Raw genomic sequence first — 57,671 nt, 5'->3', positions numbered from 1 at the left:
AGCCCGGCCGACCGGACCAGCAGGGTGACACTGGCGTCGTTCGGGCCGTCCGGGGCCGGCGCCGGACGGGGCGGCGGCCACAGCACCTGCCAGCTCAGCGCCCCGGTACGCCGCATCTCCCCTGCGGCGGCCCGCGTCACGGGAATGCGCCGGACGGCCGCCTCCCGGTGCACGAACTCCACCTGGTCCATCGGCTCTTCGTGCCCCGTCGTCTCGATCGCGCCCACCTCACGGCCACGCAGCACGCCGGGCAGGCCCGCCACATGGTCGGCGTGGAAGTGGGTCAGCACGACGAGGGGGACCCTCGTGATGCCGAGCGTGCGCAGGCACCGGTCGACGAGCGCAGGATCGGGGCCGGCGTCCACGACCACGCCCGTCCCCTCCCCCGCCGCGAGCACCGTCGCGTCGCCCTGCCCCACGTCGCACATCGCGAACCGCCACCCGGGCGGCGGCCATCCCGTGACCACCCTGGTCAGCGGCGGCGGCTGCACGACCACCAGCACGAGCAGCACCCCGCAGACACCGCACCACCACGGGTGCCGCACCAGCCGCCGACCGGCGAGCAGGACGACCAGCGTGGCGAGGGCGAGCAGCACCGCCCCGGTCCAGCTGCCGGGCCAGTCCACCCCTGCCCCTGGCAGGGCCGCGCCCGTCCGGGCCACGTCCGCGATCCATCCGGCCGGCCAACCCCCGCACCACGCCAGGGCCTTGGCCACCGGCATCGCGAACGGTGCCGCCGCCAGCGCCGCGAAGCCCAGCACCGTGGCCGGCGCGATGGCGAACTCCGCGAGCAGATTGCACGGCACCGCCACCAGGCTCACCCGAGCCGACAGGACCGCCACGACCGGCGCGCACAGCGCCTGCGCGGCAGCCGCGGCCGCCAGCGCCTCGGCGAGCCTCGGCGGTACCCGGCGCCTTCGCAGCGCCGCGCTCCAGCGGGGCGCGAGGGTCAGCAGGGCGCCCGTGGCGAGCACGGAGAGCAGAAAGCCGTAACTGCGGGCCAGCCACGGGTCGTACAGCACCAGCAGCAGCACGGCCGTCGCCAGCGCCGGGATCAGTGATCTGCGCCGCCCGGTCGCCAGGGCCAGCAACACAACGACCCCGCACGCCGCGGCCCGCAGCACGCTCGGGTCCGGCCGGCACACGACGACGAACGCGAGGGTGAGCCCTCCGCCGAGCAGCGCGGTCGTGCGCAGGGAGATGCCGAGACGGGGTGCCATGCCCCGGCGCTCGACCCGCTGAGCCAGGCCGGGCGGGCCGATGAGCAGGGCGAGGATGATCGTGAGGTTGCTGCCGGAGACAGCGAGGGTGTGCGCGAGGTCGGTCTCCTTGAAGGCCTCGTCCAGCTCCGGGGTGATCCGCGAGGTGTCCCCCACGACCAGCCCCGGCAGCAACGCCCGCGCGTCCGCCGGCAGCCCGTCGGTCGCCTCCCGCAGCCCGGCCCGCAACCGGCCCGCCAGCCGCTGCGCCGCCGACGGCTCCCCCACGACCGCCGGCACCGCCGGGTCCCGCACCCGCAGTACGGCGGCGATCCGGCCCCCGTCCCCCAGGGCGGGCGCGAGGCGCGCGGCCACCCGCAGGCGTGTGGAGGGCAGGAGCTCCATCCAGGGCGAACGCCGGTTGCCGGGCGGCTGCGACGCACCGCCGGCAACCCTCGACGACTCCCGTTCCCCGTCGACGATCACCAGCACCGGCGCCCGTGTCACCACCGCCGTGCCGTCCGCCCCCTCGACCTGCCGTACGTCGGCGTCGAACAGCACGGAGGTCGGTGCCATGCGATCCCCTCTGACCCGCGGCCGGGTGAGTCGCGGATCGGAGGTGATCTCGACCTCGGCGGTCACGGTGGCGTACTGCCGCGCCAGCGCCGGAACCGGCCCGCGTCGCAGATCTGCTCCATGGAGCCCCGCGGAGACCGCGGCCGCCGCGACACAGAGCAGCACGGCGGCGACGGTGGTGCGCGGCCCGGTGAGCCGCGCGGGCACTGTGCTCCGCGGGTGCGGCGGCTTGGGCCGCGACACCTGGCTCAACCGGGGCGCCCTCTCCTTCCTCGCCGAGGCCACACGCTCACGTTGCCCGCCTCGCCGCACCATCAGCAGTACGCCTGCCGCGGCCAGACACACGACCGCCGCGCCGGCCGCCCACACCTGGGAGGCGTCCAGGATCAGCGCCGCCGTGGCCCAGGCGGCCAGCGCGGGTGGGACCAGCCGGAGGTCCGTCGGTCCTTCCTGCCGGGGGTGGGAGGCGCCGAGCCGGCTCCCGGACGCGGCGTGGACGGCGGCGCGCGAGGGCGCGAGGTCCGCTGGGAGATCGGGTGTTCCTACGTCGTGGCTCATGGCCGTACGAGATCCCGCAGATCGGCGAATCGGCGGTCGCCGATGCCGTTGACTTCGCGCAGCTCGTCCACCGAACGGAAGCCGCCGTGCTGGGTGCGGTAGTCGATGATGTGCTGGGCCAGCACCGGGCCGACGCCCGGGAGGGTGTCGAGCTGGTCCACGGTGGCCGTGTTGAGGGAGACCGGCGTTGCCGGTGCCGCACCGGCGACCGCCGCGCCGCCCGCCCCCGCAGCGGACGCTGCCCCGGGCACGGCGGCCGGACCGCCGACGATCACCTGCTCGCCGTCCACCAGGAACCGGGCCCGGTTGAGGCCGTCGGTGTCCGTGCCGGGACGCACGCCACCGGCCGCGCGCAGTGCGTCAGCGACCCGTGAGCCCGCCGGGAGGCGATGGATCCCCGGCTCGCGCACCTTGCCGCTGACGTCGACCACGATTTCCGCCGCGGCCGTCCCCGCGGCTCCCGGCACACCGGCCGCCGACGCCCCCGTCCCGGCCTCCTCGCTCGCCCCCCGTCCTGCGTACGAGGCCGCCGCCCGCACCACCTCGGGCGTCCGCACGGACTGCGTCCGGCCGCTCCAGAAGTGCTGCACGGCAAACCCCGCGGCGAGGACGAGCACCACGGTGAGCGCGACGACACTGCGCCGCTCCAGCCCGCACCTCGTCTGCAACCACACCGGCATCCGCTCCCGCAGCGCCAGCCCGGCCCGCGCCCGCCACTCGCCGGCGCCCGAGTCACCGGCCACGGGATCAGCGCCTTGACCGGCTCCGGCGACTGCACCGGCCTCCGGCAGGTCCGCTCCCAACACCGCATTCCCGCTCGGGGAGTCGGATGCCAACGCCGCATCGCCACGCGCGAAGCCCGGCCCCAACACCGCATCCCTGCGCGTGAAGCCCGTCCCCAACACCGCATCACCACGCGCGAAGCCCGGCCCCAACACCGCATCCCTGCGCGTGAAGCCCGACCCCAACACCGCATCACCACGCGTCAAGCCCGACCCCAACACCGCATCACCACGTGCAAAGCCCGTCCCCCACGCCGTATCCCCGCGGGGGACGTCCGTTCCCAACGCCCCATCCCCGCGGGCGACATCCGAGCCGCCCTCTGCCCACTCGCCCTGCAGTTCGTCCACACCCACGGCCGAGCGAGCGCGCGGCACGACCCGCAGGTCCGCTTCCGCCTCCGCTTCCCGTCCCCGAGGGGGAACCGCCCACGGAGGAGACTCCTCCTCCGCAGCCGACCGCTGGGCATGCGCCTCGCCCCCGGGCGGCCCCGTCCCCGACTCCCCCCACTCCCCGGCTCGTTCGGCGAAAATCACCTCGGCCCGGCGGCGCAGCTCCTGCGCCGACGCAACTCGCTGCCGTGCCCGGCCCCGGACGTGCAGGCGTCGCTGGCGGGTGCGGACGTCGGAGCGGGGACCGCGGCCCGGACCGCTGGTCACGGGCGTGGTGCGGGTATGGGTGCGGGTTCCTGTACGTGATCGAAGTGCCATGCGACGAGGATCGGACACCTCGCCACACCCGCGATGATCTTGCTCAATTCCCGGGGATTACCGCCCAGTTGTGGACAACTCCGCCACCCACACGAGTGACTCACTCCCCAGCGGGCCGGTCACCACGGCAGCCCGGTCACCACCGCAGCCCGGTCACCGCGGCGAAACCACAACCCCCAGCAATCCAGGCCCCGTATGCGCCCCGATCACCGCCCCCACCTCACTCACATGCAGATCGGCCAGCCCCGGCACCCTGGCGCGCAATCGATCCGCCAGCGCCGACGCCCGGTCGGGGGCGGCGAGATGGTGCACCGCGATGTCGACCTGCGCGCTGCCCGCCCGGTCGGCCGCGATCTCCTCCAGGCGGGCGATCGCCTTGGACGCCGTCCGTACCTTCTCCAGTGGGCCGATCCGGCCGCCCTCCAGCTGCAGCAGCGGCTTCACCGCGAGCGCGGAACCCAACAGGGCCTGCGCGGCCCCGATGCGACCACCGCGGCGCAGATAGTCGAGGGTGTCGACGTAGAAGTAGGCGGCGGTACCCCCGGCCCGTTTCTCAGCGGCAGTCACGGCGTCGTCCACCGTGCCGCCCGTCTCCGCCGCCTCGGCCGCGGAGAGTGCGCAGAACCCGAGCGCCATGGCGACCATCCCGGTGTCCACCACCCGCACCGGTACCGGCGCCTCGCGCGCCGCGAGAACCGCGGCGTCGTAGGTGCCGGAGAGCTCGGCGGACAGGTGCAGGGACACGATGCCGGTGGCGCCGGACTCGGCGACCTTGCGGTAGTGCTCCGCGAAGACCTGGGGGCTGGGGCGCGAGGTGGTGACGGGGCGTCGCTTCTGCAACGCCTGGGCGAGGGAACGGGTGGAGATCTCGGTGCCCTCGTCCAGCGCCCGGTCGCCGAGGACCACGGTCAGGGGCACCGCGGTGATGCCGTGGCGCTCCATCGTCCGCGGCGGCAGGTAGGCCGTTGAATCGGTGACGATCGCGACATGGCGGGACATGAGCTGGAGGTTACCTGCCGTAGCGCCCGGGCGGCAGCCCGACCCCGCTCAGCCGGTGGTGCCTTGACCGGATCATCGTGTGCTCATGGGACTCAAGTCGTGCTCTCGGGGCGGGCCTTCTTCTGCCAGGGGTAGGTCGGCCGAGGGCCGGGTGGGGTGATGGCGGGCCTGGTCGGCTCCTCGGCCCGCTGCGTCCGAGGGGCGTCGGGCCAGGTCTGCTCGGTCGTCGCGGCGGTCTCAGGGGCCGGGGCCTCCGGCCACGGGGGCGGCGTCGACGATGAATGCTCCGACGGCGTCGTCGACGAGGGGGATTCCGCCGTCTGCCAGTGCCGCAGAGCACCGGCCTCCACGTCGATCTGTGCGCTGAGGGTGTCCAGGTCGTCGTCGGCGAAACGGCGGGCCCGGTCGCGGGCCGCCCAGCGCAGGGAGTCCGCCGAGTGGACGATGCGCTCGGTGCGTTCGCGCAGGTCGGGCAGTCGCTCGGCGAGCGTCGAGCGGTCGGGCTCGGACTCCAGGCGCCGCAGTTCGGCGTCCAGTTCGTGCCCGTGTGCGCTGAGGCGTCGGAAGAGGCCGAGGGATTCCTGCAGGGACTCGTCCTCGGTCGCGCCCGCGTGCAGCGCGTCCTGGGTGGCCCGCATGGAGGTGCGCAGTTTCAGGCGCAGCTGGGCGAGCTCTCCGACGGGGCCGGGCTGGGCGAAGGACTTGGCCCGCAGGGTGTGGTCCTCGACCGTGCGCCGGGCGTGCGTGATCGTCTCGTCCACGCGGCGCTTGGCGGCGCCGACCACCTTCACCGTGGCATAGGCGCCGAGCACGACGAAGAGCACGAAGAGCAGGGCGACTACTGCGATCACTGCTTCCACGAGCTCCTCCTCCGAACGACCACGACCCAGGCCGCGTCACTGCCGCGTCACTCTTCAACGGTAAACGCAGCAGGCAGGCCCGGAGTTCCAGCGGAACCCCGAACCTGCCCGTAGGGGATCACCCCGAGCCGCACCCACGGCTCCCTCGGCGCTTACGCCGGAACGATGTTCACCAGCTTCGGCGCCCGCACGATCACCTTGCGGATCCCGGCGCCGTCCAGTGCCGCCACGACCTTCTCGTCGGCCAGCGCGACCTTCTCCAGCTCGTCCTCGGAGATGGACGGGGAGACCTCCAGGCGGGCCTTGACCTTGCCCTTGATCTGCACGACGCAGGTCACGGTCTCGTCGACGACGTACGCCGGGTCGGCGACCGGGAAGTCCTGGTGGACGACCGAGTCGGTGTGCCCCAGCTTGCGCCACAGCTCCTCGGCGATGTGCGGGGCCAGCGGCGCGACCATCAGCACCAGCGCCTCGGCAACCGGGCGCGGCACCGCGCCGCCCGCCTTGGTCAGGTGGTTGTTCAGCTCGGTGACCTTGGCGATGGCGGTGTTGAACCGCATGCCCTCCAGGTCCCCGCGCACCCCGTCGATCGCCTTGTGCAGGGCACGCAGCGTGTCCTCGTCGGGCTCCGCGTCCACCACCGTCACGGCACCGGTCGCCTCGTCGACGACGTTGCGCCACAGCCGCTGCAGCAGCCGGAACTGACCGACCACCGCGCGCGTGTCCCACGGCCGGGAGACGTCCAGCGGGCCCATCGCCATCTCGTACAGGCGCAGCGTGTCGGCGCCGTACTCGGCGGCGATCTCGTCCGGAGTGACGGCGTTCTTCAGGGACTTGCCCATCTTGCCCAGCAGCCGGGAGACCTTCTCGCCCTGGTAGTAGTAGGCGCCGTCGCGCTCCTCCACCTCGGCGGCCGGTACCGCGATGCCACGGCTGTCGCGGTAGACGTAGGCCTGGATCATGCCCTGGTTGAACAGCTTGTGGAACGGCTCCGCGGAGGAGACGTGCCCCAGGTCGAACAGGACCTTGGACCAGAAGCGCGCGTACAGCAGGTGCAGCACGGCGTGCTCGGCACCGCCGACGTACAGGTCCACGCCGCCGTGCGGCCGGCCCTCGCGCGGGCCCATCCAGTACTGCTCGATCTCCGGGTCGACCAGCTGCTCGCCGTTGTGCGGGTCCAGGTAGCGCAGCTCGTACCAGCAGGAGCCCGCCCAGTTGGGCATGGTGTTGGTCTCACGCCGGTACCGCTTCGGGCCGTCTCCCAGGTCCAGCGTGACGTTGACCCACTCCTCGTTGCGCGACAGCGGCGTCTCGGGCTGGGTGTTCGCGTCGTCCGGGTCGAAGGTGCGCGGCGAGTAGTCCTCGACCTCCGGCAGCTCCAGCGGCAGCATCGACTCGGGCAGGGCGTGCGCGATGCCGTCCTCGTCGTAGACGATCGGGAAGGGCTCGCCCCAGTAGCGCTGGCGGCTGAACAGCCAGTCGCGCAGCCGGAAGTTGACGGTGCCCTCGCCGATGCCCTTGCGCTCCAGCCACTCGGTGATGCGCGCCTTGGCCTCGGCGACGCCCAGGCCGTCCAGGGAGATCTCGTCGTTCGCGGAGTTGATGATCTTCGCGTCGTACGACGAGAAGGCGTCCTCCCACGTCGAGGTGTCGGTCCCCCGGCCGTCGGTCGGCTCGACGATGCAGGTGATCGGCAGCTCGAAGGCGCGCGCGAACTCGAAGTCGCGCTGGTCGCCGGCCGGTACGGCCATGATCGCGCCGGTGCCGTAGCCCATCAGCACGTAGTCGGCGATGAAGACCGGGACCTTCTCGCCGTTGACCGGGTTGGTCGCGTACGCGCCGATGAAGACGCCGGTCTTGTCCTTGGCCTCCGCCTGGCGCTCGACGTCGGACTTCGAGGCGGCCTGCGCACGGTAGGCGGCGACCGCGTCGGCCGGCGTCGTGTGACCGCCGGTCCACACGTCGTGGGTGCCCTCGGGCCAGGCGTCCGGGGTGAACTTGTCGACCAGGGGGTGCTCGGGCGCCAGCACCATGTAGCTCGCGCCGAACAGGGTGTCCGGGCGTGTGGTGAAGACCGTGATGCGCTCGCCGTCGATCGGGAAGTCGACGCGGGCGCCCTCGGAGCGGCCGATCCAGTTGCGCTGCTGCAGCTTGATGGCCTCGGGCCAGTCCAGCTCCTCCAGGTCCTCCAGCAGCCGGTCGGCGTACGCGGTGATCCGCATGTTCCACTGGCGCAGCTTGGCCTTGAAGACCGGGAAGTTGCCCCGCTCGGAGCGGCCGTCGGCGGTGACCTCCTCGTTGGCCAGCACGGTGCCCAGGCCGGGGCACCAGTTGACCGGCGCGTCGGAGGCGTACGCCAGGCGGTACTCGCCCAGGACGTCGGCCTTCTCGGCGGCGCTCAGCTCGCTCCACGCGCGCGTGTGGCCGGGTACGGCACGCTCACCCGACTCGAACAGAGCGACCAGCTCCGCGATCGGCCGGGCCTTCTTCGCCTCATGGTCGTACCAGGAGTTGAAGATCTGCAGGAAGATCCACTGGGTCCACTTGTAGTAGTCCGGGTCGATCGTGGCGAACGACCGGCGCTTGTCGTGACCCAGGCCCAGCCGGCGCAGCTGGCTCTGCATGTTCTTGATGTTGGCCTCGGTGGACACGCGCGGGTGCGTGCCGGTCTGCACGGCGTACTGCTCGGCGGGCAGGCCGAAGGCGTCGAAGCCCAGGGTGTGCAGGACGTTGTGGCCGGTCATGCGCTGGAAGCGCGCGAAGACGTCGGTGGCGATGTAGCCCAGGGGGTGGCCGACGTGCAGGCCCGCACCGGAGGGGTACGGGAACATGTCCATGATGAACTTCTTGGGCCGGGCGACGGCCTCGGGGTCGCCCGCCAGGTCGCCCTTGGGGTTCGGAGCGGCGTACGTACCCTCGGCGTCCCAGAAGTCCTGCCAGCGTGCCTCGATCTCGGCCGCCAGGGCGGCCGTGTAGCGGTGCGGCGCGGCCACCTCGGCGGCGGCAGCGGTAGTCGTCTCGCTCATGATCCTCAAAGCTCCATCGATCGTCTCTGCCAGTGGCTGCGATTCTCAAGAAACGAAAAATCCCCTCGCACAGGAGGGGACGCCGCGCCGATGCCGACCATCCGATTCGCCCGGTGGTCGGGATTGATCAGCGCGGCTCGCTAAGCAGAAGGCGTACGGCACGCATGGCGTCAGGGTACCGCAGCGCCGGAGCGGGTCGCGACGGGCTTCCGGCGGGGCGCACGTATGAACAACGGCGGCCCCGGTTCCGTACCTGAGAGTTGTGAAGACCTCGAAAAGCTGAACAACGTTCAATTGTTACCTGGCGTAACAGACACTAAGGGACATCGGAAGCCCCTCGCAGCCCGTAGATAACAACGCAATAACTCAAACGCCGTACCCCCCGGTATGGAGCCACTTAGAGTGCGGCAGCGGGACCGCCTTCCCGAACCGCTCGGAGTTGCCCCCATGAACCCTCGTCGTAGTAACAGTTCGCTCCCCAGGCCGGGCCGGTCGGCCTACGGGGTGGCGACCGCTGCTGTACTGCTGCTCATACCCCTGGTCGTGCTGCTCGGCGGCACCTGGCTCCAGGAGTTCCTCAACTTCGGTGCCGGCGTCCTGTCGCTCGTCTGCCTCACCTGCTCGGTGATCTGGGGCCTGGTCGCCCAGGACCGGATGATCCTCAACACCCGTCAGCGGATCATCGCGCAGGGCATCCACCGGGTGACCGCCGTCGCCTCGATCGCGTTCCTCCTGGTGCACATCGGCGTCAAGCTGGCGCTGGACCACGCCAGCCCGATCGCCGCACTGATCCCGTTCAGCCTCGTGCTCTTCGGCGGCGACGAGATCCCGGGCAGTGCCTTCCTCATCGGCCTGGGCTCGCTGGCCGCGCTGCTCATGATCTTCGTGGGCATCACCGGCGCGCTGCGCAACCAGTTCGCCTCCCCGGCGCCGGTCGCCGCCCGCTGGCGCGCGATGCACATGCTGGCCTACCCGGCCTGGTGCGCGGCCCTGATCCACGGCCTGTTCGCCGGCCGCCCGGCGAAGACGTTCTTCATGGTCTGCTACGAGCTGTGCGTGGTCGCCGTCGCCGCGGCCCTCGCACTGCGCGCCGCCCCGCGCCCCTACAAGCGCAAGGTCGCCGACCGGATCGTCGCGCTCATCGGCAACGAGGAGCCGGCGGGCCGGGAGGCCCTGGAGGAGAGCCGCGCCAGGGCGGCGTCCGGTTCCGCCCTGCCGGGCTACGAGAGCGAGCGCCCGGCACGCGCGTCCCGCGAGGCCCGCAGCGACCGTGACGGACGGACCGGCTCCCTGCCCGGCATGCCCGCCCAGGCTCCCGCGCCCGCGGAGTCCACGGGCGGATTCGCCGCCGCCTACCGCGCCGTCTCGCCACGCTCCCGCGGCCGGCAGCAGTCCTACGCGGCCGACCAGACCTCCCGCATGGACCTGCCCCTGGACATGCAGCCGACCGAGGCGATTCCCCGCGTCGACAGCGGCGGCAGCACCTCCGGCAGCTGGCCGATCCCCTCCCCGCCGCCGGTCGGCGAGGCACCCCCGTCGGCCTACGACCCGCTCAACGACACGGGATACAACATCCCCCTCTACGGCAATTCGGGCACCGCCGGCTATGACTCGGCGGCTTCCGGCTACGGCTCGGGGGCTTCGGGCTACGGATCGGGGGCTTCGGGCTACGGATCGAGTGATGTGTACGACACCGCTGAGACGAACGCCGTCTTCGGTACGTACAACCAGAACGACACGTACAACAACAGCGGTCCCGCCACTGAAACACTGCCCGGTGCCAACTACGACTTCGACGCACCGGGTTCGGGCGAACCTTGGAACACGCCTTCCGGAGGCTTTAAGTGAACGAGGCCCTGCCCGACGTCCCCGAAGTCCGCGTCGTCGGCCTTCCACAGCTGACGTCGGGCTTCGACCTTGTCGAAAGACTCGATCTGCCCATGCATCTGAAGGTGCACGGGCCGCTCGAACCGATGGGCGGCGAGCAGCTCGCGAAGCTCGCCGAGAACATCAACCTGAAGGGCCGCGGCGGCGCGGGCTTCCCCTTCCACAAGAAGCTGCGCTCGGTCGCCGAGTCCGCGATCAAGCGCGGGGTACGGCCGGTCGTGGTCGTCAACGGCAGTGAGGACGAGCCGGCCTGCCGCAAGGACACGGTGATGATCAACCGTGCCCCGCATCTCATCCTGGACGGCGCGCTGCTGTGCGCCGAGGCCCTGGGTGCCCGCACGCTCGTGGTGGGGGTCACCCGGGAGTCCACCCAGCGCTCGATGGAGGCCGCCCTCGCCGAACGCGGCCTGAGCAACAGCCGTCGCTCCGCTCTACGCGCGTGGGTGCAGCGCAACCCGGTGCGCATGGTCACCGGCGCAGCCGCCTCGCTGATCCGCTCGATCGACGGCGGCCCGGCGATCCCCCCCGGCCGCAAGGTCAGCGCCTCCCAGAACGGCGTCGGCGGCGCGCCCACCCTGCTGTCCAACGCCGAGACGTTCGCCCAGCTGGCGATCGCCGCCCGCATCGGCCCGGAGCGCTACGGCAACACCGGCCTGTACGACGAGCCGGGCACCGTCATGCTCACGGTCTCCGGCGCGGTCGCCCGCCCGATGGTGATCGAGGTCCCCACGGGCGTGCCGCTGCGCTACGTCCTGCAGCTCGCCGGCGCCCCGCCGGTCCCGCAGGGCGTGCTGACGGGCGGTTACCACGGCAAGTGGATCGATGCGGCGACGGTCAACGAGGCGATCGTCTCGCGCAACTCCCTGGACGCGGTGGGCGGAGCGCTCGGCGCCGGCGCGATCCTGCCGATCACTCAGGAGACCTGCCCGCTGGGCGAGTCGCTGCGCGTGGCGCAGTGGCTGGCCGAGGAGAGCGCGGGCCAGTGCGGTCCCTGCTACCTCGGTCTGCCGGCCGCCGCGCGCGGCATGGAGGACATCCTCAACGGCGGTGGCCCCGCCGCCCTGGAGGCGCTCAAGCAGGTCGCGAAGAACGTGAAGCGGCGCGGCGCCTGCTCGCACCCGGACGGCTCCGCGATGTTCCTGGAGTCGACCATCAAGGCGTTCACCGACGACCTCGCGGCGCACGTCCTCGGCAACGGCTGCGGACGGCCCGTGGAGGGCGTTCTGCCGCTCTTCGAGGGCGGCAGGGCGCCTTCGGGCCTCCCGGGCGGCGGTGAGGCGGAGGAGACCGGTCCCAGCCGCCAGAAGATCTACGTCGACTGGACACTGTGCCGCGGCCACGGCCTGTGCGCGGACATCCTCCCGGAGGTCTTCGAACTCGGCGCCGACGGCTTCCCGACCGTCGCCCAGGCCCAAGTCCCGCGCTACGCCGAGGCGAAGGCCCTGCGCGCGGTACGCCGCTGCCCCGCGCTCGCCCTGCGCATCGAGGAGGAGACGCCCCGGGACAAGACCTCGTCCCGCAATCTCCCGGTGCTCTCCCAGGGCCGCGGCAGACGCGCGCTGGGACGCTGACCGGACGAACGCCGGGCCGCCCGAGGGGGGCGGCCCGGCGTTCGTTTTCTCGTCGCGGAATGAGAGGTCCTCACACACGTCGAAGGCGGACCATCCTTCCGGATGATCCGCCTTCGACTTCTGTGGAGCTAAGGAGAATTGAACTCCTGACCTCCTGCATGCCATGCAGGCGCTCTACCAACTGAGCTATAGCCCCTTGTTTTGGTCCGCCCGGTTTCCCCGGCGGCGACGCCAACATTACACGGTCGACCGGGGGCAACACCAAATCGTTTCCGTTCCGGACTCATATGGCGCAAATGTCCGTTTCGCCCACCTATGGTGGGCGTCAAGCCGTGACGAAGGAATAGAAGCGCTTGAGCGTGCAGTGTTCCTCGAGCAAGCGGCCGTAGATCGGTTCGCCCTCGAGTTCACGGTAGGTCTCGATCGGGTCGCCCTTTATGATCAGCGCCCGCGCGCATTCCTCGCACCAGTACTGGTAGTCGGGGTTCACGGGTTCCATGTCCCGGACGATCGGCGTTCCGCTGCCGCACCAGTCGCACTTTCGCCTGTGTGCACCCATCGATCAGCTCCAGCTGTGGCCGCAGGCCGTGCACACGTAGGAAACTCCACCGTTGTCCCCGAGGAGCTGGGCGACATGGACGGAGCCGCAGGAAGGGCAGCTGAGGCGGGTGATCGTATCCCGTGTCAACGCTGCGCCGAAGAGGTGACCGACCTCTTCGAGGATGCTCGCAGGCATCGCTACTCCCTCCCGTCGGGCCGCGCTCCCTTCCGGCCGTTTGATTCTGCCACGGCCGGGCCAATACGGTCAGCGACGCCTCAGTACCAGTCCGGACACGGCAGCCTCCGCGGCCGTACGAGCCGTCCGAACACACACCCCAAAGCGCCTCATGAGAGGTATACGCCTGGCGGGCCCAAGTGACTCAAGCCGAACCGGAACAGTTCGGCGCGGGCCGGTGCCGCGCGCGAACCGAACGAGCAGGCCGGGCTGTTGGTCCGAGCACCCGCTGCGGATACCAGAAGATCCCGCCGATCGAAGCGATCGGCGGGATCTTGTTGTCTCGCTGTGGAGCTAAGGAGAATTGAACTCCTGACCTCCTGCATGCCATGCAGGCGCTCTACCAACTGAGCTATAGCCCCTTGCTTTGTTCTTCCCGCTCGGCGGGGCGAACAAGAAGAACTTTAGCCTGCGACCTGCCGGAAAGTGAAATCCGGGTCCCGGGTCGCCCCGACCGGGACCCTGGGCGTCAGTCGTCGTCGCCGAGCACCGGCTCCGGCAGGGTGCCGGCGTTGTGCTCCAGCAGACGCCAGCCGCGGGCGCCCTCGCCCAGGACGGACCAGCAGCAGTTGGAGAGCCCGCCGAGGGTCTCCCAGTAGCGGGCCTCCAGACCGAGGAGGCGGCCGATCGTCGTACGGATCGTGCCGCCGTGGCTGACCACGACGAGCGTGCCGTCGTCGGGGAGCTTCTCGGCGTGCCGGAGCACGACGGGAGCGGCGCGGTCGGCGACCTCGGTCTCCAGTTCGCCGCCACCGCGGCGCACCGGCTCACCGCGCTTCCACGCCGCGTACTCCTCGCCGTGCCTGGCGATGATCTCCTCGTGCGTCAGCCCCTGCCAGACGCCCGCGTAGGTCTCGCGCAGGCCCTCGTCGTGCGTCACCTCCAGGCCGGTGAGCGCGGCCAGCTCGGCGGCCGTGTGCGCGGCGCGCTGGAGGTCGGAGGCGATGATCGCGTCGGGCTTGAGGTTGACGAGCAGCCGGGCCGCGCGGCGGGCCTGGGAGACGCCGGCCTCGGTGAGGGCGACGTCCGTGGAGCCCTGGAAACGGCGCTCCACGTTCCACGAGGTCTGGCCGTGCCGCCACAGGATGATGCGGCGGCCCCGGCCGGCCTTGCCCGCGAGGACGTCGCCGGTGGCGCTCATCGCCACTCACCGCCCAGCTCGGCCGCCTCCTCGGCGGCCTGCACCTTGGCGTGCTCCGCGGCCTTGCCGCGGGTGGCCTTGGCGTCGTCGGGCAGTTCGAGCTCGGGGCAGTCCTTCCACAGCCGCTCCAGGGCGTAGAAGACGCGCTCCTCGCTGTGCTGGACGTGCACGACGATGTCGACGTAGTCGAGCAGCACCCAGCGGGCCTCGCGGTCGCCCTCACGGCGCACCGGCTTGGCGCCGAGTTCCTTCAGCAGGCGCTCTTCGATCTCGTCGACGATCGCCTTGACCTGGCGGTCGTTGGGCGCGGAAGCCAGCACGAAGGCGTCCGTGATCGACAGTACGTCGCTGACGTCGTAGGCGATGATGTCGTGCGCGAGCTTGTCGGCGGCGGCCTGGGCGGCGGTGTTGACGAGCTCGAGAGAACGGTCGGTAGCGGTCACTACAAGGCTTTCGGTCGGCGGTCAGTTGCTACCTAGGGTCTCACGGACCGCCGACAGCACCCCACGTGATTACCGGCTCACATGGGGTGGCCTGCGGTTATGTGTCTTCTGCGGTCACGAGGACGACGGTTTGTAGTCCTGGCCCAGCACCACCGAGACATCCGCGTTCGCGGACACCTCGCCCTTGCCGACCGCGCCGGCGGGCAGGCCCAGGGTCTTGGCGACCTCGGTGGCGTTCTCCTTGTCGGCGGCGTCGGCGTAGACGACCTTCGACGTGGCCGCGGTGGACGCCGTACCGCCCTCCAGGAAGGTGAAGCCGCCGTTCAGCAGCACCACGCGCGCCTTCTCGGTGTTGTCCTTGACACCGCTGGCGTTGCGGATGGACACGCGCACGGCGGCGTCCTTGTCGGGGCTCTTGGCGGTGCCGCCGAGGACGTCCTTGACGACGCTCGCGCTCGCCTGTGCGCTGAGCGTGCCGTCGGTCTGGACGGGCAGCAGGGCCGTCTTGTAGTCGCCGCCCTTGGCGAGGTCGGCGAGCCGGGCGAGGAAGGCGCCGAGGTCCTTGTCGGTCAGCGGCGGCTCGATGATCATGCCGAGCGTCTGAATGGTGACGGTCGCGCCCTGCGTGTCCGAGGTCAGCTTGCGCAGTACGGCCTGCATGACCTGCCCGAACCGCTCCAGCTGCGCGTTCTGGGCCTCGCCGGCGGCCTGGTAGGTGGCGTAGGCGACGGCCGTCTTGCCGCTGAGGGTCTGGGCCTTGCCCTTGCGTACGAGGGGCGCGGCGCCCTTGGACTTGGCGTCCGGGTCGGGCACGTCGGTGTTGGTGTCGACCTCGATGTTGCCGATTAGGTCGACGAGGTTCTGCAGATACGGGGTGTCCAGGCGCCAGGTGCCCTGGATCTCGGTGCCGAGGACGGTGTCGATCGCGTCGCGCGTCCCGGAGGAGCCGTCGTCGTCGACGGACTTGGCGAGCGTGGTCGTGCTGCCGTCGTCGCCGCTCAGGGCGAGGGAGTTGGGCAGCAGGACGGTCGTGCCCTGCTTGGTGGTGGTGTTGTCGACGAGCAGCGCCGTGGAGGTACCGCCCTTCTTGGTGTTGTGTAGATGGACGACGATCACGTCACGCTTCTGGGCGCCCACGGCCGTCGTGGTGTCGGTCTTCTCGTCCGACGACGACAGCCCGGGCAGCTTCCCGGCGTACCAGAGGTAGCCGACGCCACCGGCCGCGACGAGCGCCAGCACGACCGCGAGGGCGACCACACGCGCGCGTGCCCGGCGCCTGGCCTCCTCACGGCGCTCGGTGCGGTTCTCGGTGAACTTCAGCCAGTCGATGACGTCCTCGGAGTCCTGGTCGGGCTCCTCGACGAAGGCGAACTGCTCGGTGTGGTACTCCCGGTCGCCGCGGTCCTGCGTCAGCGGTTCCTCGACCGGTCCGGCCTGGTGCGGGATGTAGGCGGTCTGCTCGGCGACCCGGGGCTGGTGACCGCTGGTGGCGGCCCGGCCGTAGGGGTCGTACGGCGGCGAGTGCGCACCGGCGTGCTGCTGGTGGGTGCCGGTGCCGTACGCGTCGTAGGAGGGCGCGGGCGGCTGCTGACCGGTGTCGCCGGTGCCGTAGGGGTCGTACGGCGGGACCGGGTGCTGCCGGCCGGTCGCGTACGGGTCGTAGCCGTAGCCCTGCTGGGCGTACGGGTCGTACTGCTGCTGGGGCGGCTGCTGCGGCGGGATCTGCCGGTACACCGGCCGCCCGTACTCGTCGTAGCCGACGAGTTCGTACTGGTCGGCGCCCTGCCCTGCGGCCCCCGCGTCGTATCGGTCGTTCACCGTCGCCCCTCTCGGCTCACTCGCCTCACTCGCCGCGGTACAGCTCGCGCTTGTCGATGTAGCGCACGACTCCGTCCGGCACCAGATACCAGATGGGGTCGCCCTTTGCGACTCTCGCGCGGCAATCGGTGGACGAGATGGCCAGAGCGGGCACCTCGACCAGTGAAACACCGCCCTCGGGGAGCCCCGGGTCGTTGAGGTGGTGGCCGGGCCGGGTGACCCCGATGAAGTGCGCGAGGGAGATCAGCTCCTCCGAGTCCCGCCAGGTCAGGATCTGGGAGAGGGCGTCGGCGCCGGTGATGAAGAAGAGGTCCGTGTCGGGGTTGAGGGCGCGCAGGTCGCGCAGGGTGTCCACGGTGTACGTCGGGCCGCCGCGGTCGATGTCGATGCGGCTGACGGAGAACTGCGGGTTCTCGGCGGTGGCGATGACCGTCATCAGATAGCGGTCCTCGGCCGGGGAGACGTGCCGGTGGCTCTTCTGCCACGGCTGGCCGGTCGGCACGAACACGACCTCGTCGAGGTGGAACTGCGCGGCGACCTCGCTGGCCGCGACGAGGTGGCCGTGGTGGATCGGGTCAAACGTTCCGCCCATGACACCGAGGCGGCGCTTGCCGCGGTTCGACGGGCCGTTTCCGGGGCCGGTAGGCATGTCCTGCTCTCCCATGCGTGCAGACCCTACCGGCCCCGCCTGAAGGCTCCTGCCGACAACTGCCCGGGCGGACCGGGAGGCGCCCGGTCGGGGCTCAGCGGTCGCGGTTGAACCGCGTGGTCACCCACAGGAGGAGCAGCAGGATGAGAAGTGCGCCACCTCCGGTGGCCAGCGGGCTGATGCTGTCGTGGTTGCCCCCGTGCTCCTCGCCCTCGGCGGCGAGGGTGACCAACTGGGCAGCGGCGCTGTGGAAGCTCATCTTCGGCGTGACCTATCGGGTGTGGGCGGGATAAAGATGTCGGCTCATCGTAAGCGGGCGCCATGACGGCGATCACGCCGACTCCACCGTTGGGGAGCCGCCGACGGCCCGCGGGGAACCTTCCCGGCGGCTCACTCGTCCTTCCGCCTGTAGCCCCGCAACAGGAACCACGCGGTCAGCACACAGCCCACGACCATCACGATCAGTACGACCCGGAGCAGATTCCCCGCCCCCTGCTGCTCGGCCGCACTCGCGGCTTCGGTGAGCCAGGCGGCTGCGGGGCTGTGCTCCATGGCGCGGAACTCCTTCGCTGTAGTGCCCGTCCACGGTAACTCCGCCTAGGCTGGGCTCTGCTTCGGGGGCGCAAAGGACGGAACAAGGCTCCGCAAAGGGGCCGCAGCGGCCATACACGCATACAGGGCCATCCACACGCACATGGGGGAAGACATGTCCGACGGCCACGAGCACAACGGGCACGGGCACGAGAACGTGCCGAGCAGGCAGCGCAGGCGTTTCCCGGGGATCTCCTCGCGTGCGTACGAGCACCCGGCCGACCGCTCGGCCCTGGTGGCGCTGCGGAAGCTCAGCGGCTTCGACACGGTCTTCAAGGCGCTGAGCGGCCTGCTGCCCGAGCGCAGCCTCCGACTGCTCTTCCTGTCCGACTCGGTCCGGGTCTCGGACCAGCAGTTCGGGCACCTCAACGACATGCTGCGGGACGCCTGTTACATCCTGGACCTGGAGAAGGTCCCGCCGATGTACGTCAACCAGGACCCGGTGCCGAACGCGATGTGCATCGGCCTGGACGAGCCGATCATCGTGGTCACGACGGGCCTGGTGGAGCTGCTCGACGAGGAGGAGATGCGGGCGGTGATCGGCCACGAGGTGGGCCACGCCCTGTCCGGCCACTCGGTCTACCGCACGATCCTCCTCTTCCTCACCAGCCTCGCCGTCCGGGTCGCCTGGATCCCGCTGGGCAACCTCGCGATCATGGCGATCGTGACGGCGCTGCGGGAGTGGTTCCGCAAGTCGGAGCTCTCCGCCGACCGGGCCGGCCTGCTCGTCGGCCAGGACCTGCAGGCCTCGATGCGCGGCCTGATGAAGCTGGCGGGCGGCCACCACCTGCACCAGATGAACGTGGACGCGTTCCTGAAGCAGGCCGAGGAGTACGAGGCGGGCGGCGACCTGCGCGACTCGGTCCTGAAGATCCTGAACGTGCTGCCCCGCACGCACCCCTTCACCACGGTCCGCGCCGCCGAGCTGAAGAAGTGGGCCGAGTCCCGCGACCACCAGCGGATCATGGACGGCCACTACCCGCGCCGCGCCGAGGACAAGGACACCTCGGTCACCGACTCCTTCCGTGAGTCGGCGTCCCATTACGCCAATCACGTGAAGTCCTCCAAGGACCCCCTGATGAAGCTCGTCACGGACATCGCCGGCGGCGCGGGCGACCTGGGCGGCCGGGTACGGCGGGGATTCGGCGGCTTCACGGGCTCGGCACCGTCGGCACCGAAGGACGAGCCGAGGCGGGACGACCAGGACGGTCAGGACTCCGGCAACTGAGATTGTTCAGCCCGTCTGGGGGTACCCCCTCTGGGGGAGTTTGAGGACGAGGCCCCTTCAGGGGCGAAGCGGGGGTCTGGGGTCCGCAGGCCCCCAGAGGGCGAGGAACCCACCCCGCTCACACCTTCGGCTGAGTCCCAGCGGCCAGCGTTCCGCACAGCGCCGTCGCCCCGCCCGTGGCATAGGGATCGGTACCCGCCGGTCCCCCCGCCTTGGCCGTCTGCCCCGCCAGCAGCGGATGCAGCCGGTTCGTCGAGTCCTCGGCGCAGGACAGCGGCCCGGCCTGGACATAGGACACGACGAGCTGCGCCTGGTGCAGCCGCAGGTCCTCCCGGTCGAACCGGAAGTGCAGCTCACGCCGGACCGTGAACAGCGACGCCTCGGTGGTCTTCTCCGTGTGAGCGGGCCGCAGCGCATACACGAATGTGTGGTCCGCGGTGACCTCGAGGGCGGAGGAGTCCGTCTCGGCGGCCTGCAGCGTGCCCTGCACCCGGATCCGGCGATCGGCCAGCTCGGCCTGCGTGGGGTCGAAGCGAACCAGCCACCCGGTCGGCGCATGCCGCCCGTCCGCGGTCGGCAGCCTGAAGCTCTGGTCGAACTGGTCCAGTTGATCGGGATCGAGCAGCACCCGGACCGGCCGGACCTGGTCTCCGGTGAGCACCTCGGGATACAGCGCGGACCGCACGATGTAGTCCTTCGCGATGCTCAGCGCACTCGTCACCTGACTGTCCGAGAAGTGCGCGGTACGCCGCGCGGCCGGCAGCGGTATGCCCTCCGCGCCGATGCGGAACTGCGCGGCGGGACTCTGCGCGTACAGATGGCCCGTGTCGGTCGTCCCGGGCACCTTGCCCTCCGGGGCGAGCGGGATGACGGTCATCCGCAGGGGCTCGGCGGGCGGTCCGGAACCGGCGGGGTTCTGATAGGGATGCCGTACGCCCATGTAGATCGCCGTACCGAAAGCCACGGCGATCAACAGGACGAGGATCAGTGCCTGCCGGGACAGTCCCCGGCGCAGTGGTGGGCGGCGGCGTACGGCGGGCGCGTGGTCGGCCAGGCGCTCCTGCGCGGAGAACTCCTGAAGGCGGGCAGCGCGGACGAACGACTCGTCGAAGACGACGGATCGGTACTCGTCCTCGCCACCTCCGGGGCCGCTCTCGGGTGCCCCCTCGGGTGGGTCGCCAGGCCCTCCCATACCTTCAGGGTAGGTCGCGGGGAGCTCCGGTAAACGCCCTGGTACACGACAAGTTCTGACAGGTTCTCACCAGGCCGGTCGGGCGCCTCTCGGCCGCCCTCAGGCCTTGATCAGGCCCTTGATCAGGCCCGTTCAGGGCGTGCGCGGGGCCGCCGAGACGGCCGGCGGGGAGTACTCGGCGGAGGCGGAGGGAGCTGCTCCGCTGCCCTGTTCCAGCCCGGTGGACGCGGGCGGCGGGACCTGGTCCCGGCCGCTGGAGGAGGCGCCGCGGTAGACCGCCGTGAAGGCCAGGGCGACCATGCCGATGCCCATCACGAGCGCGAGGACCCAGGCGACGGGACGGTGCCAGCGGACCTGTTTGCCGTACATCCCGGGGGCGCCGTAACGGCCCTCGAGGATGTCCGTGTCGTCCAGGTCGTCGAGTTCCGGGTCATGGCCGAAACCGGTGTGGTCGTCGGGGCCGTACCCGTCCTCGTACCGCTCGCCCCGGCCGTGTGCCCGGCGCGCTTCCGCCTCGGAGGCCTCTGCTCTCGCCTGGGCGGCGGCGAGGAGGCGCTCGACAGCGGTCGGCTCGTGCACCACGGCCGCCCGTACGAAGGCCTCGTCGAAGACCACGGAGGCGAACTCTTCGTCCGACACCCCGCGGTCGTGGTCGTCGTCGGGCTCCCAGCCGTCAGGGAACGGCGTGCCCCCCACGTCCTCCGGCACGGCTCCAGAGTAGTCCTGGGGGGTCAATTTGGGCAGACGGTAGGGAAATTCATCCGCCTTGTGAGACGCCTGTCGCGCTGCACGGGAGCGGCCCGGGGGCGTGTGTCGGGCGCATATGCCCTGGCCGCGCGCCCTGCGCCGCCCAGCCCTCCGGCACGCCCCCGCGCGGCGAGAACGTCAGCGGCGTACGTGCCCGTCCCCGGTGACGATGTACTTCGTGCTGGTCAGTTCCGGCAGGCCCATAGGCCCGCGGGCGTGCAGCTTCTGCGTGGAGATGCCGATCTCGGCGCCGAAGCCGAACTGGCCGCCGTCGGTGAAGCGGGTGGAGGCGTTCACCGCGACCGTGGTGGAGTCGACCAGCTGGGTGAACCGGCGGGCGGCCTGCTGCGAGGTGGTGACGATGGCCTCGGTGTGGCCGGAGGTCCACAGGCGGATGTGCTCGACGGCCTTGTCCAGCGAGTCCACGACCGCGGCGGCGATGTCGTACGACAGGTACTCGGTCTCCCAGTCCTCCGCCGTGGCCTCGACGACGGTCGCCTTGGAGTCCTTGGCGTACGCCAGCACCCGCTCGTCGGCGTGCACGGTCACGCCGGCCTCCGCGAGCGCGTCCAGGGCGCGCGGCAGGAACTCGGGGGCGATGTCCTGGTGGACCAGGAGGGTCTCGGCGGCGTTGCAGACGCTGACGCGCTGGGCCTTGGAGTTGATCAGGATCTCGATGGCCATGTCGAGGTCGGCGTGGGCGTCGACGTAGACATGGCAGTTGCCGGTGCCGGTCTCGATCACGGGGACGGTGGACTCGGCGACGACCGTCTGGATCAGCGAGGCGCCGCCGCGCGGGATCAGCACGTCGACCAGGCCCCGGGCCCGCATCAGCTCGCGCACGCTCTCCCGGCTCTCCCCGGGCACCAGCTGCACGGCGTCGGCGGGCAGTCCGGCCCCGCCCACGGCGTCCCGGATCACCCGGACGAGGGCGCTGTTCGACTCGTACGCGGAGGCCGAGCCGCGCAGCAGCACGGCGTTGCCGGACTTCAGGCAGAGGGCGGCGGCGTCGACGGTGACGTTCGGGCGGGCCTCGTAGATGATCCCGACGACGCCCAGCGGGACGCGGACCTGGCGCAGGTCGATGCCGTTGGGGAGGGTGGAGCCGCGCACGACCTCGCCGACCGGGTCGGGCAGCGCGACGACGTCCCGCACGTCGGAGGCGATGGCACGCACGCGCTCCGGCGTCAGCGTCAGCCGGTCGATGATGGCCTCGCTGGTGCCGGCCTCGCGGGCCTTGGCGATGTCCTTGGCGTTGGCCTCGACGATCTCGCTCGTACGGACCTCCAGGGCGTCCGCGATGGCGAGCAGCGCGTCGTCCTTCTCGGCCCGCGGCAACGGGGCCAGGTCGGCGGCGGCGGCCTTGGCGCGGTAGGCGGCCTGGGTGACCGGGGTCATGGAGTCGTACGGAGAGAGCGTGGTCATGAGAAAAGGTTAGTGCGCCACGGGGTCCCGTTCATCGCTCATCCCAAACCCCGAGACAAGGGCACAGGCCGCTCAAGACGCTCAAAAGGGGTGGACGCCCACGGGCGTCGCCGGCAGCGGCCCGTACCCTTCCGCGATCCGCTGGTGGTAGGTCTCGCGGTCGATGACCTCCAGGCCGACGATCTCCCAGGGCGGCAGCTTGGCGGTCTGCCGGTGCTCGCCCCACAGGCGCAGCGCGACGGCGGCCGCGTCGTGCAGGTCGCGGGCCTCTTCCCAGTAGCGGATCTCGGCGTGGTCGTTGGCGTATCTGCTGGTCAGCAGGAAGGGGTGGTCGTGGGCGAGCTGTTCCAGGCCGCGCCGCACGTCCTTCAGCGGGGCCTCCTGACCGGAGACGCTGAGGGTGACGTGCCACAGACGGGGCAGGTCCTCGGGCTCCTCGAACCGGTCGCCGGCCGCGACGCTCGTCAAGGCGCGCGCCGCCTCACCGACCGTGCGGGACGCCGCCGCCCCAGGGCGCACTCGTCTCACGACGGCCTCCTTCACGCAAGAGTCGGGCAGTGCGGAATGTGTCCCTGAGACAAAGTTGAGCAGGCCGCAAGGGATCGCGGGGCGGTTTTGCGGAACGTCCACCTCGGGGTGACTTCTATAAGAGGGCGTTCCCCCTGTTTTCGGCCGGGGGTCCGGGGGTTGTCCCCCGGGGCAATGCAGCGCGGAACGTCCACCTCGGGGTGACTTCTACAAGAGGGCGTTCCCCCTGTTTCCGGCCCGATGCGCTGCCCGGAGCTCGGCCCGCAGCGCGGGCCGCCCCCCGCCGCCGCTCAGGGATGCAGAATCACGAGGTCGTCCCGGTGGACGACCTCGCGCTCGTACTCCGCCCCCAGCTCCCGGGCCAGCTCCCGCGTGGACCGCCCGAGCAGCTGCGGGATCTCCTTGGCGTCGAAGTTGACGAGCCCGCGGGCGACCGCGTGCCCCCGGCTGTCGCGCAGTTCGACGGGGTCGCCCGCGCTGAACTCGCCCTCGACAGCGGCGATTCCGGCCGGCAGCAGCGACTTGCGGCGTTCGACTACCGCGCGCACCGCACCGTCGTCCAGGGTCAGCGAGCCCTGCGGAGTGGAGGCGTGCTGCAGCCACAGCAGGCGGTCGGCGGAGCGCTTGCCGGTGGCGTGGAAGTAGGTGCCGGTGTCGCCGCCGGAGAGGGCCTCGGCGGCGTGGATCGCGCTGGTGAGGACGACCGGGATACCGGCGGCGGCCGCGATCCGGGCCGCCTCGACCTTGGTGACCATGCCGCCGGTGCCGACGCCGGCCTTGCCCGCGCTGCCGATCTCGACGTGCGCGAGATCCTCCGGCCCCCGGACCTCCGCTATCCGCGAGGTGCCCGGCTTGCTGGGGTCTCCGTCGTAGACGCCGTCCACGTCGGACAGCAGCACCAGCAGGTCGGCTCGCACCAGATGCGCCACGAGCGCGGCGAGGCGGTCGTTGTCGCCGAAGCGGATCTCGTCCGTGGCGACGGTGTCGTTCTCGTTGACGACCGGGAACGCGCCCATCGCGAGGAGCTTGTCGAGGGTGCGGGAGGCGTTGCGGTGGTGGGCGCGGCGGCTCATGTCGTCGCTGGTCAGCAGCACCTGCCCGACGCGGACGCCGTAGCGGGCGAAGGAGGCGGTGTAGCGGGCGACGAGCAGGCCCTGGCCGACGCTGGCGGCGGCCTGCTGGCGGGCCAGGTCCTTGGGGCGCCGGCGCAGGCCCAGCGGGGCGAGACCGGCGGCGATGGCGCCCGAGGAGACCAGGACGATCTCCCTCTCCCCGCCGCTGCGGCTCTTGGCGAGGACGTCGACGAGCGCGTCCACCCGGTCGGCGTCCAGGCCGCCCGAGGCGGTGGTCAGCGAGGAGGACCCCACCTTGACGACGATCCTGCGGGCCTCGCCCACGGCCTGCCTTGCCCCTGCCACCTGTGTTCTTTCCCCTCGCGCGCGTCCGGTTCCCCTGCCCGGCAATCTACGCGAAGCGGCTCGGGCGGCGCGCGGGCATTCCAGCCTCCGGACGGGCAGGGCGTAGCAGTTTGCTCACGCTTCGCATACGGCAAAAAGGTTGTGTTGGTTGCCTATAGAAAACAAAGGCCGCGCAAACATAATTTGAACGCTGTGTCACACCATGCTCCTCAGGCCTCCCCCGTGAAGCGCATCCTGCTCCGCTCGGGAAAGAGCCCCTACGACGTCGTCTCCGTCGAGGAAGCCCTCCATCGGGACGTCATCGCCACCAACTCCGGCAACCTGATCTTCAGCGACGCCACCCACAAGATCCTCGAGACGCCGCACACCGAGGTCGTCTCGAACGGCATCCGCACCGACGTCTCGGCGGCGGGCCGGATCAACGAGGAGTACGACGCCTTCGTCGTGCCGCTCGCCAACGCGTTCCGGCCGTCGTTCGAGGCGCAGCTGAAGCGGCTGACGCGGCTGATCACCAAGCTGAGGATCCCGGTGGTCGTCGTGGGCGTCGGCGCGCAGGCCGGGCTCGGCTACAACGCGGGGCGGCTGAAGGGCATCGAGCCCGCGGTGCGCGAGTTCGTCTCCGCGGTACTGGACCGCAGCGCCTCGATCGGGGTGCGGGGCGAGTTCACCGAGAAGTACCTGAGGGACCTGGGCTTCCGGGACGTCGAGGTCATCGGCTGCCCGTCGCTGTTCCTGTACGGCAAGGACCTCACCGTCACGAAGCGGGAGCCGGCCCTCACCTCCGGCTCCCGTATCGCCGTCAACGGCTCGCACAGCGCGGTGAAGTCCCAGGGCCTGGACCGCGTCATCGCCGACGCCCACGCCCGCTATCCCCACCTGCGCTTCATCGGCCAGAACCTCAGCGACGCACGGCAGTTGCACTGGCGGGACCTGTCAGACCCGAACGCCCAGGTCACGGCGATGCCGACGCATCCCGACCACCCGATGTACCGGGAGGACAAGGTCCGCGTCTACGTCGACCCGGTCACCTGGATCGACGACCTGCGGGGCTTCGACTTCTCCTTCGGCTCCCGTATCCACGGCAACATCGCGGCCCTGCTCGCGGGCACGCCGGCGACCGTGCTGTGCGGTGACTCGCGGACGCTGGAGCTGTGCCGCTACTTCGGCATCCCGCACCGCCGGATCGACAAGCTGCCCGAGGACCTGGATCCGGCCCGGCTCTACGAGGAGGCCGACTTCGGCGCCCTGACGGGCGGCCACCAGGAGCGGTTCGAACGGTTCACGGCGTTCCTGGACGACAACGGCCTGGAGAACACGTTCACGCACGGCGACGGAGGCAAGGCCTTCGAGCAGCGCATGCGGTCGCTGTCCTTCCCGGCGGGCATCCGCCCCTGGAACGACGCCGACCTCGCCTCCCTCACCACCCGGTTCGGCTGGCTGCAGAGTCGTATCACGGAACTCGGCGCGGACAACGACCGGTTGAGACGCGAACTGGCCCGCGCCACCAAGTCGGGCACGGCGGACCCGGCGGCGTCCGTGTACCGGCGCGCGCGCCGTGTGGTGGGCCGCCCGATCCGCCGCGCGCTGCAGTCGGGACGGCAGTAGCGCGCCCAGCAGCAGCGGGGCGCAAGGCCCCGCCCGCGGTCACTCCACGCCCCCAGGACACGTGCGTGTCGTCTGGAGGCAGCCGCGCGTTAACCCGGTCGCACGACGTCCCGCCACGACCTTGGAGTGACCGCAGTTGCCCACACCCCTGTCCCGCATCCCGGCGAGAGCCCTCGTCACGGCACTCCTGGTCGCAGCCTTCTGCGGCCAGGCCGTGGGTGCGCTGCGCCCGCACGTCCCGCTGCTGCTCGCCGCGACGGTCGTGTCCCTGGCCGTCGAGGGCGTGCTGTACCGCTGGCACCGGGGCATGCTGTCGGTGTTCGCCAAGTCGCACGCGGACATCACCGTGCGCCACGTCCTGCGGGACCTGCTCCTGGTCGTGGCGCTGCTGCGGCTCGGCGAGCAGCACCGGGAGACGCTGTACACCCCGCTCGTCGCGGGCCTGCTCGCCTTCTACGCCCTGCACTGCGCGATCCAGGCGGTCTCGGTACTGGTCCGCCGCACCCGCACCCTGCCGGTGGTCACCCGCAACATCGACGCCTCCGCGCTGCGCCTGTCCCCCGCCCCGCCCGTCCTGCTGCGCCGCCCCGGCCACCGCCTGCTGGCCTTCGGCCTCCCGGCCACGGCGGGCCTGCTGACCACGGCGGCCACCGACGACCCCCGCTGCGCGGCCCTCGGCATCGCGCTGTCCCTCGGGCTCGCCCTGCTGGGCCTGTACGACCTTCTCGTACGGCTGCTGCCGAGCCGTCGCCCGGCGGGCGAGCAGGAGGTGCTGAAGTGGCTCGACGCGTGGCTGGCCGAGTACCGGCCGACGGTCGGCCTGTACTTCTCCGGCGGCGCGTCCTCGGCGTACCAGGCGAACATGTGGCTGGAGCCGCTCGCGCAGCTGGACGGGCGTCCGCTGATCGTGTTGCGTGAGCGGTTCATGGTGCAGAAGATCGCGCCGACCGACGTCCCGATCCTGTGCCTGCCGAAGGTCTCGACGCTGATGCACCTGGAGCAGTCCACGCTCCAGGTCCTCATCCACCCCTCGAACTCCGGCAAGACCTCGCAGGTCCTGCGCATCCCCACGCTCAAGCACACGTTCGTCAACCACGGCGAGAGCGACAAGCTGTCGTCCTGCAATCCGTACGCGAAGGCCTACGACGAGGTGTGGGTGGCCGGTCCGGCGGCGCGTGAGCGGTATGCGCTGGCCGAGGTCGGGGTCGAGGACAAGGACGTGGTGGAGATCGGGCGGCCGCAGCTGGAGGCCGTACGGCCGTACGCGGGTCCGCCGAGCGGCGGGTGCACGACGGTCCTGTACGCGCCGACCTGGGAGGGCTGGGACGGCAACCCCGGCAACACCTCCGTGATCGAGGCCGGCGAGAACCTCGTACGGGCGCTGCTCGCGGACCCCGGCGTACAGCTGCTGTACAAGCCGCACCCGCTGACGGGGTCGGTGGATCCGCGGGCGGGGGCGGCCGATCTGCGCATCCGTGAGCTGATCAGGGCGGCGAACCGGGAGCGGGACGCCGAGCGGCCGCGTGACACCGGTGAACTCGCCCTGCTGACCCAGGAGTTGGACCGCCTCACCACGACGACCGTGCGGGCCGCCGCCGATCAGATCGAGCGGATGCTGCTCCAGTCGGCGCCGGAGCCGGGGCGGGCGGAGGCGGTGGCACGGACCACGGCGGCCTGGGAAGAGGCGTACTGGGCGTCGCTGCCGGAGGGGGAGCACCAGGTCGTCATGGACGTCAGGCCCACGCTGTACGCCTGTTTCAACCAGGCGGACCTGCTCATCAGCGATGTGTCGAGCGTGATCAGCGATTTCCTGGCGAGCGGGAAGCCGTACGCCGTGGCGAACACCAGCGGCCTCGCGGAGGACGTGTTCCGCAAGGCCTTCCCGACCGTGCGCGCGGCGACGGTGCTGACGCCGGACGCGGCCGGGGTGCCGGAGCTGCTGGACGCGGTGCGCCACCCCGAGAAGGACGAACTGGTCCAGGCGCGGGCGGAGTTGAAGCGCCACCTGCTGGGGCCGGACGAGCCGACGTCACAGGTGCGCTTCAACGAGGCCGTACGGGCGCTGTGCGCGGCCGCCCTGGAGCACCGGGAGCGGATGGAGGAGCGGCTCGCGGCGGAGCTGCATCCGAGCGCCGCCGGGTGGGCCCGGGAGGTCCCCGACCAGCGGCGCTCCGTCACGCCGCAGCAGCCCGCCCGCCCGGCGTAGCCCCGCCCGAGGCCTTCAGCATCCGGCGCGCCTTGCGCACCGCCCGCCGCAGGAACGAGTCCGTGCCGCCCTCACGGTACCCGGGGAAGGCACGGGCCTCGCGCGGCTGGGCGAGGTACACGGAGTCGGGTATCCCCGCCGCCGCGTCCCGGAAGTACGGGTAGGCGAGGTAGACACGGCGGCCCTTCTTCTCCAGGAGGGCCGCCGCCTGCTTCTTGGCCTTGACGAACTCCACGACCGGCAGCAGGAGTTCGGGGCGCCGCTCGGCGACCAGGTGCAGCCGCAGGCGTTCGTGGACCTTGAGGCGGCGGGCGACGCCCGGGGTCCAGTAGGCGTCCATGAGGGGCCCGGCCAGTTCGAGCTTGTGCTGCCTGACCTCCTCGCTGTCCTTGGCGTACTTGGGGCCGAACTGCGGCAGCAGGGTGATGAGGAAGGGGCGGACCATGAGCTCGTCGCGCCGGTCGCCCGCCGGCAGGTGCTCGGCGATCAGGTTCATCAGGGCGCGCGCGGAGTCGAAGCGCAGGGTGTAACCGCCGCTCTTCGTCACGTGCTTGCCGTCGTCGCGACCGACCAGGTAGTAGCAGGTGTAGTCGGCGACCACGGAGACGCCGTTCGCCCGCAGATAGGCCTCCATCGTGAACAGCGCGTCCTCGCCGGTCCACAGGGACTCGTCGAAGCGCATGTCGTGCCGGGTCAGCAGCTCGCGGCGGAACAGCTTCTGCGCGCTCAGCGTGAACTTGATGTTGGAGGAGAAGACGTCGGTACGGTCCAGCGTCTTGCCCCACATCGACTTCGGCGCACTGCGGTTGACGCCCTCGACCCGGCCGAGCACGACGTCCGTGCCGTTCTTGTCGGCCATCGCGACCATGCGCTCCAGGGCCTCGGGGCCCAGCCGGTCGTCGGCGTCCAGGAAGAAGACGTAACGGCCGGTCGCCTTGCCCAGACCGACGTTGCGCGGGCCGCTGGGGCCGCCGGAGTTCTGCTGCCGGATCACGGTCACCGGCATCGGCACGCGAGCGGCGAACTCCTCCAGGCACTCCCCCGTGCCGTCCGTCGAACCGTCGTCGACGGCGATGACCTCGATGCGCTCCGGGTCGATGGTCTGTGCCTCGACGGATGCCAGGCACTCGACCAGGTACGGCATCGCTTCGTACGCCCCGATGATCACAGTCACATCAGGCTGCGTGACGGTCACGTTTCCCCCTTGTCAACGGGATATTTCCCCCGTATCGCCTCATTCGCTACCTGGTAGACGGCTGGGCGGTGGAAGCGGTTGCCTCACAGGCAGGAATTGGTGAGTCAGATCACATCGTGCACCTGACATGGACCCACGCTATTCGGGAAACGTAAGAGGCTCGCTAGAGGGGAATCGGCCCGGAGGCGATTTGGCCGATTCGACCAGGACCGAAAACGGCGCGGCCCCCGAGGATCCACTCCTCGGGGGCCGCGCTGTCGGGCTGGCGGGTCAGGCCGTCACGTCGTCCTCGGCCACCGACACCCGCTGCTCGGGTACGACCGCCGTCCGTGACTCCTGGCCGACATTGCGCGTCTCGGCCTTGATCGCGAGGTTCGCCACCGCGGTGTTGAACTGCTCGATGGAGGTGGGCTCGTCCGGGCCGAGCAGGTATCGCTTGAGCTCCTGCCGGTCCTCGGCCAGCGGGTCGGCGGACGGGTCGCGTACGGCGTCCAGCAGTTCGCCCAGCTCGGCCGCGCTGTTGGACAGGATCGTCGCGGCGCGCACCGCCGTGTTCTGCCGCTTGAACTCCTCCACGCCCAGCTCGGCGGAGTCGGTGACGGCGTACGGCTTTCCGCTGGCGATGAAGTCGGACACCACGCTGGAGATGTCCGAGACCATCGCGTCGGAGACGTTGAAGCAGTCGTACAGGCGCGGCTCGGCGCCCGTGATGACGCGGTGCTCGTGGCCGGGGAAGGAACGCCAGTAGGCGTCGTTCCACTCGGCGCGGAGCCGGGCGATCTCCTCGTGCTTGGCGAGGTCGACCAGGCCGTCGCGGGTGGCCTCGGCCTCGTCGCCTGCGTTGCCCGCCTTGCCGCCCTTGCTCTTGCCGGACAGTTCGGCGAGGCGGGCCTCGATGCGAGCGAGCTCGGCCTTGGCGGCGGCCTGCGCGGCGGTGTCGGCCGTGAAGCGCGGGTCGGTGGTGCGCTCGGCGGCGGCCTTCTCGACCAGGGCGGTGATCCGCCGGTGCGCGGCGCCGGCCTCCTTGCTGACGGTGCCGGTGAAGGGGTGCGGCTTGTACAGGACGCGGACCGGCGGGTCGGCCTTCACCAGCTTCTTCACGATGTTCTCGCCGGCCAGCACGATGGAGGTGTTGCCCGGGTTGCCGTCCCAGCCCTCCCAGGTCGGCGCGTACAGCACCGTCGGGACACGGCCGTCCGGCACGCCCTGCCAGGTCTGGATCGGCGCCAGCTGCGGGCGGCCGACCTCCACGATGTCCTCGTCGCGGACGCCGACGTCGGCTATGGCGTAGCGGTCGCGGCCCGCGCGGCCGGCGGTCCACACCTCGTCGTAGACCTTGCTGTACGGGTTGACGCTGGCCAGCTTGTCGCTGTCGCCGTGGCCTATGAAGACGTGCTTCATGGTGGGCACGCGCAGCAGGTGGATGTTCTTGCCGACGTTCGCCGCGTACAGAGCGACGCGCACGTTGGACAGGTCCAGGTTCATCAGGTGCACCCCTCCGGGCACGCAGATGACGGGGACCGTGGTCGGCGCGAGGTTGTTCAGGATGACCCGCTCACGCAGGATGATCAGCGGCTTGGAGTCCAGCTGCTCCATGGTCTCCAGCCACATGTTGACCTGGTAGGCGGAGTCCTTGGAGCCGGAGAAGTACAGCACCGTCTCCGGTCGGTACTCGTGCAGCCAGTCGTCGACGGCGGCCAGGACCTTCTCCGCGTTCGGCGGGACCTTGCCGCTGCGGACGTACGGGACGAGCGCCAGCACGTACAGGCAGCCGAGGGCCACCGTGATCCCGATGCCGATGAAGCCGACCACGGCCGACTCCACGGCGGCGGCGACGAGGATGCCGGCGACGGCCGCGAGGTCGAGGTGCAGCATCTTCTCGGCGGAGCGGTGCAGCAGGCCCCGCGGCGGGGCGTCCGGGATGCGGATGCGCGAGGCGAGGTCGACGTTGCGGGTGGCGACCGGCATGCGGCGGCGGTTGCGGATCAGGGTGACCAGTGCGCCGTGCGGGGCCTGGAGGCCGTAGAAGGCGATGAAGCAGGCGATCGCGCCGTAGTAGATCAGGTCGTCCGCGAGACCGAGCCGGGCCAGCAGCAGGATCAGCAGGAGCTGTCTGATCAGGAACCGGATCGACAGACCGGCGCGCACCTTGCTCAGGCGGTTGACCAGATAGCTGCCCTTGCGGTGCAGATAGTGGTCCGCCAGGTACGTCACGGCGGCCGCGGCCGCGAAGGCGGGAACGCTCGGGACGAGCGCGGCCAGCATGAGTGCCGGGAAGCCCAGCATCATGAAGGCCGCCGCGGCCAGCTCGGCCGCGCTGCCCACCCGGGCGACGCGAATAGCGGTGGATATCACGGAGAACCTGCTCTGGAGGGAGGGGCCGGTCTGGAGGGGGAAGGACTCAGGCCCCTGTGAATTCTTCGTGAACGAAGAATCGCAGAGGCCTGAATTCCATAAGGCTATTGACTCGTGATTATGCCATGCCGTCCTGGCGGTCCAGAACACTGGCCAGCGCCTGCTCGAAGCCGGACGCCTTGCCGGCGGCCGCCGTCGGGTCCTGCTGGCGGACGTCGATGACATGGCCGGTCAGCTCGGACAGCAGCACGTCGAGGGAGGTGCGGGCCACGGCCTCGGAGGAGAGCAGGCTGCCCGCGGGCTCCTGGCCGAATGCCTTGGTGCGCATCGGCGTGGCGGTGCGCTCCGGGTTGATGCAGTTGACGCGGATGCCGTCGCCGGCCCACTCGTCGGACAGGGCCTGGGTGAGGTTCACCATGGCGGCCTTGGTCGAGGAGTAGAGGCTGTACTCGGCGCGGCCGCGGGTGTAGCTGCTGGAGGTGTACAGCAGCAACTGGCCCTTGGTCTCGGCCAGGTACTTGTACGAGGAGCGCGCGATCTGCACCGGGGCGAGGTAGTTGACCTTCAGCGCCTCCTCGATGGTGGCGTTGTCGGTCTCGGCGAGCTTGCCGATGCGCAGCACGCCCGCGGTGTTGACGACGTAGTCGATGCGCCCGGTCTCGGCGTACGCCTTGGACAGCGCGTCGTCGACCTCCTCCGGGTTCTCCACGTGGGTGCCGGTGGTGGAGCGGCCCAGCGCGTACACCGTGGCGCCGTAGGACTCGGCGAGTTCGGCGATGTCCTTGCCGATGCCGTAGGAGCCGCCGAAGACGACGATCGTCTTGCCGGTGAGCAGCTGGCGGTAGGCCTCCTCGCTCACCTGCTCGGGAGCGGCGGTGGAGGCCAGCTGGAACAGCTTGTCGGCGATGAAGACGTCGACGGGCTGGGTGACCTTCATGTTGTACTCGTCACCCGCGACGACGTGGATCGGCACGTCCGGCAGGTACTTGAGCACGACGGAGCAGTCGTCCGTGGCCTGGAAGTTGGGGTCGCCGGCGGCGACCTCGTAGGCCCGCTTGATCGTGGACAGCTTGAAGGCCTGCGGGGTCTGGCCGCGGCGCAGGCGGGAGCGGTCCGGGATCTCGGTGATGAACTCGCCGTCCTCGCCGTGCGTGCGCGTGACGATGATGGTGTCCGCGGACGGGATGGCGACGTCGACGGCCTGGTAGCGCTCCAGCGCCACGACACAGTCGTCGATCACGCGCTGCGACAGCAGGGGGCGCACGGCGTCGTGGAACAGGACGTTGAGGTCCTCTCCCTCGGCCAGGCCCTCGCCGAGCGCCTCGATGGCGCGCTCGGTGGTCTCGTTCCGGGTCGAGCCGCCCTCGATGATCTTCTTTACCTTCGTGAACCCGGCCTTGGCGACGATCTTCTCGATGTCCGGCACGTACCCGGGCGCCATCAGCACGATGACGTCGTCGATCGAGTCGGCCTTCTCGAAGGTGGTCAGGGTGTGCTCGATGACTGCCTTGCCGGCGATCTTCAGCAACTGCTTGGGGATCGACAGACCCACGCGCTGACCGGTACCGCCGGCCAGGATCACTGCGGTGGTACGGGGCTTGGCTATGTGCTGGGACACAGGTGACCTACCTTGTGGCGACTGGGAACTTCGAAATGGTCCCACTTGGGGTTACCGCAGTGCAAGGTGAGCGTCCCCGGCTGCATATGTGCGCGCAACCTGTCATTCACCTTGTACGCATGGTCATTGTCGGGGGCTCCTCCGACTGTTCGGGGAAATTGCTGTGAGTAACGGCACAGGCTCAGCGAAGCCGTAGCCGCTTGAGGCAACGGTGGCCGAGTACCCGTAGGAGCTCCTTGGACGACGCCTGGTGCACCGTACGCGACTTGGCGGGCCTCATGCACCCGGCGGCCGCCGCCGCGAGGGCTCCGTAAAGCGCCTGGGCCGCGGCTTTCGGGGCGATGCGCGGCTCGGTGTCGGTTCGGGTCGTGGGCTTGGGCGTGGCGGACAAAAGCCGCATGTCGCCAATGACGCGTACACCCGAGTCCCCGATACGCTCCGCCATCTCCGCGCCGATCTCCGCGGCGGCCTCGACGGCCCAGCGCGGAGTACCGATCTTCACGTCGCCGGGACCGGGAGTGCACGTGTTCTTCATATGCATCACGGCACCGTTCCGGACAAGTTGCGAATAAAGCTCCTCGGGGAGTTCATTGGCGCGGAATTCCTTATTAAGATTCCGCAGCATTTCGGTCTCGGCGAGGGTGAGCGAGCGATTCGCCGCGTCCGGAACGGGACGCAGAAGACGCGCCGGCAGCCCGAGCAGCGCCTCGAAGGTGCGCATCAGCCCCTCCCGGTCCCGGTCGTCGACCACGACGACGGTGACCCGCTCCGGACCGACCACCCCGGCCCACCGCCCGACCAGCCGGTCATGCCGGTGCCGGCGCCAGAAGCTGGGGGTGGGCCTGTCGTACGGCGGCCTTCTGAGCATGTGCTCCAGCCAGTCCTCGTAGCCCATGCGCAGGCCGTTCTGCACGTACTGCTGCCACTGCGAGGGCATGATCTTCCCCAGCGGGCGCAGGGTGACCAGGACGTGCACGCGGTCGCCGCCGAGTTGCTCGACGACCCGCCGGACGGTGTCGTCGTCGGGGGCGTCGGCGAAGAACTCGCTGCTGATCACCGCGGTGCGCCGGCCCGTGGCGCGCACCTGCTCCAGCAGCCGCTCCCAGTGCCGCTCGGTCGGCCGGATGTCGCCCATCATTCCGGTGCGGGAGCAGGCGGCCAGTACCGCCTCCATGGGGTGCCGGGTGGTGGCCGGCCACGCGACACCGTGCCGGGCCATCTCGTCCTTCGCCGCGAACAGCGCGCCCTGGATCGAGGTCGTGCCCGTCTTGTGCGGGCCGATGTGCAGCAGGCGGGTCCCGGGCGGCAGCGGGGTGATCACGCCGTCGCCGCCCGGTAGTTCAGCTCTCGTACAGTCCGTCTCCATGACAAGAGGACGGTAAGAGGGGTTGCTGAGAGAGCACTGAGAACGACCTGGGACGCACCTGAGTCCCAGGCCCGCCATCAGGACGGACGCGAGTGACGCGGGTCACACGACCTCGACGCCCGGCCGCCCCGCCTCGACCCGCAGCCGCGCCAGCGTGCTGGGCGTGGCGGTCTGCCGGCGGACCGTGTCCACGATGCGCACCTGTGCGTCGATACCGTCGCGGCGGATGTCGAAGAGGTGGTAGCCGCGGTGGGCGTCGAGCAGCTTCCAGTGCGGGTTGTCCGGCAGGCGCGGGTCCCACTCCCGGTGGAAGGCGGCCTGGTCCTGGTCGCCGTTGCTGGAGATGGACGTCCCCACGAACTCGGCGCCGACGACGTCGGAGTCCGGGTCGGCGTAGTCCTCCTTGAGGTCGCTGATCATCGTGAGGTGGCGGTCGCCGGTGAACACCACCGGGTTGCGGACCTCCTTCAGCTCCTGCATCAGGGCGTTGCGTTCGACCTGGTAGCCGTCCCAGGCGTCGTAGTACCAGAGCTTGCCCTCGCCGACCTGGAGATCTGTCTCGGCCATCATGATCTGCGAGCCGATCATGTTCCAGCGGGCCGGCGAGTGGTGCAGCCCGTCGAGCAGCCACTGCTTCTGCTCGGCGCCGAGCATGGTGAGCGAGGGGTCCTGGGCGCCTTCCTGGCTGGTGGCCTGGTCGCTGCGGTACTGGCGGGTGTCCAGCACGCTGAGCCGGGCCAGGCGGCCGAACTCCAGGCGGCGGTACATCTGGATGTGCGGGCCGTTGGGAATGGCGCTCGCCCGGACCGGCATGTGCTCGTAGTACGCCTGGAAGGCCGCCGTCATCCGGGCCACGAACGCGTCGTGCGGCTGCTTGTCGGGGTCCTGGGGGATCTCGCCGGCCCAGTCGTTGTCGACCTCGTGGTCGTCGAAGGTGACCACCCAGGGCGTGTTCGCGTGCATCGCGGCGAGGTCCGGGTCGGTGCGGTACTGGGCGTACCGGTTGCGGTACTGGACCAGGGTGTACGGCTCCCCCGTGCCCTCGTGGCGGCGCAGGGCCGTCGCCGACGGGGAGGACTCGTAGATGTAGTCGCCGACGAAGAGAACGAAGTCGGGATCTTGGTCCAGCATGTCGGCATATGGCGTGAAGTAGCCGTGCTGCCAGTTCTGGCAGGAGGCCAGCGCCATGCGCAACCGGCCACCGGAGCTGTGCCGGTGGGGCGCGGTGCGGGTACGGCCGGTCGGCGACAGCTGGCTGCCGGCGCGGAAGCGGTACCAGTAGGTACGCCCCGGGCGCAGGCCCCGAACGTCGACGTGCACGCTGTGCCCGAGCTCGGGCCGGGCCTGCGCGACGCCCCGGCGCACGACCTTTCTGCACCGCTCGTCCTCGGCGAGCTCCCACTCCACCGACACCGCGCCGTCCGGCATACCGCCGCCGTTCAGCGGGTCGGGGGCGAGCCGGGTCCACAGCACGATGCCGTCGGGCAGCGGGTCGCCGGAAGCGACGCCGAGGCTGAACACGCCGTCCGGCAGGGGGGTTTCCGCGGCCCGCGCGGCCGTCGGCAGCCACAGCTGGGCGGAGGCCGCGGCGCCGAGCACCGCGGCACCCGCGGTCAGAAAGCGGCGACGGTCGGGGGATACGGGTCCGGACACTCCGGTCATCTGCGAACTCCCTTACCTCACTGGCCTCTTGGACACTTCGGATGCTCATGCTTCAGGGCGGTACGCCCGATGAACGGCATACCTCGCGTGCATGACAAATAGGGAGACAACAGAAGACCCGCTGCGGCGCAAGAACGCGTCTTTGCCACAACGGGTCTGATGCCTGATCAGTGGCTGATCAGTAGTTGAATCCGGACCCCAGCTTCGCGCTCGCCGCGACCGTGCCGAGGGTGCCCGCGCCGAAGGTGAACGAGCCGGTGGCGGTGATGCCGGACGAGGTCGACTTGAACACCCACACCGATCCGGCGCCCGCGTTCTCCCCCGGTGCCCCGACCACGAGTTCGGCGCGGCCGTCGTGGTTGGCGTCCACGAGGTGGGTGGCACGGCCGAAGGCGTCCTTGTTCTCCGCCGCGCCCGGTACGCCCGCGGTGTTCTGGTTGAAGCCCACGGCGCCGGTCCCGGTCAGGCCGCTCGCGCTGCCGCGCAGCACGATGACGCCGCCGGTGTCGCTGATCCCGTCGAAGTCCTCGCCGGGCACACCGGTCGAGACGTCCGCGTAGCCGTCGCCGTTGACGTCGGCGACCGAGACGTCGGTGCCGAAGCCGTCGGACCGCTCCGCCGCGCCCGGGACGCCGGGGCTGTCCTGGTTGACGTACATCGCCTTGCTCACGACGGGGCCGTCCGCGCTGCCGGGCACGAACCCGACGCGGCCGCCCTTGGGGAGCGGGGTGTCGAGGTCGCTGTCGGCGCCGTCGGTGGCGCGGCCCGCGACGATGTCGTCGTAGCCGTCGCCGTTCACGTCGCCGAGGGCGAGGGACTCGCCCTGCACCCAGAAGCCACGGCTGTCCTCCAGCACGATCTTCTCCGCGAGACCGTCCGGCGTGCCCCGCCAGTAGGTGACGCGGCGGTGGTCCCACTCGTCGCCGTCGTTCATGACGCCGACGACATCGTCGATCCCGTCCCCGTTCACATCGCCGGTGGCCAGGTCGAGGAAGCGCGGGTCGGAGTCGTCCAGGATCGTCTGCTCCCCGCCGTGCGCGGCACCGTCCCGTCCGAAGGGGCCCTTGATGACACGCAGCTTGACCAGGCTCTCGACGACCACCAGGTCCGAGGCCCCGTCCCCGTTCACATCACCGACGGTGAGCTGGCCGCGGGCGCTGAGCCGGTCGTAGGTGTTCTTCCCGTACGCCAGCGTCGACCCGCCGGACAGACCGCTCGCGCCGCCCCAGACGACCTCCACCTGCCCGGTCTCGGCCCCGCCCTCGACGCTGTCCTCACCGGTGACGCCGACGATCAGGTCGTCGTAGCCGTCCTGGTCGAGGTCGGCGGTGCCGAGCGCGCTGCCGAACTGGTCGTCCGTCTCCGCGGAATCCGGTATGCCGGTGGTGTTCTGGCTGATCACCTGCTTCGACGCGGTGGTGAGCCCGCTCGCCGAGCCGTACAGCACGGCGACGTACCCGGCCTTCGCCTTGCCGTCGACGGTCGCTTCCGGCGCCGCGATCGCGACGTCCGAGTAGCCGTCGCCGTTGAAGTCGTCCTGGAGTTTCGTGGTGGCGGTCGGCGTGTCACCCGAGGCCCGGGCGGCCATCGGCAGGGCGGCGGCTCCGGTCACCGCCAGGACGACGGCGAGTCCCGTACGCCACGTTGCTTTGCGCCTGTTCATTGGGCTCTCCTCTGGTTTTCGTGGGGGGATGTGCGTGGGGGGATGTGTCTGGGGGTGTATCTGGGGGGAATGTTGGGGGGCGGTCAGTCCGCCAGCGAGGCCCCGAAGTTGGCCCCCGTCGCGGGCAGGCCCATGGTGGTGGCGCCGAACGTGAAGGAGCCGCTCGCGGTGATGCCGCTCGACGTGGCCGAGAAGACCCATGCGGCGCCGTTGCCCGCGTTCTCCGCCCAGTCGCCGACGACGAGGCCGTCCCTCTTGTCGCCGCCCGCGTCGACGAGCGCGGTGTCGGCGCCGAAACGGTCCAGCTTCTCGGCGCTGCCGGGCACCCCGCCGGTGTTCTGGCTCAGGGACTTGGCGCCGGTCGTGGTCAGGCCGCCGGCGCTGCCGCGCAGCACGAGGACGGTGCCGGCGTCGGTGAGGCCGTCGAAGTCCTCGCCGGGCAGCCCGGTCGCCACGTCGAGGTAGCCGTCGCCGTTGGTGTCCCCGATGGACAGGCCCGAGCCCATGCCGTCGTGGTACTCGCCGACGCCCGGAACTCCGGGGGTGTCCTGGTTGATCCACACCGGCCTACGGGTGGTGGAGAAGCCGTTCGGACCGCCGTAGACGATGCCCAACGCGCCGCCTTTGGTGGGGAGTTCGACGTCACTGTCGTAGCCGTCGTCGATGTGACCGACGACGATGTCTCCGTAGCCGTCCTTGTCGAGGTCGCCGATCTCGATGTCCTCGCCGCCGATGACCCGGCCCTGGGAGTCCTTCAGGGCGCCTTTGCGGGTGAAGCCGTTCGGGCCGCCGACGAGCAGTTCGACGGCACGGGAGTCGGGCTCGTCCACGAACATGGAGCTGACGGCGAGGTCGGCGATACCGTCGCCGGTCACGTCCCCGACGGCGATGCCGTCGAAGAAGGACATGCCCTCGGGGTCGGCGGTGAACCGCCCGGCGCTCGCCGCGTCACCGGCGCGGCTGAAGGGCCCGCGCAGCACGGTGCCGTCTCCCGGCGAGTCGGGGTCGCCGTTGACGTCGGCCAGCAGCACCACGTCCGGGTTCCGGTCCCCGTCGACGTCGCCCAGGCCGTAGGTGAGGCCCGGGTAGCTCGTCTCCGGTATGCCGCTGAGCGGGGTGGGGACGGCGGACAGCCCCTTGGGGCCACCCCAGTTGACGACGAGGAAGAGCCCGTCGTAGTTCGGGCCGTTCTGCGCGGGGGTCCGGTCCACCGTCGACACCAGGTCGGCGTAGCCGTCCCGGTCGAGATCCGCGCTCTGCAGTGCGCTGCCGTACCCGGTCTGCGGCACGCTCGTGTCCCGCCCCGACCAGGTCAGCACCTGCTTGCGCGAGGTCGACAGCCCACTGGAGGAGCCGTACAGCACGCTGACCGCGCCGGCCTTCGCCGTGCCGGCCAGCGCGGTGCCGGGGGCGCCGATCGCCAGGTCGGGGTAGCCGTCGCCGTTGAAGTCGTCGTGCAGACGCTTGGTGCTGGGCGTCGTCGCGGTCGTGGTGACGGCCGTCGCCTCGGGAGTGGCGGCGTTGACGGCGGGGACCAGGACGGCGCCGCCGACCAGGGCGATGCCGGTCGCGAGGAGGAGCCGCCCGCGGTGCCGGGGAAGGGAATGCGAGGCCATCGATTTCCTGACATGGGAGAGGGAACGCGTGGAGGGGTGCCGGGGGATCAGCGGGGGAACCGCTCACCGAGCCTGGCGCCGCCCGCGACCGTGCCGAGCGTGCGCGCGCCGAAGGAGAAGGAGCCCTTGGCCGTGACGCCGGCGGAGCCGGACCGGAAGACCCAGACGGCACCGGCGTACGCGTCCTCCGCCACCGCTGCCACGACGGGCTCGGCCCGGCCGTCGCCGTTGCCGTCGACGAGGGCGGTCCGCTCGCCGAAGCGGTCGCCCTTCTCGGCCGTACCGGGAACGTCGGCGCTGTTCTGGCTGAAGAGTCTGCTGCCGGCCCCGGTCGGCCCGTCCGGTCCGCCGGGTACGACGAGGAAGGCGCCGGCCTGCCTCACCGTGCCCAGGTCCTCCTGCGGATCACCGGCCAGGACGTCGCCGTAGCCGTCGCCGTCGACGTCGCCGACCGAGACGTCGTAGCCGAGGAAGTCCTCCGGCTCGTCGGTGCCGGGTACTCCCGGGGTGTCCTGGGTGATGACCCGGTGAGCGACGGTGCCGGCGGGGCCGTTCGCGGTGCCGTAGAGGAATCTGAGGTGTCCGCCGCCCATGACGATGTCCGCCCGACGGTCGCCGTTGACGTCGCCGAGGGCCAGCGAGTAACCGGCCCTGATCCTCTCCCCCTGTGCGTCCTTGAGGACGACGAGCGGCTGCAGACCGTCGCGGCTGCCGCGCAGGAAGTTCAGGTGCTCGCCGCGGTCGCCCTCGTCGTCCGGGTCGTAGGACTGGGCGACGGTGACCACGTCGGTGATGCCGTCGCCGTCCACGTCGCCGGCCGCCACGTCGACCAGCTGGATGTCGCCGTCGACGAGCTCCGCCCCCGCCTGGGCGACGGGCACACCGTCGCGCCCGAAGGGCCCGTACTCCACACGGCCGCGGTCGAGCAGGTCCTGACGGCCGTCGCCGTTGAAGTCGCCGGTGACGGTTCCGTACCCGCTCTGGTACCGGCTGTCGCCGACGGCGGGCCGCACCTTCCCCGAGGTGAAACCGCCTGGACCGCCCCACAGCACGGTCCGGCTGCCCTGCCGGGCGATGCCGCCCTGCTCCCACTGCTCCCCGTCGGCCGACACCTGCAGGTCGCTGTACCCGTCGCCGTCCAGGTCGGCGACGACGAGGTGCGAGCCGAAGCGGTCACCGGCCTCGACGGCGCCCGGGACCCCGGCGGAGGCCTGCGTGTACACCTTCTTGGCCGCGCCGGACAGCCCGCGCGCCGAGCCGTACAGGACGGCCACGTAGCCGGCCTCGGCCTTTCCGTTCACGGTGGCGTGGGACGCGGCCACGGCGAGGTCGCCGTAGCCGTCACCGTTGAAGTCCTGGCGCACACCGGCGGCCGCCGCGGCCTGGGCCGACCCCACCGGCACCGCACCCACGCTCGCACCCACCAGTGCGATCGCCACCACCACGGCACGCCGCGTCCTGCGCGATACAGCCTCGACCACGTCGACTCCGGGAATCTGAAGGGCAGTTGAACGCGGAGAGGACCAAGATCCTCATCCACGCCGCCCAGTACGACTCACCAGAGAGACGGTTGGTTGTATTGAGGTACGCCGTGACTTTCCCTGCCGTTAACCGCGCACGCGATGCCTCAGAACGGCTCGAAGTCGTCGAACTCCCGCGCCGCCTCGTCCCGCTCGGCCTGCTTGTCCCGCCGCCGCTGCGCAGCGGGCCGCGGCGCCTCGAAACGGTGGTCCTCGCCCCGTCGGCCCAGCATCTCCGCCCCGGCCGTCACGGTCGGCTCCCAGTCGAAGACGACGGCGTTGTCCTCGGGACCGATGGCGACACCGTCGCCCGACCGGGCCCCCGCCTTCATCAACTCCTCCTCGACACCGAGGCGGTTGAGCCGGTCGGCGAGATACCCCACCGCCTCGTCGTTGTTGAAGTCGGTCTGCCGCACCCACCGCTCGGGCTTCTCCCCGCGCACCCGGAACAGCGGCTCGCCGCCGACCTCCTCGCGCGTGACGGTGAAGCCCGCGTCGTCGACGGCCTTCGGCCGGATCACGATCCGCGTCGCCTCTTCCTTCGGCTTCGCGGCCCGCGCCTTCGCGACCAGGTCGGCCAGTGCGAACGACAGCTCCTTCAGCCCGGTGTGCGCGACGGCGGACACCTCGAAGACCCGGTACCCCCGAGCCTGGAGGTCCGGCCGCACCATCTCGGCGAGGTCCTTGCCGTCCGGCACGTCGATCTTGTTCAGGACGACGATCCGCGGCCGGTTGTCCAGCCCGCCGTACTCCCGCAGCTCCGCCTCGATGACGTCCAGGTCGGAGACGGGGTCCCGGTCGGACTCCAGCGTCGCGGTGTCCAGCACGTGCACGAGCACACTGCACCGCTCGACGTGCCGCAGGAACTCCAGGCCGAGCCCCTTGCCCTGGCTGGCCCCGGGGATCAGACCCGGCACGTCGGCGATCGTGTAGACGGTCGAACCGGCGGTCACGACACCCAGGTTCGGCACCAGCGTGGTGAACGGGTAGTCGGCGATCTTGGGCTTCGCCGCGCTCAGCACGGAGATCAGCGAGGACTTGCCGGCGCTCGGGTACCCGACGAGGGCGACGTCGGCGACGGTCTTCAGCTCCAGGACGATGTCCTGGAGGTCCCCCGGCTCACCGAGCAGCGCGAATCCGGGCGCCTTGCGCCGGGCCGACGCCAGCGCGGCGTTGCCGAGCCCGCCCCGGCCGCCCTGCGCGGCGACGTACGACGTGCCGTGCCCGACCAGGTCGGCGAGGACGTTGCCGGCCTTGTCGAGGACGACGGTGCCGTCCGGCACGGGAAGGACCAGGTCCTGCCCGTCCTTGCCCGACCGGTTGCCGCCCTCGCCGGGCTTGCCGTTGGTGGCCTTGCGGTGCGGGGAGTGGTGGTAGTCGAGCAGCGTGGTGACCGACTGGTCGACGGTGAGGATCACATCCCCGCCGCGCCCGCCGTTGCCGCCGTCGGGCCCGCCGAGCGGCTTGAACTTCTCACGGTGGACGGAGGCACAGCCGTGACCTCCGTTACCCGCGGCGACGTGCAGCTCGACGCGGTCCACGAAGGTGGTCATGGGGGGTGCCTCCAGCACTTGAGTGGTTCTGTCTCTTGCGTAACACGCGAAAGGCGGACCCGCCTTCCCGACCGGGAAGTGAGGTCCGCCTCGCGAAATGTTCGGTCTAAGCCCTGTTTCAGGCGACCGGAACGATGTTCACGACCTTGCGGCCACGGCTGGTGCCGAACTCCACCGCACCGGCGTTCAGCGCGAACAGCGTGTCGTCGCCGCCACGGCCGACGCCCGCGCCGGGGTGGAAGTGGGTGCCGCGCTGGCGGACCAGGATCTCGCCCGCGCTCACGACCTGACCGCCGAAGCGCTTCACGCCGAGGCGCTGAGCGTTGGAGTCACGACCGTTACGGGTGGACGATGCGCCCTTCTTGTGTGCCATCTCTCCTCAGTCCCTTACTTCGCAGCCGCGGGGATCTCAGTGACCTTGATCGCCGTGTACTGCTGGCGGTGGCCCTGACGACGGCGGTAGCCGGTCTTGTTCTTGTAGCGCAGAATGTCGATCTTCTGGCCCTTGTGGTGGTCCACGACCTCGGCCTGGACCTTGATGCCGGCCAGCACCCACGGGTCACTGGTCACAGCGTCGCCGTCGACAACGAGCAGGGTCGAGAGCTCGACCGTGTCGCCAACCTTGGCGGTGGAAATCTTGTCAACCTCAACGATGTCGCCGACAGCAACCTTGTGCTGGCGACCACCGCTGCGCACGATGGCGTACACGCGGATCTCACTCTCTCGCTCGGGAACGGCACCCCCGCAGTCCAGCCGTCCGGCACGCGGTCAGCCTCTCCAGGAACACCGTGTGCTCCGGAGGAAGAGGTTTACGGGGATGTGGCGCGCCCATATCCAAGGACACGCCGACGGTCAAGGTTACGGGGCCGCGGCCGGGGGGGTCAAACCGGGCCGGGCTCCGCAGCTGTGCGGCCGGTCACGTGGACCGGCCGCACGCCTGCCTCGTACTGCTCAGCTTTCGTCGGTGGCGGCCGAGACCGTGGTCTTCTTCGCCGTCGACTTGGCCGCGGCCGTCTTGGCGGTCTTCGCCGCCTTCTTGGCCGTCACCTTCTTGGCGGCCGTCTTCTTGGCCGCGGTCTTCTTGGTGGCGGCCTTCTTCGCCGTGGCCTTCTTGGCCGTCTTACGGGCCGTCTTCTTGGCCGGAGCGGCCTCCTCGGCGACGACCTCGGCGCCCTCCTCGGCAGCCGGAGCCTCCGCGGCCGGGGCCTCGGCGGTGGGCTCGGCCTGCGCCTCCGCCGTCGGGACGACCACGACGGCCGTCTCCTCGGACGCGGTCGGCGCGGTGGCCTTGCGCACGGCGCGGCGCCGCGGCCGGGCCGGAGCGGCGCTCTCGGCGACCGGCTCGGCGACACCCTCGGCGACCTCGGCCTGCGCTGCCTCGGCCTCCGGCTCGGGCGCCTTCGCGGCGGTCTCACCGACCGTCACCACGGCGGCCTCGGCCCCCGTCGGCGACCCGGCGGGAGCGGTCGCCTTACGGGTCGCACGACGGCGCGTACGTCCCTTCGGCGCGGCCTCCTCGGCTGCCGGGGCCCGGTCGGCGGACGGCGCCTCGACGACCGCGTCCTCCACGGCGGCCGGCTCGGCCTTCGCCTCGGCGGCCGGCTCCGGCTGCACCGGACGCGCGACCTCCTCCTCGACGCTGACGTCCTGAGCCGTGGGGACAGCCTCGGGCTTCACCCCGTCGGGCTTCGGCGCACCCGCCGGAGCCGACACCCGCCGGCCACCACGGCGCCGCGAACGACCGCCCCGCGCGACCGCGGCCTCGGCCTCGGCGACGCTGCTGTACAGCTCCTCGTCCGGCGCGAAGGCGGGCTCGGGGAGCGCGGCGGGCACGGCGGCCTCGGCGGCGACCTCGGCCTCGGTCTCCGCCTCCTCCTCGGCCGTCTCGACCGCCTCGGCGGCGACCGTGGCCTCGTGCACCTGCTCGGGACCGGCACCGGCACGCGCGCGCTTCTTGCGCTTGCCGCCGCCACCGACGGCCGTCGGCTGCTCCATGTGCACGATGACACCGCGGCCGTTGCAGTGGACGCAGGTCTCGGAGAAGGACTCCAGCAGGCCCTGGCCGACCCGCTTACGGGTCATCTGCACGAGCCCCAGCGAGGTCACCTCCGCCACCTGGTGCTTCGTACGGTCCCGGCCCAGGCACTCCAGCAGGCGCCGCAGCACCAGGTCCCGGTTGGACTCCAGCACCATGTCGATGAAGTCGATGACGATGATGCCGCCGAGGTCGCGCAGCCGCAGCTGGCGGACGATCTCCTCGGCCGCCTCCAGGTTGTTCCTGGTGACGGTCTCCTCGAGGTTGCCGCCCTGACCGGTGAACTTGCCGGTGTTGACGTCGATGACGACCATCGCCTCGGTCCGGTCGATCACCAGCGAACCGCCGCTGGGCAGCCAGACCTTGCGGTCCAGGGCCTTGGCGAGCTGCTCGTCGATCCGGTACGTGGCGAAGACGTCGACCTCGGAGGTCCACTTCTGCAGCCGCTCGGCGAGGTCCGGCGCGACATGCGAGACATAGCCGTGGATGGTCTCCCAGGCGTCGTCACCGCTGACGATGACCTTGGAGAAGTCCTCGTTGAAGATGTCCCGGACGACCCGGACGGTCATGTCCGGCTCGCCGTACAGCAGCGTCGGAGCGTTGCCGTTCTTGGACTTCTTCTGGATCTCCTCCCACTGCGCCTGCAGCCGCTCGACGTCCCGGCGCAGCTCCTCCTCGCTCGCGCCCTCGGCGGCGGTGCGCACGATGACGCCCGCGTCCTCGGGGACGATCTTCTTGAGGATGGTCTTCAGCCGGGCCCGCTCGGTGTCGGGCAGCTTGCGGCTGATGCCGGTCATCGAGCCCTCGGGGACGTACACGAGGTAGCGGCCCGGGAGAGAGACCTGGCTGGTCAGACGCGCGCCCTTGTGCCCGATCGGGTCCTTGGTGACCTGCACGAGGACCGACTGGCCCGACTTCAGGGCGGACTCGATACGGCGCGGGCCGTTGGCCATGCCCAGCGCCTCGAAGTTGACCTCACCGGCGTACAGGACGGCGTTGCGGCCCTTGCCGATGTCGATGAAGGCGGCCTCCATGGACGGCAGCACGTTCTGGACCTTGCCCAGGTAGACGTTGCCGACGTACGAGGTCGACTGCTCCTTGTTGACGTAGTGCTCGACGAGCACGTTGTCCTCGAGGACACCGATCTGCGTGCGGTCGCCGTGCTGACGGACGACCATGACGCGCTCGACGGCCTCGCGGCGGGCCAGGAACTCGGCCTCGGTGATGATCGGGACGCGACGGCGGCCCTGCTCACGGCCTTCCCGGCGGCGCTGCTTCTTGGCCTCCAGGCGGGTGGAGCCCTTGATGGACTGCACCTCGTCGGACGGCTCCGCCTTGGGACGGGGCTCACGGACCTTGACGACGGTGCGCTCGGGGTCGCCCTCGCCGGGCTCGGTGTCGACGCTGGTGTCACCGGCGCGACGGCGGCGGCGACGGCGACGCCGGCTGCTGGAAGTGGAGCCGCCGCCCTCTTCGTGGGCGTCCTCGGCGTCCTCTTCCTCCTGCTCGGCGGTGTCCTCGGCGTCCTGCGCGGCCTGCGCGGCGGCGAGCTCCTCGGCGTCGCCGGTCTCGGCCTCGCTCTCGGGGGCCTCACCGCGGCGACGGCGCCGGCCACCGCGACGGCGACGGCGACGCGACCCGGTCTCCTCGGCCTCGTCGGTCTCCTCGCCCTCGGCGACGTCCTCGGCGGCCTCTTCGGCTTCCTCGGTCTCGTCCTCGGCGGCCGACTCGACGCCCTGGGCCTCGGCCTCCTCGCCGTACGCGGCGCCCCGGCGCCGGCGACGACGCCGCGACGTGCCGGCCTGCTCCTCCGGGAACTCCTCGACGTCCTCGGCCTCCGCCTCCGCGGCGGCTTCGGCGGCGGCCCGCTCGGGCGTCTGGAACTGCGGCTCGGTGAACACGGGCGCCTGGAACACGGCCACGGCGGGCCGCGCCGGCCGCGGAGCCTCGGCAGCCTCGTCGGCGGAGTTCCGCGCGGGCTCGGCGAACCCGGTGGCGGCGCGTCGCGCCACCCGACGGCGACGGCGGGGGGCGGCTTCCTCGCCGGTCTCGGCGGCGGGGGCGACCGGGGTACGGGACTCGTCGGCGGGTGCCTCGGCGGGCGCGCCGACCCCGGTGACAGCGGCGGTCTCCGTGTCGATGCCGGGGGTCACGGGCGTCTCCGCGGTCAGCGGCGCCTCTGCGGGCGCCTCGGCGGGCTCCTCGGCGGGCGCCTCGTCGGTGGCGGCGGGTGCGGCCACGCGCCGCGTGGCGCGACGACGCGTACGACGGGGAGCGGCCTCCTCGGCCGGAGCGGCGGCCTCGGCGGGGGCGGCAGCCTCCTCCTTCGGCTCCTCGGCCTCAGCAGACGCCTCGGCGCTCACGGGCGCCTCGTCGGTGGCACCGGCCTCCGCGGGCGCCGTGACCTCGGCGGCGGGAGTACCGGCGGGCGTGGACGCCCGACGCACCGCACGCCGACGCGTACGACGCGGAGCGGCCTCCTCAGCGGGAACGGCCTCCTCAGCCGGAGCGGCAGCCTCGGCGGGGACGGCGGCCTCGGCCTCGGCAGAGGCCGCGGTCACCTCGGCGGCGGCACCGGAGACGACGGTCTCAGCGGCCTCCGCCGGCGCCGGGGCACCGGCAGGCGCCGAGGCCCGACGCACCGCACGCCGACGCGTACGCGGGGGCGCGGCCTCCTCGCCGACCTCCGCGCTGACAGCCGCAGGCGCTTCGGCAGCGGCCGCGGCCTCGTCCGCGACGGGCACGGCGGCCACGGCAGGCACCACGGTCTCGGCTGCCTCGGCAGCCACAGGGGACCCGGCGGGCGCGGCGGCCCGGCGGACCACACGGCGACGCGGACGACCGGCGGACGCAGCCTCCTCAGAAGCCGCAGCGGCCTCCGCCGCCACTTCGGTCCCTTCGGTCTCTGCGCTCTCTTCAGCCTCTTCGGCCTCAAGGGTCACGTCGGTCTCGACGCTCTCCTCGGCCTTCTCGGCGTCGTCGCTCAGCGCCGCGACATCGGCGGGCTCAGCAGCCGGTATGGCCGGCTCGACCACCTCTGCGACCTGCGCCTCGGCGGCAGCCGCCGGAGGGCCCGCCGGGCGGGACGCGGCACGGCGCCGCCGGCGCGGCGGCAGGGTGTCGCTGGGTGTGTTGAGTTCTTCGGAACCCTGAGTGGGTTCGGTCGGCTCGAGCATGCGGGCGTTTCTCCCGTCAGGCTCCCGGGCGCCGCGCCTGGTCCGGCGAGGTGCCGGTGACGTCCGCGGCTCGCGCGTTGCGCGACTGCCGCCGTCCGGGGCGCGGGCGCCGCACGGGAGCTCTCTGTGTCCTGTCTCGCCGGTTCCGTACACCGAATGCGTACGGCCTGGCGAAAGTCTTCTGGGCGGTGCGCTGCCCGACCCAGGTGGCTCCCGAGTACGAGGGCGGCGCTTCGACGTCCGTCCCTACGCGGAACCTTCCTTACGCCGGCGCCGCCGCGGCGGCAGCTGTCTCGGCCTCGGTTGGGGCCGTCGCTGCCTCGCGGTCGGGCGCGAGCGGGTCGGTCACCGTGCCGGTCTCTTCATCGAACAGCCCCTGCGCCAGCCTGGTCACCGCTGCGGGGACCGGCGGCGCCAGGTCGGCCACGGCGCGGAGACCGGACAGGACGTCGTCGGGTCGTACGGCAGGCGTCACGTGCCGAACAACCAGCCGCAGTATCGCACAGGGCTGGTCGGTAGGCCTATCAGCCGCCGAACTGTGCGTTTCTGTTCCGTTGGTGCTCTGGAGGTCGACGACCGCGGGGCGGGCGTCGAAGGTGCGCAGTCCGTTCTTGGTCATGCGCTGGACCTCGACGACCTCGGCGCCGTTGAAAGCGGCCACCGCGCGCTCGGCGTCGGCCGGGGCCACGCCGTCGAGCCGCAGCTCCCAGACGGACGCCGTGAGCCGGTCGGCGAGCCCGGAGGTCCGGGCCTCGACCGCCTCGATGACGTCCAGCCCGTCGGGCAGCGACTCGTCGAGGAGGACTCTCAGCTTCTCCGGATCGCGCGCCTCGGTGAGCGCGATCTCCAGGTACTCCGCCTCACTGCCCGTGCCGGTGGGTGCGGCATTGGCGTACGACACCTTCGGATGCGGCGTGAACCCCGCCGAGTACGCCATCGGCACCTCGGCACGGCGCAGCGCACGCTCGAAGGCGCGCTGGAAGTCACGGTGGCTGGTGAACCGGAGGCGGCCGCGCTTGGTGTAACGCAGTCGGATGCGCTGCACCGCGGGTGCGGGCGGCGGGCCTTCGGGCTGTCGCTTGCCCAGTGTCGTTCAGTCCTTCGTGAGAGCGGTCTTACTGCTACCAAGAGTACGTGTCTCACGGCCGAGAGGTTCCCGCCGGACCACGGCCTCCTGCTGCCTCGGCTCCCCGAACAGCATCCGCCGGAAGTCGGCGCGGGCCTGCCGTACGGACTCACGGGCGGCGGTGAGGGCCTGCCGGGTGGCCCGGCCCACGCTGCGGGCGGCCTCGGCGACGGGCCGCAGCACCACGTCGCGAACGACGTGCCCGACCGGTGTGAGGACCGTCCGGTACACCCAGCGCACCGGCTCGACGAAGATCCACCGGAAGAGGTCCGCGAGGAACCGGCCGACCGCGAGCGAGATCCGCCCGGCGACCCGCCAGGCGTGCCCGAGCGCGTCCAGGATCTCCCTGCCGATGACGGCGAGCACACGGCCCACGGGCGCGAGCACCCACCGGTACAGACCCAGCGCGGGCAGCACGAACAGCACGCGGGCGATCCAGTACAGCGCCATCCCGATCCCCGTGACGACCGTCCCGACGACCCACACGAGTCCCCTCGCGCACCAGGCGATCGCCCGCCCGACCGGCGTGAGGATCCACTCGTACACCCACAGGGCGGGCACGACGAGGAGATACCGCCCGAGCCACGCCACGACGCCGAACACACCGATCCCCATCGCGGCGAGTACGGCACCCAGCCCCCTGAGGACCCACAGCACCGCATGACCGACCGGCGTGAGCACGCGCGCGTAGAGCCACTTCAGCCCGGCGCCGATCCCCCGCGCCACCCACGCGCACGCGTGCCCCACGGGAGTGAGCGCATACCGGTACACCCACACCGCGGGTACGACGACGAGCAGGTGCCCCAGCCAGGCGAGGCCCTTCGCGACCGGCACGACGACATACCGCCACAGCCCCACGAACGGCCACACGAACACCGCCCGCCCGAGCCACAGCAACGCCCGCCCGACCGGCCGCACCACCGTGTCGTTCACCAACCGCCCGGCGACCACCAGCGCGTCCCACGCCATCCGCACCGGCACGACCAGCACGAGCACGACGATGCGCACCGGAACACGGATCGCAACGACCAGGCACCCCTCGGGCTCCTGGCGCTGCGGCGGCGCCTTTTCGAGATCCATACCGTCGTAGACGCCGAACAGGCCTGGCCGGATGCACTGCCGGAGGCAGTAGTCGCCGTGATCAGGGAACTCGCTCGATCCGCAGATACCGGTTCAGTGGCGGCCCCTCCGCGAGCACCGCGCCGGTGGTCACCCCGAAGGCGACGGCGGCGCACAGGACGATCAGCCAGGACAGCAGGACGAGGACCAGGCCGAGGGCGCCGTACTCCTCGATGGCGCGGTTGAGCGCATGGGGGACGTAGAGGTGGGCGGTGACGCCGAGAGTGCTGGTGGCGGCCGAGACCAGCACGGCACCCGGGAGCAGCGGCAGCCGGCTGACCCGGCCCGCGAGGAGCAGGTGCTGTGTCCACAGCCAGACAGCGAGGCCGATCAGGAAGAGGAGCGGGGTGCCGAGCCAGAGGCCGACGCCGAACCCGTCCCGGATCGGCCCCTGCAGGAGGATCACCAGGACCAGCGCGAGCAACCACGCGATCCAGCGCCAGGCGGCGATCCGGACGGCCGCCCCGGGCAGGCGCCAGGCCCGCTCGCAGACCCGGGCCATGGCACGGCTGAAGCTGGTCGCGGAGATCAGCGCCAGCGCCAGGCCGACCGCGCCACTGGTCTGCCGCACAGCCTCGTCGGCGGGGTCGGTCAGCACCTGTTGCAGCTGCGGGCACGGCCGCCAGAAAGGCCTGGGCGGCCAGTCTGGTGGCCGCGTCCAGGAGGTTCGTGGACAGCAGCCGGTCCGTCAGTTCGGTGAGTACGGGAAAGCGCTGCTCGGCCCGGGCGTGCAGGCGCTTGAGCCGCGCCGTCCACGCCATGCCGCCTCCCGCCCGTGCGTCACGCCGCCGCCGAAGGCCGGACGAGGGGCCGGCCGTCGCCTCGCCTCAGCCGCCCAGCACCGGCAGGGAGACGCCGCAGCGGACGGGTCGTGCGTGGGCGGGATCGAGGGCGTTGCTCACGAGTTGGGCGGCGTTGGTGTCGTACGAGAGGGACACGTGTTCGGAGAGGTCGTCCGGGCAGACCTCCTGGATCAGGATGTTCCGGACGGTCGCTCGCGGTCCCGCGGTCAGGAACTGGTTCTGGTACGGGGTGGCGACCTCGTCGAACCGGGTGGCGATGACGGTGTAGTCGACCCCCGGCTGTGTGTCCCCGCCCCGGTCCAGCCTCCGGTTCACCTCGGAGCCGACCATCTGGTCCGCGTACGCCTGGCCGACAAGGGCCGACACGGTCGGGTTGAGACCCAGTTCGGTGGTGAGCGTGCCGACACCGGAGGCGGTCACACCGTGGTTGGACGGCGCCAGGCCGATGAGGCTGTGCACCTTGTTCCGTTTCGGATGCGCGGGATCCGTGCCGCCCTCGAACCGCAGATACCAGCGGGGCGTCGGACCGCCACCCTGGGAGTGCCCGACGAGATCGACCTGGCGGGCACCGGTGGCCTTCAGGACGCGGTCGACATAACGGGCGACCTGCCGCGCGGACTCCGGGACCGGGCCGCTGGCCTTGAACGGACTCCCCGGCGCCCCGCCGTAGTTGGGAGCGAAGACGCAGTAGCCCTGCCGCTTCAGCCACGGGGCCAGCATGCTCCAGTCGGACGAGGCGTTCGTCCAGGTCGCGTGCACCAGGACGACCGGACGCGGATGCTCACGCGTGGGCCGGCAGCTCCAGTCGTTGGCACCGGACGGCGAGGCCTCCGGGTGAACGATCCCCCCGAGGAACGCCGCGGGGGCGGCGAGGAGCCGCCCCGGCGGTGGAGGTACGGGTCTGTCGGCTGCGGCCGCCACGCCCTGGAGACCCACCCCCTGGAGACCCAGGGTCAGCGACAGGGCGAGGCCCCCGCAGACCGCGGCCCACCTGGTACGCCGCCGGTTCGATCGGCTCCGGGAAACCTTCCGCTCCGTCATCGGGCCACTCCTCGTCTCCAAGCCGGCCGAGCGCCGACGCGAAGATGATCGAGGAGCGGATTCCCCCAGCTCTCAACAGCCGCTCGCGGCACCTCTTATGGAGCAGACCGCTTTCATCCGTCCAGCCCACGGGGCATCGGGGGCATGACCTGCCGGCCGCGTGGGACGCGGAGACACCACTGAGCCCCCTCCCACCCGGAAGGGGGCTCAACACCATCCGATCGAGTGCCGCACAGACCTCAGCGCACGTGCCCGCTAGGCGCCGGCGCCGCGTTCTTGACCGTCAGCGGCAGCAGCTTCTTGCCCGTGGGGCCGATCTGGATGTGGGTGTCCATCTGCGGGCACACCCCGCAGTCGAAGCACGGCGTCCACCGGCAGTCCTCGACCTCGGTCTCGTCGAGGGCGTCCTGCCAGTCCTCCCAGAGCCAGTCCTTGTCGAGGCCGGAGTCCAGGTGGTCCCAGGGGAGGACTTCTTCGTACGTGCGCTCGCGCGTCGTGTACCAGTCGACGTCCACGCCGAACGGCGCCAGCGCCTTGTCGGCGCAGCTCATCCAGCGGTCGTACGAGAAGTGCTCGCGCCAGCCGTCGAAGCGGCCGCCGTCGTCGTAGACCGCGCGGATGACGGCGCCGATCCGGCGGTCGCCGCGGGACAGCAGGCCCTCGACGATGCCGGGCTTGCCGTCGTGGTAGCGGAAGCCGATCGAGCGGCCGTACTTCTTGTCGCCGCGGATCTTGTCGCGGAGCTTCTCCAGGCGGGCGTCCGTCTCCTCGGCGCTCAGCTGCGGGGCCCACTGGAAGGGGGTGTGGGGCTTGGGGACGAAGCCGCCGATGGAGACCGTGCAGCGGATGTCGTTCGAGCGGGAGACCTCGCGGCCCTTGGCGATGACCTTGGTCGCCATGTCGGCGATCTGCAGGACGTCGTCGTCGGTCTCGGTCGGCAGGCCGCACATGAAGTACAGCTTCACCTGGCGCCAGCCGTTGCCGTAGGCGGTGGCGACGGTGCGGATGAGGTCGTCCTCGGAGACCATCTTGTTGATGACCTTGCGGATGCGCTCCGAGCCGCCTTCGGGAGCGAAGGTCAGGCCGGAACGGCGGCCGTTGCGGGTCAGCTCGTTCGCCAGGTCGATGTTGAAGGCGTCGACGCGGGTGGAGGGGAGGGAGAGGCCGATCTTGTCTTCCTCGTAGCGGTCGGCCAGGCCCTTGGCGATGTCGCCGATCTCGCTGTGGTCCGCCGAGGAGAGGGAGAGAAGGCCGACCTCCTCGAAGCCGGTCGCCTTCAGGCCCTTGTCGACCATCTCGCCGATGCCGGTGATCGAGCGCTCCCGGACCGGGCGGGTGATCATGCCGGCCTGGCAGAAGCGGCAGCCGCGGGTGCAGCCGCGGAAGATCTCGACGGACATCCGCTCGTGGACCGTTTCCGCCAGGGGGACCAGCGGCTGCTTCGGGTACGGCCACTCGTCGAGGTCCATGACTGTGTGCTTGGACACACGCCACGGGACGCCCGACTTGTTCGGTACGACACGGGCGATACGGCCGTCGGGGAGGTACTCCACGTCGTAGAACGCCGGGATGTAGACGGAGCCGGTCTTGGCGAGGCGGAACAGGACCTCCTCGCGGCCGCCCGGCTGCCCCTCGGCCTTCCACTTGCGGATGATCTCCGTCATGTCCAGCACGGCCTGCTCACCGTCGCCGATGATCGCCGCGTCGATGAAGTCCGCGATCGGCTCGGGGTTGAAGGCGGCGTGGCCGCCGGCCAGGACGATCGGGTCGTCGATGGTCCGGTCCTTGGACTCCAGCGGGATGCCGGCCAGGTCCAGGGCCGTGAGCATGTTGGTGTAGCCGAGCTCGGTGGAGAAGGAGAGGCCGAGCACGTCGAACGCCTTCACCGGGCGGTGGCTGTCCACCGTGAACTGCGGGACGCCGTGCTCCCGCATCAGCGCCTCCAGGTCGGGCCACACGCTGTACGTGCGCTCGGCGAGGACGCCCTCCTGCTCGTTCAGGACCTCGTAAAGGATCATGACGCCCTGGTTGGGCAGACCGACCTCGTACGCATCGGGGTACATGAGCGCCCAGCGGACATCGCAGGACTCCCACGGCTTGACCGTGGAGTTGAGCTCTCCGCCGACGTACTGGATCGGCTTCTGCACATGCGGGAGCAGAGCTTCGAGCTGCGGGAACACGGACTCGGCGGCCGCAGCGGCTTCGGCAGGCATGTCGCGAACCTTCGTGAGCTGACTGAACTGACAGGGGTGACCATCCAGCCTAACGCGGCCGCGAGGGTCCTCCGTACGCCCAGAAGGCCGCCCCGTCCCTGATCTTCGCCCACAGCTCCGGCAGACCGGCCTCGTCCTCGGCCGCGCGCCGCTCCTCCCGCCCGTACAGCAGCCCGTACGTGAACGAGGGCTCCCCCGCCCCGTGCGCCTGCCGCGCCAGCTCCCGCAGCGCCTCCCGGGTCATCACGCTGTCCTGGTGGTCGCCGAGCAGGTTCTGCAGGCTCTTCATCGCCCTCACCAGCCCCGCGGCCGGATCACCCAGGGCCGGGACCGCCGACTCCGCCGAGTACCGGGTCCGCTTGGCCTTCTTCCGCGCCTCGTGCAGCGCGAGGTCCCGCTCGTGCCCGGGCTCCAGCACGAGTGCCTGTTCGACCAGCGCGGACACCGCCGAGAAGTCCTTCCGTACGGCCTTCCCGATCACCTTCTCCGGCTTCCCACCAGCCGCCCGGAGCAGCGGCGGGTCGGTGAGCAGCGCGTCGAGGGTGTCCAGCAGCTGCAGATACCTTTTGCCATCCAGTACGCCGATCAGCCGCCGCCGTGATCCTCCGCTGCGGGCGTGCGCCCAGGTGCGCAGCCGAGTGCGGACGGGCCCGGACAACAAGGTGCGCGGCAGTTCGTCGAGGGCCGCCGTCAGCCGCTCGGTCAGCACCTCCTGGTCCCGGTCGACGCCCAGCTCCCCGGCCAGCCACTTCAGCTCCTCGCCGACCGGGTCCGTCACGGCCCGGTCCAGGAGCTTGCCGTAGGACCGGAAGGCGCTGCGCATCCGGCGGGTGGCGACGCGCATGCTGTGCACGGAGTCGAACACGTCCCGCCGCACGGCCGGGTCGAGCTCGACGACGGCGTCCCGCTGGGCGCGGAGATAGGCGAGCACGTGATCGCCGGCGCTGACGGTGACCGGCGCCTGTGCCCGGTCCGCCCGCGCCTTCTTGCCCCGTTTCTTCTTCGGCGCCGTCTCCGCCAGGGCCCGCTGCAGCTTCGAGGCCGACGACGAGGGCCGTACGCCCGCCTTCTTCAGCCGTTTCTCGACCTTGTCGAGGAACGCCGGGTCGGTTCCGTCGGCCAGCTCCACCTCGATCTCGGTCCACTGTGCGCTGCCGCCGTCGCCACTGAGACGTGCGGCCCGTACGGCGTCCACACTGACCTCGGCCAGCAGTCGGCCGTCGGCGTCCACGAGGTCGCGCACGTCACGGTCGGAACGCAGCCGGACCACGGGTACCAGTTCGGCGTCCCGGACCCGGGAGCGGACGAGGCCGGCGAGCGTGCGGGGCAGGGTGTCCGACAGCGGGGCCTGGATCTCGTCCCGTACCCCCGGGGCTACGGGGAACTTCAGATGCCAGCCCGCGTCGGAGCCGCCGGTCCTGCGACGCAGGGTGACCGAGGACGCGGCGAGTCGCTCGTCCGCGGTGTCGTAGTAGGTGGCGTCCAGCTGCGCGACACCCTTGTCGATGACGGCCGCGACGCCGGCGACGCCGGTCAGGTCGGGCAGGCCGCTGTCGTCGGATTCATACTTCCGCTCGATTTCGCGCTTGGTGTCCGCCATGAACCGAATCTAGTGGGAGTCACGACGTGATAACAGGGCCCACTCCTCATGAACACCGGGAAAACGGACGCCGACGCAGGGCAACTCCTATGCGGACATGGGACGCTGCACCCGGATCGACTGCAGCAACCCCACCGCCACCCACACCGCGAACATCGACGACCCTCCGTACGACACGAACGGCAGCGGCAGACCGGTCACCGGCATGATGCCCAGCGTCATCCCGATGTTCTCGAACGCCTGGAAGGCGAACCACGCCACGATTCCCGCCGCGACGATCGTCCCGTACAGCTCGGTCGTCTCGCGCGCGATGCGGCAGGCCCGCCACAGGATCACGCCGAGGAGCAGGATGATCAGCCCGCCGCCGATGAAGCCCAGTTCCTCTCCCGCCACCGTGAAGACGAAGTCGGTCTGCTGCTCCGGCACGAACTGGCCGGTCGTCTGCGAGCCGTGGAACAGCCCCGAGCCCGTCAGCCCGCCCGAACCGATCGCGATCCGCGCCTGGTTGGTGTTGTAGCCGACGCCCGCCGGGTCGAGTTCGGGGTTGGCGAAGGCGGCGAAGCGGGCGATCTGGTAGTCGTCCAGGACGCCGAGCTGCCATACCGCGATGGCGCCGATCGTCCCCGTGCCGATCAGCCCGAAGACCCAGCGGTTGGAGGCACCGGAGGCGAGCAGCACGCCCAGCACGATCACCACCATCACCATGACCGAGCCGAGGTCGGGCATGAGCATCACGATCAGCATCGGCACGGTGGCCAGCCCGAGGGCCTGCACAACCGTGCGATGGTCGGGGTACTGCTTGTCCCCCGCGTCCACTCGCGTCGCCAGCAGCATCGCCATGCCCAGGATGATCGTGATCTTCACGAACTCCGAGGGCTGCAGCGAGAAGCCGCCGGGGAGCTTGATCCAGGAGTGGGCGCCGTTGATGGTGGAGCCGAGCGGGGTGAGCACCAGCAGGATCAGGAAGACCGAGACGCCGTACAGGATCGGCACGGCTGTGCGCAGGGCCCGGTGGCCGAGCCAGACCGTCCCGATCATCAGGGCGAAGCCGATGCCGGTGTTGAGCAGATGCCGGATGAGGAAGTAGTACGGGTCGTCCTGGTTGAGCTCGGTGCGGTTGCGGGTCGCCGAGTAGACCAGGAGCGTGCCGAGCAGCGACAGGGCCAGCGCGGCCAGCAGTATCGGCCAGTCGAGCCTGCGGGCGAGCGAGTCGCGGGCGAACAGGCGGGTCCAGCCCGCCCGTTCGGGTCCGTACCCGGAGACCTGGAAGCTGTTGGCGCCGGTCATGTGAGCATCCTCCGGCTTCCCCGCCTGCGGCTCCTGCGCCGCCTGCGCCGTGTGTCCCGGTTCTCGGCCGTCGGTGTCGCCACCGTGCCGGCGAGCTGCTGCTCGTCCGGATCGGCCTTGTTCTCCTGGCTGGCCCGCTGCTGCTTGGCCGGGTCCTTGCCGACCTTCGGCGAGGCGATGGTGCCGTCCGTGCGGACCTTCGGCAGGCTCTTCTGCGGCTTCGGCAGCAGCGCGTTCTTCTTGTTGATCGTGCCGTCGTCGGAGACGCCGTACAGCGCGTCGTAGATGTTGCGCACGGCCGGGCCCGAGGCGCCGGAACCCGTACCGCCCTGGGAGATCGTCATGACGACCGCGTAGTCCTTGGTGTACGTGGCGAACCACGAGGTCGTCTGCTTGCCGTAGACCTCCGCGGTACCGGTCTTGGCGTGCATCGGGATCTTGTCCTGCGGCCAGCCGACGTCCGCGAACCGCCAGGCGGCGGTACCCCGGGTGGCGACGCCGGCGAGGGCGTCGTCCATCGCGGCCAGCGTCTGCTTGCTTATGGGCAGTTTGCCGTGCGACTTGGGCTTGATCTCCTGGACGGACTTGCCGTCGGCGCTGATGACGGCCTTGCCGACGGTCGGGTCGTACAGGGTGCCGCCGTTGGAGATCGCCCCGTAGATGGTGGCCATCTGGATGGGGGTGACCAGGGTGTCGCCCTGCCCGATGGAGTAGTTCACCGAGTCACCGGCGCGCAGCCGGTTGCCTTCGAGGCAGTTCTCGTAGGCGATCTTCTCGGCATAACTGCCGTC

42 protein-coding genes and 2 tRNA genes (1 of these 44 running past the window's edge) are annotated in these 57,671 nt (G+C 71.0%); 5 read left to right on the top strand and 39 right to left on the bottom strand.

Annotated elements, in window-relative coordinates; genetic code table 11:
* The 5 genes from ACIBU0_RS43100 to leuS form a co-directional block, all read right to left on the bottom strand.
* Positions 1-2,333: the 5' portion of a ComEC/Rec2 family competence protein gene (locus ACIBU0_RS43100; protein WP_398830044.1), read on the bottom strand. Its footprint begins 319 nt before the window's first position; only the first 2,333 of its 2,652 coding nucleotides appear in the window; its start codon is at positions 2,331-2,333; its stop codon lies beyond the left edge, outside the window.
* The gene (locus ACIBU0_RS43095) at positions 2,330-3,169 is read right to left on the bottom strand and encodes a helix-hairpin-helix domain-containing protein (protein ID WP_398830042.1); all 840 of its coding nucleotides are present in this window, start codon (positions 3,167-3,169) and stop codon (positions 2,330-2,332) included. Before ACIBU0_RS43095 ends, ACIBU0_RS43100 begins: the two co-directional genes overlap by 4 nt.
* Before the next feature lie 807 nt (positions 3,170-3,976).
* Entirely contained in the window at positions 3,977-4,822 is an 846-nt protein-coding gene (locus ACIBU0_RS43090) for a DegV family protein (RefSeq protein WP_398830040.1), read from the bottom strand.
* Between the two features lie 92 nt (positions 4,823-4,914).
* Positions 4,915-5,682: a hypothetical protein gene (locus tag ACIBU0_RS43085; RefSeq protein ID WP_398830037.1), complete on the bottom strand. Its 768-nt coding sequence runs from the start codon at positions 5,680-5,682 to the stop codon at positions 4,915-4,917.
* Positions 5,683-5,834: 152 nt separating this feature from the next.
* Positions 5,835-8,708: a leucine--tRNA ligase gene (leuS, locus tag ACIBU0_RS43080; protein ID WP_398830035.1), complete on the bottom strand. Its 2,874-nt coding sequence runs from the start codon at positions 8,706-8,708 to the stop codon at positions 5,835-5,837.
* 447 nt (positions 8,709-9,155) lie between these two features.
* Here leuS and ACIBU0_RS43075 point away from each other — a divergent pair, with 447 nt between their 5' ends.
* Positions 9,156-10,556, top strand: a complete 1,401-nt coding sequence (locus ACIBU0_RS43075) for a cytochrome b/b6 domain-containing protein (protein ID WP_398830032.1) — start codon at positions 9,156-9,158, stop codon at positions 10,554-10,556.
* On the top strand, positions 10,553-12,166 hold the full coding sequence (locus tag ACIBU0_RS43070) for an NADH-ubiquinone oxidoreductase-F iron-sulfur binding region domain-containing protein (RefSeq protein ID WP_398830030.1): 1,614 nt from the start codon (positions 10,553-10,555) through the stop codon (positions 12,164-12,166). Before ACIBU0_RS43075 ends, ACIBU0_RS43070 begins: the two co-directional genes overlap by 4 nt.
* A 123-nt stretch (positions 12,167-12,289) precedes the next feature.
* On the opposite strand, the gene ACIBU0_RS43065 is transcribed toward ACIBU0_RS43070, so the two are convergent.
* The 9 genes from ACIBU0_RS43065 to ACIBU0_RS43025 form a co-directional block, all read right to left on the bottom strand.
* Positions 12,290-12,362 (bottom strand) — tRNA-Ala (locus ACIBU0_RS43065).
* Positions 12,363-12,491: 129 nt separating this feature from the next.
* Entirely contained in the window at positions 12,492-12,725 is a 234-nt protein-coding gene (locus ACIBU0_RS43060) for a hypothetical protein (RefSeq protein ID WP_003976229.1), read from the bottom strand.
* 505 nt (positions 12,726-13,230) lie between these two features.
* Positions 13,231-13,303, bottom strand: a tRNA-Ala gene (locus ACIBU0_RS43055).
* Positions 13,304-13,410: 107 nt separating this feature from the next.
* Positions 13,411-14,082, bottom strand: coding sequence for a histidine phosphatase family protein (locus ACIBU0_RS43050; protein ID WP_398830027.1), 672 nt, complete (start codon positions 14,080-14,082; stop codon positions 13,411-13,413).
* On the bottom strand, positions 14,079-14,525 hold the full coding sequence (rsfS, locus tag ACIBU0_RS43045) for a ribosome silencing factor (protein WP_398830025.1): 447 nt from the start codon (positions 14,523-14,525) through the stop codon (positions 14,079-14,081). Before rsfS ends, ACIBU0_RS43050 begins: the two co-directional genes overlap by 4 nt.
* A 114-nt stretch (positions 14,526-14,639) precedes the next feature.
* Complete coding sequence (locus tag ACIBU0_RS43040; protein WP_398830023.1) at positions 14,640-16,343, bottom strand: LytR C-terminal domain-containing protein; 1,704 nt, start codon at positions 16,341-16,343, stop codon at positions 14,640-14,642.
* Between the two features lie 25 nt (positions 16,344-16,368).
* Entirely contained in the window at positions 16,369-17,007 is a 639-nt protein-coding gene (gene nadD, locus ACIBU0_RS43035; RefSeq protein WP_398830021.1) for a nicotinate-nucleotide adenylyltransferase, read from the bottom strand.
* A gap of 79 nt (positions 17,008-17,086) precedes the next feature.
* A complete protein-coding gene (locus tag ACIBU0_RS43030; RefSeq protein ID WP_398830019.1) occupies positions 17,087-17,251 on the bottom strand; it encodes a hypothetical protein in 165 nt (54 codons plus the stop codon).
* Between the two features lie 131 nt (positions 17,252-17,382).
* Positions 17,383-17,544, bottom strand: coding sequence for a hypothetical protein (locus tag ACIBU0_RS43025; RefSeq protein WP_398830016.1), 162 nt, complete (start codon positions 17,542-17,544; stop codon positions 17,383-17,385).
* Between the two features lie 154 nt (positions 17,545-17,698).
* Between ACIBU0_RS43025 and ACIBU0_RS43020 the strand changes: the two genes are divergently transcribed.
* Positions 17,699-18,811, top strand: coding sequence for a M48 family metallopeptidase (locus tag ACIBU0_RS43020; RefSeq protein WP_398830014.1), 1,113 nt, complete (start codon positions 17,699-17,701; stop codon positions 18,809-18,811).
* A gap of 118 nt (positions 18,812-18,929) precedes the next feature.
* Here the strand turns inward: ACIBU0_RS43020 and ACIBU0_RS43015 are convergent, their stop codons facing one another.
* The 5 genes from ACIBU0_RS43015 to proB form a co-directional block, all read right to left on the bottom strand.
* A complete protein-coding gene (locus ACIBU0_RS43015) occupies positions 18,930-20,003 on the bottom strand; it encodes a hypothetical protein (protein ID WP_398830012.1) in 1,074 nt (357 codons plus the stop codon).
* A gap of 132 nt (positions 20,004-20,135) precedes the next feature.
* On the bottom strand, positions 20,136-20,711 hold the full coding sequence (locus ACIBU0_RS43010) for a hypothetical protein (protein ID WP_398830009.1): 576 nt from the start codon (positions 20,709-20,711) through the stop codon (positions 20,136-20,138).
* Between the two features lie 177 nt (positions 20,712-20,888).
* Complete coding sequence (locus tag ACIBU0_RS43005; protein ID WP_398830007.1) at positions 20,889-22,175, bottom strand: glutamate-5-semialdehyde dehydrogenase; 1,287 nt, start codon at positions 22,173-22,175, stop codon at positions 20,889-20,891.
* 81 nt (positions 22,176-22,256) lie between these two features.
* Positions 22,257-22,694, bottom strand: coding sequence for a hypothetical protein (locus ACIBU0_RS43000; RefSeq protein ID WP_398830162.1), 438 nt, complete (start codon positions 22,692-22,694; stop codon positions 22,257-22,259).
* 299 nt (positions 22,695-22,993) lie between these two features.
* Entirely contained in the window at positions 22,994-24,100 is a 1,107-nt protein-coding gene (gene proB / locus ACIBU0_RS42995; protein WP_398830160.1) for a glutamate 5-kinase, read from the bottom strand.
* 243 nt (positions 24,101-24,343) lie between these two features.
* Between proB and ACIBU0_RS42990 the strand changes: the two genes are divergently transcribed.
* Positions 24,344-25,726 carry a polysaccharide pyruvyl transferase family protein gene (locus ACIBU0_RS42990; RefSeq protein WP_398830005.1) on the top strand — a complete coding sequence of 461 codons (1,383 nt, stop codon included), beginning with the start codon at positions 24,344-24,346 and terminating at the stop codon, positions 25,724-25,726.
* Between the two features lie 136 nt (positions 25,727-25,862).
* Entirely contained in the window at positions 25,863-27,932 is a 2,070-nt protein-coding gene (locus ACIBU0_RS42985; protein ID WP_398830002.1) for a hypothetical protein, read from the top strand.
* Here the strand turns inward: ACIBU0_RS42985 and ACIBU0_RS42980 are convergent.
* The 20 genes from ACIBU0_RS42980 to ACIBU0_RS42885 form a co-directional block, all read right to left on the bottom strand.
* Positions 27,901-29,127, bottom strand: a complete 1,227-nt coding sequence (locus ACIBU0_RS42980) for a glycosyltransferase family 2 protein (RefSeq protein ID WP_398829999.1) — start codon at positions 29,125-29,127, stop codon at positions 27,901-27,903. The two genes, ACIBU0_RS42985 and ACIBU0_RS42980, sit on opposite strands and share 32 nt — an antisense overlap.
* Before the next feature lie 270 nt (positions 29,128-29,397).
* Positions 29,398-31,452 (bottom strand): hypothetical protein, encoded by a 2,055-nt coding sequence (locus ACIBU0_RS42975; RefSeq protein ID WP_398830158.1) that lies wholly within the window; start codon positions 31,450-31,452, stop codon positions 29,398-29,400.
* Between the two features lie 148 nt (positions 31,453-31,600).
* Entirely contained in the window at positions 31,601-33,100 is a 1,500-nt protein-coding gene (locus ACIBU0_RS42970; RefSeq protein ID WP_398829997.1) for a D-ribitol-5-phosphate cytidylyltransferase, read from the bottom strand.
* A 181-nt stretch (positions 33,101-33,281) separates the two neighbouring features.
* Positions 33,282-34,466: a hypothetical protein gene (locus tag ACIBU0_RS42965; RefSeq protein WP_398829994.1), complete on the bottom strand. Its 1,185-nt coding sequence runs from the start codon at positions 34,464-34,466 to the stop codon at positions 33,282-33,284.
* A 102-nt stretch (positions 34,467-34,568) separates the two neighbouring features.
* Positions 34,569-36,128 carry an alkaline phosphatase D family protein gene (locus ACIBU0_RS42960; RefSeq protein WP_398829991.1) on the bottom strand — a complete coding sequence of 520 codons (1,560 nt, stop codon included), beginning with the start codon at positions 36,126-36,128 and terminating at the stop codon, positions 34,569-34,571.
* 178 nt (positions 36,129-36,306) lie between these two features.
* Positions 36,307-37,791, bottom strand: coding sequence for a VCBS repeat-containing protein (locus ACIBU0_RS42955; protein WP_398829989.1), 1,485 nt, complete (start codon positions 37,789-37,791; stop codon positions 36,307-36,309).
* A gap of 83 nt (positions 37,792-37,874) precedes the next feature.
* Positions 37,875-39,407: an FG-GAP-like repeat-containing protein gene (locus tag ACIBU0_RS42950; RefSeq protein ID WP_398829987.1), complete on the bottom strand. Its 1,533-nt coding sequence runs from the start codon at positions 39,405-39,407 to the stop codon at positions 37,875-37,877.
* Between the two features lie 47 nt (positions 39,408-39,454).
* A complete protein-coding gene (locus ACIBU0_RS42945) occupies positions 39,455-40,888 on the bottom strand; it encodes an FG-GAP repeat domain-containing protein (RefSeq protein WP_398829984.1) in 1,434 nt (477 codons plus the stop codon).
* A gap of 146 nt (positions 40,889-41,034) precedes the next feature.
* A complete protein-coding gene (gene obgE, locus ACIBU0_RS42940; RefSeq protein WP_398829981.1) occupies positions 41,035-42,480 on the bottom strand; it encodes a GTPase ObgE in 1,446 nt (481 codons plus the stop codon).
* A gap of 118 nt (positions 42,481-42,598) precedes the next feature.
* Complete coding sequence (gene rpmA / locus ACIBU0_RS42935; protein WP_398829979.1) at positions 42,599-42,853, bottom strand: 50S ribosomal protein L27; 255 nt, start codon at positions 42,851-42,853, stop codon at positions 42,599-42,601.
* 14 nt (positions 42,854-42,867) lie between these two features.
* Positions 42,868-43,188, bottom strand: a complete 321-nt coding sequence (gene rplU / locus ACIBU0_RS42930; protein WP_004931419.1) for a 50S ribosomal protein L21 — start codon at positions 43,186-43,188, stop codon at positions 42,868-42,870.
* A 243-nt stretch (positions 43,189-43,431) separates the two neighbouring features.
* Positions 43,432-47,691 carry a ribonuclease E/G gene (locus ACIBU0_RS42925; protein ID WP_398829976.1) on the bottom strand — a complete coding sequence of 1,420 codons (4,260 nt, stop codon included), beginning with the start codon at positions 47,689-47,691 and terminating at the stop codon, positions 43,432-43,434.
* A 262-nt stretch (positions 47,692-47,953) separates the two neighbouring features.
* Positions 47,954-48,736, bottom strand: coding sequence for a TIGR03936 family radical SAM-associated protein (locus ACIBU0_RS42920; RefSeq protein WP_398829974.1), 783 nt, complete (start codon positions 48,734-48,736; stop codon positions 47,954-47,956).
* Positions 48,737-48,784: 48 nt separating this feature from the next.
* On the bottom strand, positions 48,785-49,897 hold the full coding sequence (locus ACIBU0_RS42915; protein WP_398829971.1) for a hypothetical protein: 1,113 nt from the start codon (positions 49,895-49,897) through the stop codon (positions 48,785-48,787).
* 61 nt (positions 49,898-49,958) lie between these two features.
* Positions 49,959-50,534, bottom strand: coding sequence for a hypothetical protein (locus tag ACIBU0_RS42910; protein ID WP_398829968.1), 576 nt, complete (start codon positions 50,532-50,534; stop codon positions 49,959-49,961).
* A 229-nt stretch (positions 50,535-50,763) separates the two neighbouring features.
* Positions 50,764-51,780, bottom strand: coding sequence for an esterase/lipase family protein (locus tag ACIBU0_RS42905; RefSeq protein ID WP_398829965.1), 1,017 nt, complete (start codon positions 51,778-51,780; stop codon positions 50,764-50,766).
* A 239-nt stretch (positions 51,781-52,019) separates the two neighbouring features.
* Positions 52,020-53,993, bottom strand: coding sequence for a TIGR03960 family B12-binding radical SAM protein (locus ACIBU0_RS42900; RefSeq protein WP_398829962.1), 1,974 nt, complete (start codon positions 53,991-53,993; stop codon positions 52,020-52,022).
* Positions 53,994-54,042: 49 nt separating this feature from the next.
* The gene (locus ACIBU0_RS42895; RefSeq protein WP_398829960.1) at positions 54,043-55,593 is read right to left on the bottom strand and encodes a CHAD domain-containing protein; all 1,551 of its coding nucleotides are present in this window, start codon (positions 55,591-55,593) and stop codon (positions 54,043-54,045) included.
* 87 nt (positions 55,594-55,680) lie between these two features.
* A complete protein-coding gene (gene rodA, locus ACIBU0_RS42890; protein ID WP_398829958.1) occupies positions 55,681-56,880 on the bottom strand; it encodes a rod shape-determining protein RodA in 1,200 nt (399 codons plus the stop codon).
* The coding region (locus ACIBU0_RS42885) for a penicillin-binding transpeptidase domain-containing protein (RefSeq protein ID WP_398829956.1) at positions 56,877-57,671 on the bottom strand (795 nt) is incomplete at its 5' end. The genes ACIBU0_RS42885 and rodA, both read right to left, overlap by 4 nt.

The sequence above is a fragment of the Streptomyces sp. NPDC049627 genome (assembly GCF_044465645.1).
Taxonomy (GTDB): Bacteria; Actinomycetota; Actinomycetes; order Streptomycetales; family Streptomycetaceae; genus Streptomyces.
This window is presented reverse-complemented; position numbering and strand designations above follow the sequence as displayed.

Bases quoted from the DNA above. Each gene is read 5' to 3' on its own strand.
- ACIBU0_RS42925 (WP_398829976.1), bottom strand. From the start codon at position 47,691: ATGCTCGAGCCGACCGAACCCACTCAGGGTTCCGAAGAACTCAACACA.
- nadD (WP_398830021.1), bottom strand. From the start codon at position 17,007: ATGGGAGAGCAGGACATGCCTACCGGCCCCGGAAACGGCCCGTCGAAC.
- ACIBU0_RS42900 (WP_398829962.1), bottom strand. From the start codon at position 53,993: ATGCCTGCCGAAGCCGCTGCGGCCGCCGAGTCCGTGTTCCCGCAGCTC.
- ACIBU0_RS42915 (WP_398829971.1), bottom strand. From the start codon at position 49,897: ATGGATCTCGAAAAGGCGCCGCCGCAGCGCCAGGAGCCCGAGGGGTGC.
- ACIBU0_RS42895 (WP_398829960.1), bottom strand. From the start codon at position 55,593: ATGGCGGACACCAAGCGCGAAATCGAGCGGAAGTATGAATCCGACGAC.
- ACIBU0_RS43075 (WP_398830032.1), top strand. From the start codon at position 9,156: ATGAACCCTCGTCGTAGTAACAGTTCGCTCCCCAGGCCGGGCCGGTCG.
- ACIBU0_RS42960 (WP_398829991.1), bottom strand. From the start codon at position 36,128: ATGACCGGAGTGTCCGGACCCGTATCCCCCGACCGTCGCCGCTTTCTG.
- rodA (WP_398829958.1), bottom strand. From the start codon at position 56,880: ATGACCGGCGCCAACAGCTTCCAGGTCTCCGGGTACGGACCCGAACGG.
- ACIBU0_RS42965 (WP_398829994.1), bottom strand. From the start codon at position 34,466: ATGGAGACGGACTGTACGAGAGCTGAACTACCGGGCGGCGACGGCGTG.
- obgE (WP_398829981.1), bottom strand. From the start codon at position 42,480: ATGACCACCTTCGTGGACCGCGTCGAGCTGCACGTCGCCGCGGGTAAC.
- ACIBU0_RS43030 (WP_398830019.1), bottom strand. From the start codon at position 17,251: ATGAGCTTCCACAGCGCCGCTGCCCAGTTGGTCACCCTCGCCGCCGAG.
- leuS (WP_398830035.1), bottom strand. From the start codon at position 8,708: ATGAGCGAGACGACTACCGCTGCCGCCGCCGAGGTGGCCGCGCCGCAC.
- ACIBU0_RS42955 (WP_398829989.1), bottom strand. From the start codon at position 37,791: ATGAACAGGCGCAAAGCAACGTGGCGTACGGGACTCGCCGTCGTCCTG.
- ACIBU0_RS43090 (WP_398830040.1), bottom strand. From the start codon at position 4,822: ATGTCCCGCCATGTCGCGATCGTCACCGATTCAACGGCCTACCTGCCG.
- rpmA (WP_398829979.1), bottom strand. From the start codon at position 42,853: ATGGCACACAAGAAGGGCGCATCGTCCACCCGTAACGGTCGTGACTCC.
- ACIBU0_RS43015 (WP_398830012.1), bottom strand. From the start codon at position 20,003: ATGGGAGGGCCTGGCGACCCACCCGAGGGGGCACCCGAGAGCGGCCCC.
- ACIBU0_RS42905 (WP_398829965.1), bottom strand. From the start codon at position 51,780: ATGACGGAGCGGAAGGTTTCCCGGAGCCGATCGAACCGGCGGCGTACC.
- ACIBU0_RS42950 (WP_398829987.1), bottom strand. From the start codon at position 39,407: ATGGCCTCGCATTCCCTTCCCCGGCACCGCGGGCGGCTCCTCCTCGCG.
- ACIBU0_RS43025 (WP_398830016.1), bottom strand. From the start codon at position 17,544: ATGGAGCACAGCCCCGCAGCCGCCTGGCTCACCGAAGCCGCGAGTGCG.
- ACIBU0_RS43005 (WP_398830007.1), bottom strand. From the start codon at position 22,175: ATGACCACGCTCTCTCCGTACGACTCCATGACCCCGGTCACCCAGGCC.
- ACIBU0_RS43020 (WP_398830014.1), top strand. From the start codon at position 17,699: ATGTCCGACGGCCACGAGCACAACGGGCACGGGCACGAGAACGTGCCG.
- ACIBU0_RS43050 (WP_398830027.1), bottom strand. From the start codon at position 14,082: ATGAGCGCCACCGGCGACGTCCTCGCGGGCAAGGCCGGCCGGGGCCGC.
- ACIBU0_RS43060 (WP_003976229.1), bottom strand. From the start codon at position 12,725: ATGGGTGCACACAGGCGAAAGTGCGACTGGTGCGGCAGCGGAACGCCG.